The 50002-nt window shown below is 58.8% G+C and carries 43 protein-coding genes and 3 pseudogenes; 27 read left to right on the top strand and 19 right to left on the bottom strand.

The genetic code is table 11. The annotated features are described in order from the left end of the window. The 3 genes from GSQ83_RS01250 to GSQ83_RS01240 all read right to left on the bottom strand — a co-directional run. On the bottom strand, window positions 1-303 hold a 303-nt coding region (locus GSQ83_RS01250; protein ID WP_174246609.1), incomplete at its 3' end, for a dihydroxy-acid dehydratase. Window positions 304-394: 91 nt separating this feature from the next. After that, a complete protein-coding gene (locus tag GSQ83_RS01245) occupies window positions 395-2275 on the bottom strand; it encodes a thiamine pyrophosphate-dependent enzyme (protein ID WP_158800902.1) in 1881 nt (626 codons plus the stop codon). Between the two features lie 101 nt (window positions 2276-2376). After that, window positions 2377-3174: an IclR family transcriptional regulator gene (locus GSQ83_RS01240; protein ID WP_256367203.1), complete on the bottom strand. Its 798-nt coding sequence runs from the start codon at window positions 3172-3174 to the stop codon at window positions 2377-2379. Window positions 3175-3506: 332 nt separating this feature from the next. Here GSQ83_RS01240 and GSQ83_RS01235 point away from each other — a divergent pair, with 332 nt between their 5' ends. From GSQ83_RS01235 to GSQ83_RS01175, 14 genes are all read left to right on the top strand, one after another. Continuing rightward, entirely contained in the window at window positions 3507-4514 is a 1008-nt protein-coding gene (locus GSQ83_RS01235) for an ABC transporter substrate-binding protein (protein ID WP_158800900.1), read from the top strand. A gap of 131 nt (window positions 4515-4645) precedes the next feature. Continuing rightward, on the top strand, window positions 4646-5566 hold the full coding sequence (locus tag GSQ83_RS01230; RefSeq protein WP_158800899.1) for an ABC transporter permease: 921 nt from the start codon (window positions 4646-4648) through the stop codon (window positions 5564-5566). Window positions 5567-5578: 12 nt separating this feature from the next. Continuing rightward, window positions 5579-6706, top strand: coding sequence for a Gfo/Idh/MocA family protein (locus GSQ83_RS01225; RefSeq protein ID WP_158800898.1), 1128 nt, complete (start codon window positions 5579-5581; stop codon window positions 6704-6706). A gap of 12 nt (window positions 6707-6718) precedes the next feature. Continuing rightward, window positions 6719-7552, top strand: coding sequence for a sugar phosphate isomerase/epimerase (locus GSQ83_RS01220; RefSeq protein WP_158800897.1), 834 nt, complete (start codon window positions 6719-6721; stop codon window positions 7550-7552). Further along, window positions 7549-8322: an ATP-binding cassette domain-containing protein gene (locus GSQ83_RS01215; RefSeq protein ID WP_158800896.1), complete on the top strand. Its 774-nt coding sequence runs from the start codon at window positions 7549-7551 to the stop codon at window positions 8320-8322. Before GSQ83_RS01220 ends, GSQ83_RS01215 begins: the two co-directional genes overlap by 4 nt. 62 nt (window positions 8323-8384) lie before the next feature. Then, window positions 8385-9260, top strand: a complete 876-nt coding sequence (locus GSQ83_RS01210; RefSeq protein WP_158800895.1) for a phytanoyl-CoA dioxygenase family protein — start codon at window positions 8385-8387, stop codon at window positions 9258-9260. Between the two features lie 523 nt (window positions 9261-9783). Continuing rightward, complete coding sequence (locus GSQ83_RS01205) at window positions 9784-10470, top strand: transposase (RefSeq protein ID WP_216849861.1); 687 nt, start codon at window positions 9784-9786, stop codon at window positions 10468-10470. 43 nt (window positions 10471-10513) lie between these two features. Further along, on the top strand, window positions 10514-10918 hold the full coding sequence (locus tag GSQ83_RS31005; RefSeq protein WP_216849860.1) for a transposase: 405 nt from the start codon (window positions 10514-10516) through the stop codon (window positions 10916-10918). Window positions 10919-11015: 97 nt separating this feature from the next. Continuing rightward, a complete protein-coding gene (locus tag GSQ83_RS01200) occupies window positions 11016-11195 on the top strand; it encodes a hypothetical protein (RefSeq protein ID WP_158800894.1) in 180 nt (59 codons plus the stop codon). Window positions 11196-11642: 447 nt separating this feature from the next. Beyond that, complete coding sequence (locus GSQ83_RS01195) at window positions 11643-12080, top strand: MarR family winged helix-turn-helix transcriptional regulator (RefSeq protein ID WP_216849859.1); 438 nt, start codon at window positions 11643-11645, stop codon at window positions 12078-12080. Further along, a complete protein-coding gene (locus tag GSQ83_RS01190; RefSeq protein ID WP_158800892.1) occupies window positions 12077-14161 on the top strand; it encodes an FUSC family protein in 2085 nt (694 codons plus the stop codon). The genes GSQ83_RS01195 and GSQ83_RS01190 overlap by 4 nt, the downstream gene beginning before the upstream one ends. Window positions 14162-14167: 6 nt before the next feature. Then, complete coding sequence (locus GSQ83_RS01185; RefSeq protein WP_158800891.1) at window positions 14168-14377, top strand: DUF1656 domain-containing protein; 210 nt, start codon at window positions 14168-14170, stop codon at window positions 14375-14377. After that, window positions 14374-15258: an HlyD family secretion protein gene (locus tag GSQ83_RS01180; protein WP_158800890.1), complete on the top strand. Its 885-nt coding sequence runs from the start codon at window positions 14374-14376 to the stop codon at window positions 15256-15258. The genes GSQ83_RS01185 and GSQ83_RS01180 overlap by 4 nt, the downstream gene beginning before the upstream one ends. Window positions 15259-15706: 448 nt before the next feature. Beyond that, window positions 15707-16912 (top strand): multidrug effflux MFS transporter, encoded by a 1206-nt coding sequence (locus GSQ83_RS01175; protein WP_254065440.1) that lies wholly within the window; start codon window positions 15707-15709, stop codon window positions 16910-16912. Window positions 16913-18269: 1357 nt separating this feature from the next. Here GSQ83_RS01175 and GSQ83_RS01170 read toward each other — a convergent pair. Together GSQ83_RS01170 and GSQ83_RS01165 are read right to left on the bottom strand one after the other, a co-directional pair. Continuing rightward, window positions 18270-19805 (bottom strand): DHA2 family efflux MFS transporter permease subunit, encoded by a 1536-nt coding sequence (locus tag GSQ83_RS01170; RefSeq protein WP_158800889.1) that lies wholly within the window; start codon window positions 19803-19805, stop codon window positions 18270-18272. Between the two features lie 198 nt (window positions 19806-20003). Then, window positions 20004-20585, bottom strand: coding sequence for an efflux RND transporter periplasmic adaptor subunit (locus GSQ83_RS01165; protein ID WP_158800888.1), 582 nt, complete (start codon window positions 20583-20585; stop codon window positions 20004-20006). A gap of 225 nt (window positions 20586-20810) precedes the next feature. Between GSQ83_RS01165 and GSQ83_RS01160 the strand changes: the two genes are divergently transcribed. Next, window positions 20811-21287, top strand: coding sequence for an IS3 family transposase (locus tag GSQ83_RS01160; RefSeq protein ID WP_256367202.1), 477 nt, complete (start codon window positions 20811-20813; stop codon window positions 21285-21287). 1181 nt (window positions 21288-22468) lie between these two features. On the opposite strand, the gene GSQ83_RS01155 is transcribed toward GSQ83_RS01160, so the two are convergent. The 7 genes from GSQ83_RS01155 to GSQ83_RS01125 form a co-directional block, all read right to left on the bottom strand. Continuing rightward, window positions 22469-23308 (bottom strand): fumarylacetoacetate hydrolase family protein, encoded by an 840-nt coding sequence (locus GSQ83_RS01155; RefSeq protein WP_158800886.1) that lies wholly within the window; start codon window positions 23306-23308, stop codon window positions 22469-22471. Continuing rightward, a complete protein-coding gene (locus GSQ83_RS01150; RefSeq protein WP_158800885.1) occupies window positions 23305-24324 on the bottom strand; it encodes an alcohol dehydrogenase catalytic domain-containing protein in 1020 nt (339 codons plus the stop codon). Before GSQ83_RS01150 ends, GSQ83_RS01155 begins: the two co-directional genes overlap by 4 nt. Before the next feature lie 8 nt (window positions 24325-24332). Next, window positions 24333-25142 (bottom strand): MBL fold metallo-hydrolase, encoded by an 810-nt coding sequence (locus tag GSQ83_RS01145; RefSeq protein WP_158800884.1) that lies wholly within the window; start codon window positions 25140-25142, stop codon window positions 24333-24335. An 87-nt stretch (window positions 25143-25229) separates the two neighbouring features. Then, on the bottom strand, window positions 25230-26186 hold the full coding sequence (locus GSQ83_RS01140; protein ID WP_256367204.1) for a substrate-binding domain-containing protein: 957 nt from the start codon (window positions 26184-26186) through the stop codon (window positions 25230-25232). A 67-nt stretch (window positions 26187-26253) separates the two neighbouring features. Then, window positions 26254-27264: an ABC transporter permease gene (locus GSQ83_RS01135; protein ID WP_158800882.1), complete on the bottom strand. Its 1011-nt coding sequence runs from the start codon at window positions 27262-27264 to the stop codon at window positions 26254-26256. Then, a complete protein-coding gene (locus GSQ83_RS01130; RefSeq protein ID WP_158800881.1) occupies window positions 27257-28789 on the bottom strand; it encodes a sugar ABC transporter ATP-binding protein in 1533 nt (510 codons plus the stop codon). The genes GSQ83_RS01135 and GSQ83_RS01130 overlap by 8 nt, the downstream gene beginning before the upstream one ends. A 4-nt stretch (window positions 28790-28793) precedes the next feature. Next, window positions 28794-29732 carry a ketopantoate reductase family protein gene (locus GSQ83_RS01125; protein ID WP_158800880.1) on the bottom strand — a complete coding sequence of 313 codons (939 nt, stop codon included), beginning with the start codon at window positions 29730-29732 and terminating at the stop codon, window positions 28794-28796. A 115-nt stretch (window positions 29733-29847) separates the two neighbouring features. Here GSQ83_RS01125 and GSQ83_RS01120 point away from each other — a divergent pair, with 115 nt between their 5' ends. From GSQ83_RS01120 to GSQ83_RS30995, 4 genes are all read left to right on the top strand, one after another. Next, complete coding sequence (locus GSQ83_RS01120) at window positions 29848-30561, top strand: FCD domain-containing protein (protein WP_158800879.1); 714 nt, start codon at window positions 29848-29850, stop codon at window positions 30559-30561. Window positions 30562-30602: 41 nt separating this feature from the next. Then, on the top strand, window positions 30603-31556 hold the full coding sequence (locus tag GSQ83_RS01115) for an alpha/beta hydrolase (protein ID WP_158800878.1): 954 nt from the start codon (window positions 30603-30605) through the stop codon (window positions 31554-31556). A gap of 396 nt (window positions 31557-31952) precedes the next feature. Further along, window positions 31953-32477 carry an aminotransferase class V-fold PLP-dependent enzyme gene (locus GSQ83_RS31000; RefSeq protein WP_158800877.1) on the top strand — a complete coding sequence of 175 codons (525 nt, stop codon included), beginning with the start codon at window positions 31953-31955 and terminating at the stop codon, window positions 32475-32477. Next, complete coding sequence (locus tag GSQ83_RS30995; RefSeq protein ID WP_216849856.1) at window positions 32404-32793, top strand: aminotransferase class V-fold PLP-dependent enzyme; 390 nt, start codon at window positions 32404-32406, stop codon at window positions 32791-32793. The genes GSQ83_RS31000 and GSQ83_RS30995 overlap by 74 nt, the downstream gene beginning before the upstream one ends. 574 nt (window positions 32794-33367) lie before the next feature. On the opposite strand, the gene GSQ83_RS01100 is transcribed toward GSQ83_RS30995, so the two are convergent. Next, window positions 33368-34573, bottom strand: a complete 1206-nt coding sequence (locus GSQ83_RS01100) for a potassium channel family protein (RefSeq protein ID WP_158800875.1) — start codon at window positions 34571-34573, stop codon at window positions 33368-33370. A 447-nt stretch (window positions 34574-35020) separates the two neighbouring features. On the opposite strand from GSQ83_RS01100, the gene GSQ83_RS01095 reads away from it, so the two are divergent. Then, window positions 35021-35365 (top strand): multidrug efflux SMR transporter, encoded by a 345-nt coding sequence (locus GSQ83_RS01095; protein ID WP_158800874.1) that lies wholly within the window; start codon window positions 35021-35023, stop codon window positions 35363-35365. Between the two features lie 586 nt (window positions 35366-35951). On the opposite strand, the gene GSQ83_RS01090 is transcribed toward GSQ83_RS01095, so the two are convergent. Continuing rightward, complete coding sequence (locus GSQ83_RS01090; RefSeq protein ID WP_254065437.1) at window positions 35952-36992, bottom strand: MFS transporter; 1041 nt, start codon at window positions 36990-36992, stop codon at window positions 35952-35954. A gap of 138 nt (window positions 36993-37130) precedes the next feature. Between GSQ83_RS01090 and GSQ83_RS01085 the strand changes: the two genes are divergently transcribed. Next, on the top strand, window positions 37131-37778 hold the full coding sequence (locus GSQ83_RS01085; protein WP_158800873.1) for a ThuA domain-containing protein: 648 nt from the start codon (window positions 37131-37133) through the stop codon (window positions 37776-37778). Window positions 37779-37982: 204 nt separating this feature from the next. Here GSQ83_RS01085 and GSQ83_RS01080 read toward each other — a convergent pair whose 3' ends face one another. Then, entirely contained in the window at window positions 37983-40280 is a 2298-nt protein-coding gene (locus GSQ83_RS01080) for a molybdopterin-dependent oxidoreductase (RefSeq protein ID WP_254065436.1), read from the bottom strand. A gap of 752 nt (window positions 40281-41032) precedes the next feature. Here GSQ83_RS01080 and GSQ83_RS01075 point away from each other — a divergent pair. From GSQ83_RS01075 to GSQ83_RS01050, 6 genes are all read left to right on the top strand, one after another. Then, on the top strand, window positions 41033-41230 hold the full coding sequence (locus GSQ83_RS01075; RefSeq protein WP_158800872.1) for a hypothetical protein: 198 nt from the start codon (window positions 41033-41035) through the stop codon (window positions 41228-41230). A 429-nt stretch (window positions 41231-41659) separates the two neighbouring features. Next, window positions 41660-43207: a helix-turn-helix transcriptional regulator gene (locus GSQ83_RS01070; RefSeq protein ID WP_158800871.1), complete on the top strand. Its 1548-nt coding sequence runs from the start codon at window positions 41660-41662 to the stop codon at window positions 43205-43207. A gap of 154 nt (window positions 43208-43361) precedes the next feature. Continuing rightward, window positions 43362-43544, top strand: coding sequence for a CsbD family protein (locus GSQ83_RS01065; protein ID WP_158800870.1), 183 nt, complete (start codon window positions 43362-43364; stop codon window positions 43542-43544). A gap of 9 nt (window positions 43545-43553) precedes the next feature. After that, window positions 43554-43979, top strand: coding sequence for a DUF2382 domain-containing protein (locus GSQ83_RS01060; protein WP_158800869.1), 426 nt, complete (start codon window positions 43554-43556; stop codon window positions 43977-43979). A gap of 63 nt (window positions 43980-44042) precedes the next feature. Beyond that, complete coding sequence (locus tag GSQ83_RS01055) at window positions 44043-44891, top strand: YsnF/AvaK domain-containing protein (RefSeq protein ID WP_158800868.1); 849 nt, start codon at window positions 44043-44045, stop codon at window positions 44889-44891. Window positions 44892-44994: 103 nt separating this feature from the next. Then, complete coding sequence (locus tag GSQ83_RS01050) at window positions 44995-45255, top strand: GlsB/YeaQ/YmgE family stress response membrane protein (protein WP_158800867.1); 261 nt, start codon at window positions 44995-44997, stop codon at window positions 45253-45255. 1031 nt (window positions 45256-46286) lie between these two features. On the opposite strand, the pseudogene GSQ83_RS30990 reads toward GSQ83_RS01050, so the two are convergent. The 4 genes and pseudogenes from GSQ83_RS30990 to GSQ83_RS01030 all read right to left on the bottom strand — a co-directional run. Continuing rightward, a pseudogene (locus tag GSQ83_RS30990) lies at window positions 46287-46499 on the bottom strand (fumarate hydratase C-terminal domain-containing protein); the annotation flags it as partial. A gap of 330 nt (window positions 46500-46829) precedes the next feature. Continuing rightward, window positions 46830-47024, bottom strand: a complete 195-nt coding sequence (locus GSQ83_RS01040; RefSeq protein WP_158800866.1) for a hypothetical protein — start codon at window positions 47022-47024, stop codon at window positions 46830-46832. A gap of 131 nt (window positions 47025-47155) precedes the next feature. Continuing rightward, window positions 47156-48805, bottom strand: a pseudogene (gene pgm / locus GSQ83_RS01035) (phosphoglucomutase (alpha-D-glucose-1,6-bisphosphate-dependent)). Window positions 48806-48819: 14 nt separating this feature from the next. Beyond that, window positions 48820-49937, bottom strand: a pseudogene (locus tag GSQ83_RS01030) (glycogen/starch/alpha-glucan phosphorylase). Window positions 49938-50002 lie beyond the last annotated feature (65 nt).

Below are 50002 nucleotides of genomic sequence, written 5' to 3'. Positions count from 1 at the left end.
CCGAAACTTCAGGCTGGTCGGCACCAGGAAGACCTCGCCGAGAGAAACCGTGGGAAATTCGATCGGCAGCGCCCCCGCCGCCAGAACGCCACGCTTTACGGCTTCGACGAGTTCCGGCATTGCGCGGTGGCAGTTGTTGAAGCCGCTCTCGGAGTGGCAGATGCCGACGATCGGCCGCTCCAGCATCTCCCGGCTGTAGCCCATGGAACTTGCGAAAGACCGCCGCAGATACCCGCTGAAGCCGAAATCGCCGTAGTTGGTGAGACCGCGGCGCAATCCCCGCGGCTTGGCGTCGTCGGCCATGTCCTTGGTCCCCTACGCTAGTCGTGCTTGAGCGCGTCTTGATTGAGCGAAGGGCGCGCTGTGAGCGTTTGTCCTGCTTCTTACTCTTGGGTTATAGAACTTGTGCTCTGTATAGCTCTTCAACGTCTTCGACCCACGGTCCAACGTTCCACCGTCCGTAGGCCCCGAGGCTATTTTTCTCTTCTTCGCCCCAATAGACAGGGACATGGACCACACTTAGCCCGTCATGTTCATAGGCGCTGGCGAGAGCCGAATTTAAGCTCTGTTCCGACGCTCCCGCTGCTATGGCGTGTACTCCAGGGAATGATGTGGCGAACCGAACGAAGTCTATCTGCACGTCATCGTTCGTTGCGAAGTCCCGCCCGTATTGGGCGATCTGGAGGCCAGAAATCGCGGCCATGCGGCGATTGTCGAAGAGAACAATCATGGCATGCGCACCATGGACGATGCCGTCAACAAGAATCTGCGGATTCATCAGGAAAGAGCCGTCTCCGGTAAACGCAATCATGTAGCGGCTGCGATCCGCTACCGCGCCAGCGAGTAGGGAGGACACCGCAAACCCCATATAGGACGAGCCGCTCTCGGTGATAGTTTCGCTCGGTTCCTCATCTCGGACAATCTGAAAGCCGTTGGCCTGGACATCGCCTGCGTCAAAGATCTTAACGGCACCGACAGATTTCGCGAATTCGGCCGCGATCCGAATGGCGGCCGGTTGCGTCAACGTTGCCGTGTTGAAAGCAGGGTCCCTCACGGGGACTGTTGCTGTACGCTCGCGAAGCAGTTCAGACCAATGCTCCTTTTGAAGGGTACATTGAGCACGCCAGTTTGTCGAAGCCTTCAAGTCAACCAAACCGCGCTCATCCAGCCGAAGGAGCAACTTGCGAAGGACCGCGCCGATATCACCAGTTAGAGCAACTGTCTTGTTGTAATGGTTTGCATCAGAAGTTTCAGCATTGATGTTCAACACCGCTCCCGCGTTTAGATACCCCGTGCCGGAACAATCGGCCTGGCAGACTGCCCTTGATCCTACGATGATCGCAAGGCTGGCATTTTCCATTGCAAAGTTGCCACTGATTGTTCCTTTCGATCCGCCGACATGCATATTTGCGGGATCATCATTAGCAATGACCCCCAGCGAACCCGGACTCAACACGACGACGCCCCCCGTCGCAGCGGCAAGAGCACGTAGCTCTAGTGGAAAGTTGCGCGTGCCTCCCCCCGCTTTGATAACGATTTTGTCATGTGATTCGATGAGCTCGCACGCGCGATCATAATCCGTCAGTGACACCGGAGCGGCAGGCGTTGGCTGAAACCTTGATGGCAACGCCGCAAGATTGAGTCCGGCGATGATCTTCGGCTGCACATTTATAGGGAGAAGCATGTAGAAAGGGCCGGCGCCAACGGACCGATGGACGCAAAGCGTGCCGCGTCGCAGCATGTCGCGAAGCGACCCGGGTGTATGTAGCGTGTAGGCCTCGCCGAGGATATCTGCCATGCGTGCAAAAGCGTTTTGCTGGCGCTTTGGCACTTGCTGCATATTGTATCCTTCACCGTGTGTCGTTTCATCTCCGTAGATATGATACACGCCGATCCCGTTCGAGGCGCAGGCGAGTGATCCAGCTAGAGCTTGCAGGGCGCCCGGCCCTATCGACGCAACGACGACTGATGATTCGCCAAAGATCCAGCGCAAGGCGGTCGCCGCATGGGCCATTGCGACTTCATTTCGGCATTGATATACTCGGACCACCTTCTCTTCCGCATAGATGCGGAGAATCTCGCCGAGCGACGTATTTCCGTGACCAAGGATGACGAAATACTTCCGGACATCTTGCCGAAGTAGTCCAAGGACTATTCCTTCGGACACGGATACGCTGACTTCCGCAGGCAAGGTCCCGGCTTCGAGCGCCGGCACAATTCCGCCGCTTGACGCGATTGCGCGCGCGCGCTGTCTAACCTCTTCCTCGTGGCCCATACTGACGTTCTCTCTGACTTGCTGCCGATCAGGCACGGCGGCATCTAGTGTCTGACGGGACCGCTGTGCCGCCCGGCCCGTCACTTTCTCCGCTCCGAAGGCTATTCCAGACCCTGCGTCCCAAGGTCGGGTTCCCATCCGAGATCTTTGGAAAGCGTCTCCGCCTCGTGACGAAGAAGCGGCTCCCAAAGGGTTATCCTTTCATCGGTGACCCGGGGGCTGGGACCAGAAATGCCAATCGCTCCGACGAGCACACCTTCGCTACCCCAAACAGGTGCGGCCACGCAGCGTACACCAACACTGAATTCCTCGTCATCGTAGGCAATGTTGTCGATCCGGATGCGCTCTACGCTTCGGCGCAATTGCTCCGGATCGCCAATGGTCCTCCGAGTATGGCGCTCAAATTGCATCTTCTCGATGAGCGCCTCTCGCTTCGTCGCAGACTGCCCGGCCACGAGAACCTTGCCTAAGGCAGTGCAATGCAGTGGAGCAAGGGATCCGACGGGGGCGTCGACCACCACTCCGACACCCGGCGTCTCTTGTGATATGTAGAGGGCCCGCTCTCCGGCTAGTACTGCAGCATGAGCGCATTCGCCAGTCGCATGCGCCAACCGTCTCAGGCCGGCTCGGGATATGTCGCGAAAATCCAGGCGCTGTAGTGTTCGCTGGCCAAGATGGACCAGGCGCAGTCCAAGACTATAGGCGCGAGTGCTCTCATTCTGGGCTACAAGCTGTGCGCCCTCTAAGGTCCGCAGCAGACGTGAAACGGAGCTCTTGTCCAAATCCGCTAGTCTGGCGAGCTCCGAAACACCCTGCGGCTCCCGCCGCTCCGCGATCAGATCCAGCAATCTCAGCGCTTTCTGGACAGACTGTATCTCCAACGACGTGCGCTCCCTCACAACTGTTCTCGCTACCAACCTTAGACCGCCAGACAAAGTCCGGTCAACAGCGTTGCGCACAGTGATGTAAGACGTCACTCCTCAGCCACCATAGGCCACTAATCTGCAGATCTCACCATAGAACGGAGAATTTCGAGCGTTGGACCCATGCCCGTCGCCTGCTCCGCAACAGTGTTGACAGCAGTTGTCTGTGATGCCACTTTTTCTCAGCCGGAGAAACTCGGCGTTAACATATGTGCGGCGCGTCAATGACCGCACTTCAGGGGAGCGCGACAAATATGAGATGCTCTGCTCGGAGAGCGTTCGTACGGAGGACCGTGGTTGGGCTAGCAATGCTGGCTCTCACCGCTACTACTGCCGCGTCGGCCGCCAGCGCGGCCACGGAGACGATCGGCGTCTCGATCCCCACGCTTGACAATCCTTTTTGGGTTCGCGCTGTCGACTTTGCAAAGCACGCCGCAAGCGATCTGGGGATCAATCTAATTGTGGTCGGGGCCGCGAATCAGGAACAAAAGCAACTAAACGATGTCCAATCTCTGCTCTCTCGAGGTGTTGATGCTCTTGTTGTGACGCCGCAGTCGACGGCGAGCGCTCCCGGACTCATCCGACTTGCGGATCGAGCCGGCAAGCCGATTGTTGTAGTTGATCGTTACCCAGGATTCCCCGCAACCAATCAACAGGCGCCTTACGTTGCTTTTATTGGGCCGGATGACGTGCGAGCCGGTGATAGCATTGCAACGTTTCTGATCAATCACGGTGCGACCAAGCTTGTGGCCATTGGTGGCACTCCTGGGTCCTCAGTTGCGGAAGGCCGGCAGAAAGGCCTTATGGAGGCCATCGCCGCGAATAGTAATGTCAAGCTTGTCCAGTACGTCGGGGCGGGTGAGACGGAGACGAACGGCTATCAGACGATGGAGAATTTTCTCTCAGCTCATCCTGCCGGCACAATTGACGGCGTCTGGTGCTACAATGACGCACTATGCATCGGAGCGTTCAACGCAGTCAGACAATCGGGACGCAGCAAGCAGGTTCTCCTCGGTGGTATGGATCTTACCCCGCAGGCCCTCGATCTAATCGATAAACACACAAACTTCATTTTCTCGACAGGTGGACATTGGCTGCAGCTCGGCTTCGGGGTGATGATCGCCTACGATAAGTTGCATGGACATCAGCCGCTGCAGACCGATATTCGACTTCCGCTTTTGGGAGTCGATTCAAAAAACTTCCAGCAATTCAAGCATGAGTATATTGATAACCCGCCCCCCTTCAACGTGAAAGACTACACTATCACCAATAACCCAGCGACAAAGTCACAGGTGTTCCCACTCCAGGTGAAGTAGTTGAGGCTGGCCAGCACCGAGGCCTGCAAAGGCCCGGTGCTGCTCGCCACGGCGAAAGCACTCCGCTTGTGGAATTGGAGACGATCCTGTCAGTAACCACACATCGGCAACCACGGGCGCGGCGTCGTTCTTTGAACGAGCTAGCCGGACGATATATTGCCTACATTGCCCTCGTTGCACTGGTCATCATTTTCGGCGCCCTTGCCCCCGGCCTATTTCTCTCATGGGGCAATCTCAGCACGATTTTACAGAATAGCGCTGTGCTTTGTCTTGTTTCCGTAGGCATGACCTTCGTGATCATTGTTGGCAGTATCGACCTCTCGGTCGGATCAGTCATGGCGGTGTCAGGCGTAATTGCTGCCATGGCCACGCCGTCTTTGGGATGGCTCGCGTTTTTGATAGCGCCGACCGTTGGCGCCTTGTTTGGTCTAGCAAACGGCGCGATGTTCGTCTTCGGAAAAATCCCCTCTTTCGTTGCGACGCTTGGCATGCTTTCCGTGGCACGAGGACTAACCGTGATCGTCACAGGGGGCGCCCCAGTTGCAATACCTCTCGATAGCTCATTCTACAGTGTCGGAACTCCCCCGATCCCGTTCATTATCGTAATCGTTTTTGCGCTTATGTTTGGCGCCATCCTCACACAGACTCGATTCGGCGAATACGCGCTTGCTATCGGCGGCGCCGAAGACAGAGCGAGAGTTCTGGGTCTCCCGGTAAAGAAGCTAAAAATACTGATTTTTATGCTCTCCGGTCTGATGGCGGGTCTCGGTGGGGGCGTCCTCACGTCGCAGCTTGGCTCGGGAAGTCCCACATCGGGTATCGGCTTCGAACTACTTGCTATATCAGCGGTGGTCATCGGCGGAACTCCCCTCACAGGTGGAATGGGCTCGATCCTCGGCACGATCGTCGGCAGCCTCGTCATTAGTATTCTAGCCAACGGCATGATTATCCTCGGCATCTCAACGAACGTACAGACCGTCCTAACTGGCGTCGTGCTTGTTGTTGCCGTTCTCCTGTCCATCCAGCGCGACAAGCTGCGCGTCATCAAGTAGAAACGGATGCAAATGATGGCCGAACCAGAGCAACGCCCCGTACGCATTGGCCTTGTGGGTGCCGGGGCGATTATGCGCCTGTCACACGGACCCACGGTGAGTAAGTCGCCTGATGCAAGACTCTCAGGAGTCTTCGATCCGGATGGCGCTCGTGCGGAAGCATTAGCGGGAGAGTTTGGCGCCGCGCTTCACACCACCAAACTAGAAACGCTTCTCGCTAGTGACATCGACGCCGTCATCGTCGCATCGCCCAACAACTTGCACGAGGCGGCGGTCGTAGCGGCCGCCGCCGCAGGAAAGCACGTATTTTGCGAGAAGCCTCTTTCTCTGGACGTTGCCGGTGCGAGAAGGATGATCGACGCCTGCGAGACGGCCGGCGTCCTCCTGCAGGTCGGCTTTAACCAACGCTTTTGGTCGCAGGTTCAGATCGCGAAGGCAGTGATCGACGCGGGCGTGATCGGTCCTATACACGCCGCGCATTCGAACTATGGGGAGAAATGGACCGCTTATCCTGCAGCGACGACCTACCGCTACGATCTCGCTCGCTCAGGGGGCGCCACCATCATCGATTTGACGATTCACCGGATCGATCTGTTGCGGCATCTCGTGGGCGAAATGACCGCGGTCTTCGCCGATCTGAGTCACCACGTCTTGCCACAACGGGTTGATGACAACGTACACGTGTTGACCCGGTTCGCCAGTGGCGCGCGGGGCGTGCTTACGTCGAACCGCTACTCGCCGGCTATTGCCGATGGAACCACCCTCTACGGGGAAAGGGGCACAATCCACATTGCAACCGAGACCTTAAACCCATTCCAAGCTGTTCCGCTTGCCATCTATACTGAAAGCAAGGCATCGGACCTTCCTGAGGTATTGCGGGAGGCCCACTATCCCGATGCCTGGTGGAAGGAATTCGACGGGGGTTGGATCAGCGTTAAACCTCCACGCCGCAGTCCATACTTGGCGCAGCTAGCTGCATTCTGTAGTAGCATTAGAAATGGCCTGCCCGCGCTAGTGACCGGCTTCGACGGCCTCAAAGCGCAGGAAGTGGTGCAGGCATCATATCTGTCCGTGCGTGATGGCTGCTGGGTCGAGTTGCCTCTCCCAAGGGATGCAGCTTTTGTCGTTCCTTCCTATTGACGAGCGAACAAAATGATCATGGGCTTCCACAGCGTCGCTTTGCACAACCGTTCCGTCGAACAGGCTATCGACCTCGTTGCAGCGGCAGGCTTCGGGGCAATAGAACTTAACGCGGAGACCCTCCCGTGGGCAGAGCCGCATGTAACGCCCGAATTGGATGCTGAGCGACGGAAGGGAATACGCCACCGCTGCGCCGCCGCGGGTCTCTCGATTAGTGCGATATCGGCGCACATCCCGATGGTGGAGGTGGGCAGGTCCACACGCCAAGGCGCGATAGCTTATGTCAACGGCTGCACTGACCTGGCGGCTGACGTGGGCGCTCCAGTGTCCCATATCTTATCCGGGGCTCTTCCTCAGGGCGCCGATCCGGAGGAGGCCTGGCGCTGGTTTCGAGAAGCGGTCGCTGAAACAGTGCGGCACGCGCAGGCAGTGGGAGTGGCTCTTGCAATCGAAGCAATCGCTGGCCACCTATTTCACAGGATATCAGACTATGAACGCCTCGCGCACGATCTCCCCGATGTGCCCTTCAAAGTAAACTTCGATCCAAGCCACCTCGTCGTGCAAGGGGAGACGCCTGCGGATCTGGTCGAACGTCTGTCGTCAACAATCGTTCATGTGCATCTCAAGGACGGCGCCGGCCGCTATCCTGATTTTATGTTTCCGCCACTTGGCGATGGTGTGATCAATTTTGACGCGCTCCTTAGTCAACTGGTGGAGAAGGGATATAAAGGAACAATATCGGTCGAGTATGAAGCAAATGTTTTTGGTTACACCGACGATGAGCAAGAGATTCTGAAGGCAAGTCGAGAGTATCTCGAAAGACTGGGTCGCTGGGTTTCAAAATGAGCTCGCGCCTAGCGACCACGCCATTTCTTGAGCTCCGCGGCGTTTCAAAGCATTACGGCGCGGTGCAAGCGTTGATGGACGTCGATCTGGATATTCATCGTGGACAAGTTCTAGGGCTGCTTGGCGACAATGGCGCCGGCAAGTCAACATTGATAAAGACTATCGCTGGTGTCGTCGTGGCAAGCGCTGGGTCCGTTCGATGCAATGGAAAAGAGGTCTTTCTATCCTCTCCCGAAATCGCAAGAGGGTTTGGCATCGAGACTGTATTCCAGGATCTGGCACTCATACCCAATCTCAGTGTTGCCTCAAACTTCTTCCTAGGCCGCGAGATGACTATGCTATCGAGGAATGGGTTGCTGGGCCTTCTTCAACGGCACAAAATGGAGAAGGAAGTCATAGAGACGCTAAAAAAGCTGGACATTCATATACCGTCAGTCAAGGTTGCGGTCGACGAGTTGTCCGGGGGCCAGAAGCAGGCTGTCGCAATTGCCCGAGCAACGCATTGGAAGGCCAACCTCGTCATCATGGATGAGCCAACCGCTGCTCTCAGTGTCCCGGAGCAAAAGAAGGTGCTGGCTTTAGCACGTCAACTTGCCTCGGACGGGGTCGCAGTGATCTATATCACCCATAATATCCTTGATGTCGTCGAGGTGACGGATCGCATCGTAGTGCTGCATCGTGGGCGGAAGGCGGCCGAGGTGTTGACCGCGGACACTAACGAGCATGAAATCATATCCATGATCATGGGTAAGACGGCGCGAAGTCCGTAACGACAGACAGCGGATAACAGTCACCACGAATGCCACCGAGCACTGCCATAATGGAGGTATAGATGAACTCTCTCGAGGCCCTTCAACAGCTAGGCGTTACGGCTGAGAGCATCACAAAGGAGCAACGCGAATGTCTTGATCGCGACGGTTATTTCGTGATCAAGGAAGCGTTCTCCGAGAACGAATGTCAACGTATGGCTGCAGAAGTAGACCGAATCGTTGCTGAAGAAGGCGATCTGGCCGGAAGTGAAGTGAGCCTCGAGAGTGGCGCAACCCGCATCTCCAACGTGTTCAACAAAACTGACGCCTTTGATAGCCTGCTAAATATCAAGCCCATGCTAGCAGCGGCATACTACCTGCTCGGAGATTTCAAGGTTCATGGGGCAAACATGCGTGAGCCCCACACTGGGTACGGACGTCAACCTCTGCATTCTGATTCGGTAAAGCTTCCAGACGGTCGGTGGTGTCTGGTGAACTCTCTGATCACGTTCGACCCGATGACGCTTGAGAATGGACCGACTCGCATTGTCCCTGGATCACATAAATGGGCACCCCTGAACGTACCAGGCGAGAACGCGATGGGGATGGGCGCCGCGCCACGAACCGCACCGCATAAATGGGCAACTGAGGGGGCCGATGTCACCGCACACAGCGCGGTCTCACCGGTGACTGGCGATGCGGATAAAATGCCAGCGGATCCTTTTGCGCCCTATCAAGGCGAGATAAAAGTCACCGTGCCCGCACGCTCCGTGGTCGTTTGCAATGCGCATATGTGGCACAGCGGCACCACCAAAAACTCCAGTGCTCGAAGGCGGCAGCTGCACCTGAGCCACACGCGACGCGATATGCCGCAGCAGCTCAATCAGCGCGCCTACTTAACTCGCGCTCTCTTTGAGCGGATGACCGAGGTAGATCGCTATTTCCTTGATATCACCTGACCCTTAAATCGCAACGGTTGGTATAGTTGAGGAGCGACGTTATCGTCGGCTGCGCCGGCGGTCCAGCCGCGTCATTAGGAGCGGATGACTCCCGGCACTACCTTTGCCTAGGGCAATCGTCGCCCGCGGATGGTTTTCTTTTCTCTTGTAATTTCTTGGCAGTTGTCGTGGAAATAACAGTCAAACCCAACAGAGCGGCCGGCATAGCGCTAATCCCCATCGGGGTTGCTCACCCAAGTCTCGACAATCGGCGTTGTCTTGTTGGCGGGCCACTCACGAATCGGCGCGTCACGGTTCCTCCGCTACACAGTTGAATGAGACTGTGAGTTTGTATGGGCTGCCTGGTTTGCCTGACCCTGAATGAGACTGACCTCGTGTCTTAGGGATGATTTGTCGGTCTTCCAGACAGCGCCTGTCGGTCGGGCGAGACGTGACCTCATAGGAGCTTGAAGCTTTGGTCCCATCACAGTCCTGTCCGCTCGTTCGACCGTCAGGCTCCGCAACCCACTCGGAGTCTCCTGCCATGAACCAGACTGCTGCTGCCGAGGTTGTCGTCGGCGTCGATACTCATAAGCACATCCATGTTGCCGCGGCGGTCAGCCCACTCGGCATGCGCCTGGGCACCATCACCATTCCAACAAACGCAAAAGGCTATCGGGATCTCGCGGCTTGGGCCTGCTCGTTCGGCAACATCAGGGCCTTCGGCATCGAGGGCACTGGATCGTACGGAGCGGCCCTCGCGCGGTTCCTGCGCGTGCAGGAACATACCGTGATCGAGGTCAACCGTTCCGACCGGCAACTGCGACATCAGAGGGGTAAGAGTGATCCGATCGATGCCGAGGCGGCCGCTCGGGCGGTCCTCGGCGGCCAGGCGACCGGTCTTCCTAAATCGGGCACGAGCACGGTGGAGATGATCCGCCATCTCAAGGTGGCCCGTGATACCGCGGTCAAGGCACGGAGCCAGAGCATGCTGGCAATCAAGGCCCTGATTGTCGGCATCCCGTCTGCCTTGCGTGAGCGGCTTGAACTCCTGCGCGGCAAGATGATGCTCATCCGACATCTCGCCGCCTTGCGGCCAGGACCGATCGTCTCGACTGTCGCCTCGGCCAAGGCCGGCCTGCGGGCGCTCGCCCAGCGTTGGCTTGCGCTCGACGACGAAATCAAGGTCCATCAAGCTCATCTAGAGGCGCTCACCCGCGCGTGCTCCTGACCTGGTCGAGGTGCATGGGATCGGGAGCGGCACCGCAGCAGAGATGCTCCTTCTCGTTGGTGATAACCATGATCGTATCCGCTCGGAAGCGGCATTCGCCAAACTGTGCGGAGTATGCCCGATCTCCGCATCCAGCGGGAAGACCCAACGGCACAGATTAAACCGTGGCGGTAACCGACAGGCTAACGCGGCACTCTACAGGGTTGTCGTGACGCGCATGCGAGGCCATCAGCCAACGGTCGACTACGTGCAACGCCGCACGGCGGAGGGAAAGAGCAAGCCCGAGATTATTCGCTGCCTCAAACGCTACGTCGCCCGCGAAATCTTTGCGCACCAAACCGACCCGGCGAAACGATGCGGTGCGCTGGAGGCCGAAAGCTCGAGCGATCGCGAACCGGGAAGGATTCTGGAGGTTGCCCTGCCCCTCCGGTCACAACCGCGAGTGTGACCGGCGGTCGCGCATCCAATTCAACAAGATGCCCGCAGTAGCTACAGACCCGCCGTATAAGTCACGGTCAGCGGGCGACATTGGAAGGCTCGCGCAGATGAAAGAAGCCACACACTACTCGTTCGTTTCGGGACAGCAAAACATCGTCCTGACGCTATGGCCGACGGATACGAGCGCTTCGCCCCTCTACCTGACATTAGGAACGCAACGAGCCTATGAACTCGCCTCGCACCTGAAGCGGCTGGCCGAGCTTGTTGAGAAAGCGTCCGCAAACTAAGACCATCAAAGCGTGGCCTCCACACTCGAGGTCAGTTTGGGGGACTGCTCGCGGCAGACTTCTTCCCCGGCCGTCTCGCAGCGTAGGAGCCCGCCCGCTGGCAGGGGATGCGGTTCGCCTCGCCGCAACTCACTCTCTGCTTGGTCTATTTGTCCCCCGTCGTTCGCGCCCGTTCGGCGATGACCGCACGTCTGACTAAGGGACAAACTAGGGGATCATATGATCCGCCTTCCGGACTCCATGCGAATACAATGCCTTAGGCCGAACTTCTGCTGGAGGAGGGGACGATTCGAAATCCACAGATCAATACGCGAGAACCTTTATGATCGCGTGTTGACCATACTGACGGGCGACAGCCGGGCGCTATATACATTGCTTGCGTATCATATTTAAGCGTATAATACGCAAATGTCGGATCAAGGCGCCAGGGTTAGGCTGACCACAACGTTGCTGCTGGCCGGGCGGCAGTGGCGGCGTCTTGCGCAGGAGGTCTTAGCTGCGGAAGACATTTCCGAAGCCCGCGCGGCGGCGTTGTTGTGGGTTCGGCGTCTCGGGGGCGGGGTTCGCCAGGTCACCCTGGCCCATTACGTCGGTATTGAAGTCCAATCGATTGTGCGACTTCTCGATAATCTGAGTTCGCTGGGGCTGTTGGAACGCCGCGATGATCCTGGTGATCGGCGGGCCAATGCCATTTGGCTGACGGCGGAAGGCGAGCGGCTCGCCGATCGGATTGAATCGGCTCTCACGGAACTCAGGATCGCTGTCCTTGGCCACCTAAGCGATGACGACGTGGCTGCGACATTACGTGTCTTTGAAGCGCTTGACCGTGCTGCGGCCGACCTGCGCGACCCGCCGGACGGTCCTCGCGGGGAAACTGTTCCATGACCTTCCCGGCTTGGCGCGACTGGCTGTTTTCCCTCAAGGCGTTCATTGCCGCTATGCTGGCGCTGGGCATCGCTTTGAAGTTTGGGATGCCCAGACCTTACTGGGCCATGACCGCGGTCTACGTTGTGGCCAATCCCCTTATGGGCGCGACGGTCTCGAAAGCCTTCGACCGCATGTTCGGCACGGTCTTGGGTGCAGCGGGAGCCGTAGTCCTCGTGCCGCCGCTAGTTAACGCGCCAGAGCTCCTGATGTTGGCGGTCGCCTTTTGGACCGGCACCCTGTTGTTCATCGCTCTGCACGATCGCACTCCGCGCAACTATGTCTTCTTGCTTGCGGGATACACCTTTCCGCTGCTCGCATTGCCGAACGTCGACGCGCCTGGCACGATTTTTGACGTCGCCGTGGCCCGGAGCGAGGAAATCATCCTCGGGATTGTGACGATGAGCATCGTCGGAACCGTTCTTTTCCCGGTGAGTATTGGCCCTATCCTGAATACCCGCATCGCGAGCTGGCTTCGCGACGCGGCTTCATGGGCCGACGAGATCTTCCTCGGAGACGGCCAAACGTCAAAGACGCCCGCAGCCCGGCAAAAGCTGGCGGGCGACATCGGGCCAATCAACGTCCTTCTACGCCAGATGCCGCATGACGCTGGGGCGCACGATATCGGACGATTTGCCCAAGAGCTAAGGGGGCGCCTGCTTTTGCTCTTACCGCTTCTCTCCTCGATTTCGGATCGCCTTCACGCTCTGAAGATAGAAACGCAGAGTCTTTCACCGGAGATGGCCACCCTGACCGCGCAGATCGCGGCCTGGATCAAGGTGCCTCCCGGCACCGAGTCACTTGAGGCGTCGAAAAGACTGCGTCAGGGGCTCGATAAGCTCGAGCCGAAACTGATGGGGAAAGGACGGTGGAACGCCCTGTTGCATTCAAGCCTGATAGCGCGGCTCGCAGAGTTCATCGCGCTTTGGCAAGATTGCCTTGCGCTCCAAGAGCGGATCGATCCCGGTAGCGCGGCCTCTCGTATCAAGCCCGTCCTGCAATACCACACCGTCATCGCGCGCAAGCAGCATTATGACTATGGGATGATGCTCTTCTCGGCGGGTTCCGCGGTCCTCGCGACATTCGTGGCGGGCCTTATCTGGATTTGGAGTGGCTGGACATACGGGGCGAACTTCACGGCCTTTGTCGCCATCGCCTGCTGCTTTTTTGGAAGCCTGGACCGGCCTGCAGTCCCCATGCGCATCATGCTCATCTGGACCACCATCGCCTACGTGGGAGCGGGTGTTTACATCTTTGCCATCCTGCCTCGCGTTGATACGTTCGCGATGCTCGTCCTCGCGCTCGCACCGCCGTTTCTCCTCATTGGGGCGTTTGTCCCGCGTCCCGAACTTTCCCTGATCACCCTCTTGCTGGCCGCGAACACCGCTGGCGATCTGGGCCTCGATAGCCGCTACGCCGCGGATTTTATCACCTACGCCAATGGTGGCGTATCAATTATCGCTGGACTGTTTTTCTCAACCATTTGGACCTTGATTGTGAAGCCGTTCGGTGCCGAGGTCGCCGTCCGGCGCCTCGTTCGCGCCGGGTGGTTCGATCTCTCTCGTCTCGCGGCCGGGTCGCACCCGGGGGACCATGCGGCTCTCATCGGTGTTACCCTCGACCGGCTTGCCCAGATCATGCCGAGACTCTCGGCCGATCCCAGTCTCAGCCCTAGCTCTGTCGATGGGCTGGCCGAGCTCCGGATCGGGTTCAACCTGATATCCCTGCAGCGTGACAGACGCGCTTTGCAGGGGCGTCCCAAGGACCGCATCGATGCGGTCCTCCAGGGCGTTGCCGGATTCTTCGGTCAGCGCGTGAGCGCAGGCATGGAAGCCGCCCCTCCCGTCACTCTGCTCAAGGACATCGACGATGCGTTCGCGGCCGTTATCGATTCCTGGCCGAAGAAAGCGGCCGTAGACGCCACAGACGCCTTGGTCGGAATTCGGCGGGCCCTATTTCCGGATGCACCACCTCCTAGCGAGCGCGCCACAATACCCGACACCTATGACGAGCTTACTAGATTTCCAGCAGCGGCGGCGTAGCGAGACGTGCCAGCCCAACTCGATATCTACGGAATCCTCATACCAAGCCTGGCCGGGCTCATGGTGATTGCCTATCTCATCGTGTCTGTGATCCGCGTGATTCTCACCCGAGTTGGCGGATACAGGCTTGTTTGGCATCGCTCGCTTTTTAATGTTGCCCTTTATGTTCTCATTCTCGGCGCGCTTGTCGCCATCACCCAAAAGCTCCCGACATGACCCGATCGTTCGCCACCGCCGCCCGCGTTGCCGTCACCCTCGCCGTGGTCATTGCGGCAATCTTTGTCGGAAGGGGGATTTGGGACTACTACATGGTCGAGCCATGGACGCGGGATGCCCATGTCAGGGCGGATGTCGTCGGCATCGCACCGGACGTCTCGGGACTCGTCGATAAAGTTCTCGTCCAAGACAACACCGTCGTTCATCACGGTGACATCCTATTCCAGATTGACCGTGGGCGCTTTCAGATTGCGCTTCAGCAGGCAGAAGCCGTTGCGCTTGGCCGCAAGTCCGCCCTCGACCAGGCGCATCGGGACTTCCAGCGTTCCCAGAATCTTGGCAACTTTGAAGCCCGCCAGAGCGTGGAGCAAAACGGAACCTCGGTCGTCAGGGCCCTGTCGGACTACCAGGAAGCTTTGGCCGCACTCGATCTGGCTAAGCTGGATCTAGCGCGGTCCAATGTGAGAGCCTCGGTCGATGGTGTCATCACGAACCTCTCGCTTCAGCCCGGCGACTACGTTTCCACGGGTAATCCCGTAATGGCCCTCATCGACACCGATTCAATACGTGTGGAAGGCTATTTCGAGGAGACAAAGCTGTCTCGTATCCGTGTCGGGGATAGCGCCGTGATCCACATCATGGGTCAACAGGACGCGTTGGAGGGAAAAGTGTCGAGCATTGCGGGCGGCATTGCTGATCAGGAGCGGACATCCAGCGCCGGGCTCCTCGCAAACATCAATCCAACCTTTACTTGGGTGCAACTGGCGCAGCGTGTCCCGGTGCTCATCGCGCTGGCGCACGTTCCCTCAGCTGCCAATCTGGTCGTGGGCTTGACCGCTACGGTCTACATTCAACCACGCGCGGCACGTCCCGAATCATAGAGCGGAACGAGCACGAGAGACGACAAGTGGCAGTTGTGTAGAGCCGTCCTCAAAGGCTTAGCAGTTCGCTGCGTGGCACCCGCGGTCTCTTGTGCCACCAGACGCACGCCCTCGGCCGTCAGCGTCTGCCAGCTAGCGCCAGGTCCGATGCGTCAAGCCGTGAGGCCAGACCCTGAGGGCGGTTCCGTTGTAGCCTCAAGCCGTCTCTTCCGAGTGTCGGCTTCTCAACAACTCTGAGCAGGCTTCGTTGAACGCCCGCTTAGGCTTCTACATTCTTGGGCATTGCCATGAGCACGCAGGTGATGAGCCGACCCATATAGTGTCTGGGTCTAGCCGGGCATCAAAAGCAAGTGGCTAGAAGTCGCGCACCGTCCGTGACCGGCCCAGCGTCAAGCCCTTGATCCTCGCATGTCGCGCCTGCATAAGGCAAGTCAGACGAGGCGAACAGGTGGCGACGGCAGTGGGTAGATTGGCGATGGCGAAACTAAACCACAATGCTCCGCCGCTCTGGTTGCTGGCTCTCATCACCTTCAGCGGCACCTTCGCGATGCACATCTTTGTGCCCGCGCTGCCGATCGTCGCCGTAGACCTACATGCAAGCATATCCTCGGTTCAGATGACGGTAAGCCTCTACATTCTAGGCCTTGCCGTAGGACAGCTCTTCTACGGACCGCTATCCGACCGGTTTGGGCGCCGCAGCGTGCTGATGGCGGGTCTGGTGATTTATACGCTTTCTGGCTTCGCAGGGGCATTTGCACCCAGTATCCACTTCCTGATCTGCGCGCGTCTCTTTCAAGCTTTGGGTGGGTGTGCAGGCCTTGTGATCGCCCGCGCGATCGTGCGTGATACGTCGGCGCCGAAGGATACTGCGCGACGTCTGGCTCTGATGAACCTCATGGTAACGCTAGGCCCCGGTCTCGCGCCGGTCTTAGGCAACCTGATGGCCTATTCCCTTGGCTGGCGATCGATCTTCATTTTTCTGTGTTTGCTCGGGCTGGTTAACTTCATCCTAACCACCACACGCCTGCCTGAGACGGGCGCGCGGACAAGCCCCAACCTTGCCATTCTGGCTCGCAATTACTGCTCGCTACTCGTTTCGGCGCGCTTTATCGGCTACTCGGTTGGCGGAGGTTGCGCAACGACATCTGTCTATGCCTTCATTGCTGTCGCACCCTTCGTTTTCGTTAATGAGCTACATCGCCCGACCAATGAAGTCGGTATTTATCTAGCAATTCTGATCGCCGGTATCTGGATTGGTAGCATGTTGGCTAGCCGGCTTATTCACCGACTTCCAATGGTGCCGCTTCTCATAGGAACTAATTGTATAAGCGTTGCCGCGGTAGCTGTATTACTTGTCGGCATACTTGCGGGTCATCTCTCGCTGTGGCTCGCGGTCTCAACGGTCTTCATTTTTTCGGTGGGTGTCGGGACGGCGGCTCCAATGGCATTGACCCAGGCCATCAGCGTCAATCCTCAGGTGGTTGGTTCTGCCTCAGGTTTATATGGCTTCGTCCAGATGGCCGTCGGAGCACTTTGCACGAGCCTCGCTGGTGTCGGGGATGATCCCGCACTTTCAGCGGCTCTAGTGCTGACTGGCGCTGGAATTGTCAGCCAGTTCGCCTTTTGGATTGCGAGCCGGCGTTCTGGTGAATGACGGCATGACCTGCGGTCACGTCCGTTCGAATTCCGAAATGGACCGAGCAAGCGCGCTCTGCCCATCAACTGGCAGGGACCGAAACGCTAGGCCGCCAGGGCTTTCGCGGCCGTCCTTCCGATATGTGCTCGTCGTCACCTTCCGCCGCGAGCGGGAGTTTGCCCGAACGCGCTACCGTTGACGACCTCGCCTCGTTTTGGAACGTATGTCGAGCACTTGAGTACGAAGGCCACGGCATGCGCGTCGGGTCAAGGCGCGCAAAAGTGCGGTGCAACACCGGTACTTTTAGACTCGACTTTGTCGCCCGCGCAACAAGGGCAAGGTTAACAGGTTCGGGACGTCGACGATCCCTTAAATATATGTCAGAAGCAGCCGGCGCCGAGAGGATGCTCAACACCAATCAGGCTACCATCGGTGCTCGACAAGCTCGAACGGCACAGAGAGAGCGAGAAGTAAAATGTTCGCATGATATATTGGTCCGAGGCGAACGAGAGCCACAGACACTTCTACCGGCTCTGTCGCGACAAAGTGAAATGACTGTTTGGACAAAGCTCCGCGGCTCGGGCGCTACACTGCAGGATCTCTCTGACAGGTGGATCACGATGATGATGCCTATCGGTGCGCGATTGCCGAATGGCAGCGTTAAGCCATTGGCAGAGTCTCTCGTGGAATCTGCCACCCTATTGCTCGCTCAGGCAGACAATCGTCCTTGCACGGAACCTATGCTCATTGTTGCGGCAATACTCGTGCGGCTAGGAGCAACATTTAGAAAGAAAGGTCTCATGCCGTTCCACCATCCTGCGTCACAACATCTCTTGTAGATTGCCAATGGTCTATCTAAGAATCGTCATCCTAATCCGGATTGAGCGTGTCGCGCTCGTCAACCGTACTGGACAGGGCCCTTGGCAGTGCGTCCGCCGCACAATGTGCTTAACTTCGTGACTACCTTGGGGCGGGTTATTGTCAGATCAGACGTCCGCGTCTCGCCTTGCCTAGCTGCCGGCTGGCCCGTGACAGTTGGAGCGCAGATACCACGGTGCTGGAGCGGGTCCTCCAGTCTGCCTCGATCGTATGGCTTCTGTCAGCACTCCGTCACGAAATACATACTTGCTGAAAGTGGCTGACCTTCGAAATGGCCTGCATGATGTTGAGCCCAATTCTGACACCTTTGACGAAGCGGGAACGGCGGAGAGCGGCTGAGATGATCTGACTGTGACGACGGCGAGGGCGGAGTAGATCGCGGAGCTCACCATACTCACGGCTGCGGTCCGATTACAGAACCATCAACCCTTTACGATGACCTCCGCCCTTGTATCCTGCGTCGGCACTTGGCGGCGCATAGCGGACGATACCTGACTCAGTCCATAACAACGTGGGCATCTGCTGCGACACCTCTGGCTGGCTTCTTGAAGACAATCAAAAGCGGAATCACCGCGAGCGTGGCGATCATCAGCAGCTTGTAGTCGTCGATATAGGCGATGATCTGGGCTTGGCGTGTGACGACGGCATCGAGTGCGGCTTGGCCGGCGCCCGTGACCGGGTCCCAGAAATGGGCGATCGCCAGGTTTGCGAAGGCATGGTTGAAGGCCGTTACGTGTTCCGCAATCTCAGCGTGGTTCAGCTGCGTATTCTGTGTCAGAAGGCTGTTTACTACCGAAATGCCGACGCTGGAGCCGATGTTGCGCGCGAGGCTGAAGATGCCGGCGCCCTCGGCCCGCCGGTCCACAGATAGCGTCGCCAGGCTCGCGGCGCTGAGGGGCACGAAGAGGAAGCCAAGGCCGATGCCCTGGATCACACCGATGAGGATGATCGTCGTCTGTGAGATGTCCGGCGTCCAGCCGGTCATCACGTAGAAGGACCAGGCTGTGAGCCCAAGCCCGAGGGCGAGCAGGTAACGGGTGTCGACACGGCCGATCAGCCGCCCGACGACCAGCATGGCACCCATCGTGCCGACGCCACGTGGTCCCATCACAAGGCCGGCGCTGACGATCGGGTAGTTCATGAGATCCTGCAGATAGGGCGGCTGAAGCGCCAGCGAGGCGTAATAGGTGAGGCCAACGATCGCCACGAAAAGCGTACCGGCCGTGAAGTTGCGATCCCTGAACAGTGACGGCCTCACGAAGGGCGCCTTCGCCGTGAAGGTATGGACGAGGAACAGATAGAAGGCGACGGAGGCCGTGACCGTCTCAATGATGATCTCGCGCGAGCTGAACCAATCAAGCTGCTCGCCGCGATCCAACGCCACCTGCATGGCGCCGATGGAAAGGCTCAGCGTCGTGAAACCGAACCAGTCCAGCTTTGTTACAGTGTTTCGGGGGGTCTCGGTCAGAAAGATGGTCATGCCGAGGAAGGCGAGGATGCCGATCGGCAGGTTGATGTAGAAGACGTAGCGCCAAGTATAGGCTTCGGTCAGCCAGCCACCGAGCACCGGTCCGAGGACGGGACCGGCCATCACCGCGACGCCCCAGAGCGCCATCGCAGAGCCCTGCCGCTCCGGAGGATTGATGTTGAGCAGTACGGTTTGTGAAAGTGGGACGAGAGCAGCCCCGAACAAGCCTTGCAGCACGCGGAACAGCACGATCTGCACCAGGGATTGCGCCATCCCGCATAGCATCGAGGCGATGGTGAAGCCGACGACGGAGACGAGGAAAAGACGCTTAAGTCCGAAGCGTCCGGCAAGAAACCCGGTAGGCGGCGTCATGATGGCGGCGGCGACGATATACGAAGTCAGCACCCAGTCGATCTGGTCCTGGCTTGCCGAGACACTTCCCTGCATGTAGGGCAGCGCCACGTTGGCGATGGTCGTGTCAAGCGCCTGCATGAGGGTGGCGAGGATTACGCAGACAGTAATCGCTGCCCGGTTCGTGCCATCTGGCGCTTGTTTCGCAGGCATAGCTTTTTTCCTCGGGTGTGGCCCAACCACGCGATAGAAAATTTGACGTGGCCAATCCAGATCGGACGCTGGCTGAGGTAGCGATGTGCTACCCTTTTGTATTGGTCGATGTTGCCGACGACGCTCATGTCGGCCCGCGGCGGATCTTCAGAGGTCCCGCCTGTGATCTTCGCGCGGATCGGCATGCGCTGCAGACCTTCACCCAGTTGCCGAGGAGTTCCGGCCGGCAGCAAGGAAAATTGCGACCAATGCGGGCGCGATGCTCTCCAGCTGATTCTTCCACGCTTGGCCTAGATTGATACCTACAGTGATCGTCACCGAAGAGCCCGGCAAGACATTGGTCAGCTGCGTCTCCTTCGGCTCTGCTGTGACGAACACATCGCTGGTCGAGACGAGGTCAAAGACGTGAGCAGAGGCGGCAAGACACTGACCGCGCTGCAGGCCCTCGACATTCGTCACGATGCCGTTCAAGGGCGCCCAAGACCGCGTGGCTGAGCTTACGCTGCCCCTCTCGCGATACTGCCTGGACATCCTTAGACCGGCATCTGCTTGACGGGCATCGTCATTGCCACCGGGGCGCGCGAGCTGTGTGATCGACCGCTCCTGAACCGAAGTAAACCATGCCTGATCGCCAACGACTTTCGCCTTGGTCGTCTCGACGTCCTTCAGCATGCGCCGATAGTCGTCCTTCATCGCCTGGAGCGCGAGCGCCGACTGCGCGAGCTTCGCGCGCGCGCCGTCGAGCATGATCCGGTATCGGCGGTCGCCAAGTTGAATCACCACTTAGTCCGTATGCACCTGCTGCCCCTCAAGAACCGTGGGCCGCGAGACTAGCCCCGAGATGTCTGTCGATTAAGTTCAGCACTTGGACCATAGGCATCATTCGGGACGTAGCGTAATGGCCCATCGGTGGATATAAGCCATAACGCGCGTATCTACTTGGCAATTTCACCACGTTGGCGGATACTGGCACAACGCATCCTATCTGCGGGTGACTGAGCTGGAATGTTGCCCCCGACCCGCTTAGGTCCAATAGGGTTCTGCTACTTGGCTGCTATCCTAGACGCGTGCAGCCGCAAGGTGGTCGGCTATGCCATCTCGCGCACGATCGATACCAATCTGGCACTGGCTGCCCTGAAATCGGCATTGGCGACCCGCCATCCTCCCGCTGGATGCATCTTCCATACCGACCGTGGAGGGCAGTATGCGAGTGAGGCCTACCGTCGGGCCCTAACCGAGGCAAGTCTGCTCGGCTCGATGAGTTCTGTCGGTAACCCATACCACAATGCCCAGGCAGAGAGTTTCATGAAGACGCTGAAGGTCGAGGACATCTACATCGATGGCTATGAGACGTTCCAAGATGTCGCGCAGCGTTTGCCGCGGTTCATCGAGGACGTTTACAACGCCAAGCGCTTGCACTCGGCGCTTGGCTACCGCCCACCCGACGAGTTTGAACGCCAACTGGTCCCGCATGTCGCTTAGTTCTGACCCAGGGTGTCCAGCCGCAGGGGTTCACTCCAATCGGCGATCCATCGAGCGCTTCAACCTGGGTGTGGATTTCCGTTGAGATGTGACCCGGGGATGGAGTGAACCCCTCCGGCTGGACTGGGGAAGGAGAAGCTAAGCTAAGCTAAGCTAAGCTAAGCTAAGCTAAGCTAAGCTACCCTCTCGGCGAGTCGGGTTTCGAAACCGTCTGGCGATCGATAACCGAGCGCCGAGTGCAGGCGCCTGGCACGTTCGGCGTGCCGGGCTTGGAGGTTGGCAGGACCCTGGCGCAGGCGGAGGCCCACACGCCCGAATCTCGGTATCGGCGAATTGCGGAGTTCGGCGGATGCAGCGCGACCGAAGAACTACACCCTTGGGCATCGCAGGTGCCCAACGCGAACCTGCCATGGGCGAAAAAAAACCGAGATGGTCATCTGACCACTGAGCCGCCCTCGGGTACCAAATTCTTCTTCGAATCTGCTATCGGTTGCCCGTTGGGTTGGGCCACTTGTGCGAGGCTGCTGCCACCGCTTTAACAGCAGGCTCGCAAACTCCAACCTGGGCGAATCCAATGAGCTTACGCCTGCCGCCGCTACAAGGCTCGCCCCGACGGGGGTAGCGGATGCCATATATCGCGGGCCGATACTCATTTCCTCATTCCACCTCCGAGGAATACAACGCCCCCCGCAGAACAGCATTCATCCGGCTTCGGTTCTATTTGTGGAACGTTCTGGCATTCCGTCATGACCGGGAGCGTGAGCGCGAAGCTCATTGGCAGAAGAAGGCGGACGATTGCGCCTCCGAGCTCCGGCGCCTGCTTGACCCTACTGAAGCTTCTGCTGCGATTGGGGATGCTCTGAGGCAAGCAAAAGCCCGGTTCGCCGATGAGCTTGCCTCAGAGGTGGAGTGGCGCCGGGAACGCGGAATTGAACCCAAGGTGTAAGGCCGCTCAGGTTGATGGCGAGTCCGCCTGAGGCCGCGTATCATGGATACATGAGGTCGCCGTCTTGGTGCTCAACACCGTATTGAGTTGCCGGTCGCCTATCTAATGTAGCTTGATACGGAGCTGCATATGCAACGTGCATGTGGAAGTCATCGCGGAGATGAAGAACGGATGCGTGCTCTCGCGCGCCCGTCTGATCTCGGGGGCTCTTACGGTGATCTGCCATGTCGGAAATTCACGCCGCGATGGTGTTACGAAGAGTGCCAATAACATCCCCCTCAATCTCAATCACGTCACCGGGATGCATAAAGACTTGCGGCTTTTGAAAGAAACCTACACCGGCTGGCGTTCCTGTGGTGACGATGTCGCCAGGCTGCAGCGTCATCACCTGCGAGAGCGAGGCTATGATGCGAGGCAGGGAGAACAGCCAGTCAGAGGTTGATCCATTTTGCAACAGCCGCCCGTTGAGCCGGGTCCGCAGACCTATGGCATCGGGGCGACTCAGTTCATCGGTTGTCACTATGCAAGGCCCGATTGGTGCAAAGCCATCAAAATTCTTGCCAAGTGTGATTTGATTGTCCTTGAACTGGACGTCGCGCGCCGAAACATCATTGAGGAGCGTGTATCCGAACACCGCCGACATCACATCCTCTTCTTGCGCCCGGCGAAGTTGCTTTCCGATCACCGCGGCGAATTCAACCTCGTAGTCCAGCTGTGCGGTTCGAGGCGGATAAGGGATCGGGTCATCTGGACCAATGACGCTAGATGGAAGCTTTGCGAAGAAAAAAGGCTCGCTCGGCATTACGGCATTCGGATTCTCCTCGGCGTGACTGCGGTAATTGATGCCGCAGCATAGGACCTTGGATGGATTTGGAATCGGTGCCAGTAACCGAATAGAGTTCAGCGGAAACCGTGGTGCGGACTTGAGAACCTCGCCTGCTTTCGCCAGGAGCGGTGCTCCCCCCTCGATTAAAGTCTTCATGGTGGGCGCGGCACTTGTCAGATCGACGACGACCTCTCCCACGAGACAACCGACATGCGCAGCGCTACCGATTGAAAAGGTGACAAGCTTCATCCGAGTTCTTTCAGAAAGACAGCCTTGTGCAAGGCGGATGTGTTTTGTGCGAGATCCGCGAAGACCGAAGGCGCCTCGCTCAGGCGAAAGCCGGTCGCGATATCCGGATATCGGATGGCGCCTCTTGCTAGGAGATCAAGACTTTCCGGGAAGCACCCAGTACTTGCACGCGATCCGAGGATCGTCATCTCCTTGCGCGTCAGATCGAGGCCGGGCCAGGATACCGGCACGCCCTGCCCGACAAGACCCACCACCACGATCCGGCCGCCCGCGGCGACGAGACCGGCCGTCTGCTCCATCGCTTTCACATTGCCAGTCGCTTCGATGACAACGGGCATACCCTCCCCGCCGGTCAAACGCATCACCTCCTGCGGAAGGCCGCCACCAGCCTCGAGCGGAACCGCACCAAGCTGTGCCGCAATGTCCAGACGATCCCGCGCGATATCTGCAATATAGACCTTAGCGCCTCGCGCGAGTGCCACCTCAGCGATGGCAAGGCCGATCGGCCCAGCTCCGAGGATCAGGACCGTATCCACGGCCGTTACCTCCCCGCGCCGGCAGGCCTGCACCCCGATCGCCACGGGTTCGACGAAACTTGCCAGAAAAGGCGTCATCCCATCCGGAATGACGTGAAGTCTGTCGACCGGAGCAGTTACGCTTTCCGCGAAGCCACCTTCCCTATGCACACCAATGATTTGGAGATTGGCACAGCAGTTCGGCTTCTGGACCCTGCAGGGAAAGCAATGCCCACAGCCGATGAAAGGTTCCACCACCACCGGGGTGCCTAGCGCCGGCCCAATCGTGTCAGGGCCGAGAGCCGAAACGCGGCCCGCAATCTCATGGCCGCCTATCCGCGGGTAACTCACATAGGGATTCTTACCGAGATAGATGTAGAGGTCACCGGCGCACAGTCCAGCAGCATCGACGGCGACCTGGACTTCTCCCCGCGTCGGGAGCGGCGTGGGCCGTTCCTCGAGCCTCAGAGCGAATGGCGCGTCAAAGACAGCGGCTTCCATCGTCTACATCAAGCCGCGTTGCGGACAGCGCCGCCGCCGGCCGGGATCTCGATCCAGTCGCCCGGCTTCAACACGATCGATCTGGGAACCGGCATTCGCTTGGCTTCCAGCGCCTTTAAATGCTTCTCGAATTCTGCGACTTCAGGATCCATTGGGTTGCAATAGTGGCAGGGCAGAACGGTTTCCAAGCCGAGCCATTGGGCTGCGAGAGCGCCCTCATAGGGCGACATTTCGGCTGTCACCATCCGGCCCGGCATAGGATTGCGATGCAATATTTCTTGGGGATTGGCGATGCCGATGCAGCCGATCGTGGGCTGATAAAGCTCAGCCTGAAGCTTGAGATCGGAAAATATGGCGGTGTCACCGTAGTGGTAGAACCGGACGCCTTCGTCAGCATAAACGATGAAGGCCATCGGCACGCCTGAGGCGAATGTTCCATCCGGCATCTTGATCTGTGACCAGTGATGGCACTCAACCGGTTGCACCTCGATGCCTGCTACCTCGACGCGGATGCCCCAGGTCGTGGCGCGGATCGTCTCCGCGTCGATACCTTTGGCGACCAGATAAGCTTTGACCTCTCCGCCGCAGATCACCGGGCAACCATAACGACGTGCCAATGCCTCGGTATCACCAAGATGATCGAACGCAGCATGACTAACCACTACGAGGTCGACATGATCGAAACTGTCAAAAGCAACGGGGCAAGCGGGATTCTCGCTCATGAACGGATCGAGCAGAATGCGCTGCCCAAGCCTGTTGATGATCTCATAAGCCGCTACGCCGAAAAAGCGGATGCTGGTTTTGTCGGAGAGAGGCATGGAAATTTCCACGGTTGGGCATGTGGCATGCCGGAAAAGGAAAGGACGCCGCCTGCTATCAACGAGCGGGTAGCGTCCGGCCTCGCATCAATACTTCGGCGTATTCGCGAGCATCGGGCCGACATTGTCCTTCGTGACCACAAGCACGCCCGTGTTTACGTTCACCGGGATTGGCTTGCCTTCCCAGCTTGTCAGGCCGTTCGTGCTCAGGCCGTTATGGTTGAAGTCGTAGAGGAGCCTGAACGCATAGTAGGTGAAAAGCTCGCGATTCTGTACGATGATCGCGGTCGTCGACCCGGTGGTGAGGGTCTTGAAGAACTCAGGCGTCTGCTCCATCGCGGTAACGACGATCTTGCCCTGCTTATGGGCTTCGGTAACAGCCTCGACGATACCTGGGCCTGACTCGGAATCGAACCCGGCCATCGCCGCGATATTCTGATGAGCCGCCATGATCGAAGACGCGACACTCGCCGCGGTGGATGAGTCGCCTGCATCATCTTGATAGGCGACGATCTTATATCTCGGGCCAGCTGCTTTAAGGGTTGCGGTGAATCCCGAGACCGCCTGCTTCATGTTATCGGCGTTGACCATGGAAAGCGCAGCGATTTCCCCACCGTTCGGAAGCGCCTTTATGATGGCCTTCGCCTGTTCTTCCCCTATCGTGTGCCAATCGGTGCCGATGAAGGCGAGGCGTTTGGAATTGGGAAGGTCTGCATCATCGACGACCGTCGGCACATGCATGGCGATGCATTTATTAACCGAGGCCGTCAGCGCCGGATCCCACCCGACCACCGAGATGCCTGCTGGCTTCTGGGCGCAGACCTGATCAATGGTCGCAATGAACTGTTGCAGGTCTATACTGGTGGGGCCTGCGATCCGTATTTTGACGCCGAGCTGGTCAGCCACCTTCTTCATGCCCCTGTAGTCGGAGCGCACGAAAAGCGGGAGGGTGGAGTTCTGCGAAATCCAGTAATAGGTTTCTTTCGCGTTGGCCGGCCCGAAAGCCGTCTGCGCCTCCGCGGCTGCGAATGAGCCGGCAAGCATAGCTCCCGCGAGCGCTAATCCTTTGATGGATCCCATGATGATGTTTCTTTCCCTGATTTCTGCGGTTCTATCCGCGATGCACTTGTTTGAAACGGTCCAGCGAGACTGCCAAAAGCAGTACTGAGCCTATGATGATATTCTGCCAGAACACGCCGATGCCATTGATGATCAGCGTATTCTGAACGAGTGCGATGAAAAGCACGCCGAGGACGCCTCCCAGGACGGATCCCTCACCCCCGCGGAGGCTGGCGCCGCCAAGTACTGTCGCGGTGATCACGGCCAGTTCAATCCCCAGCCCGGCCGTGACCACAGCCGAGTTCAGCCGGGCGGCGCCCAGGACTCCGGCCAGCCCGGCGAGACCTCCCATGATCACGAAGGCGATGAGGGTAAGGCGCTGGACCCGAATTCCGGATAGCTGGGCGGCGCGCGCATTGCCCCCGATAAAGTAATACTGCCTGAAAAAGCGCGTGCGGGCTACGGCCCAGCCGCCAGCAATGACTATGAAAAGCATCACCCAAAATGGAGTCTGAAGCCCGAGAAACACCGACTGGCCGTAGGTGGCGAAATCGTCTCCGATCGGGGTGATCCCTGTGCCGGATAGGAGCTGGGTAATCCCCCTGTATATTGCCATGGTCGCCAAGGTCGCGATGAGCGCGTTTATGCGAATGCGGGTGACAATGAAGCCGTTAAGCGCGCCGAGAGCGGCGCCTGCGACAATCCCCCCCAGAAGACCCAGCTCGGGCGGCAGACCCCACCACGAGACGAGGGCGCCCGCGACGACGCCCGAGAAGGCCAAGGTCGATCCGATGGAAAGATCGAACATTCCGGCGATCATCAGAAGCATCATTCCCGTGACCAGAATTCCGGTCTGCGCGGCGTTCAGCATCACGGCCGAAAAGTTGTACCAAGTGGCAAAGTTGTCTGGATAGACGACAGTCATCGTCACCGACAGCGCCGCGATGAGCACGATCAGAGTCACTTCACGGGAGTTGGCAAGAAAGCCGATCAGCCGGCTCGGCCCGAACGCCCGATGCCGTATTGCCTTTGGAGACGGGGCGCGCAGCAGGGCGTCAACCATGAGCAACCGCCTCCGGCTGGATCGTGGTATGGCGGGTGGCAAGCCGCAGCACTGTTTCCTCGTCGGCCGACGCCCCGTCCAATTCGCCGACGGTGCGGCCATCTGCCATGACGATGATGCGGTCGGCGAGGGTTAGAACTTCGGGAAGGTCCGAGGAGACCAACAGCAAGGCGAGGCCGCGGCTCTTCAGATCGCGCAGAATACGGTAGATCTCGGCTCTCGCCCCGACGTCGACGCCACGGGTTGGTTCATCAACAATAAGCAGGTCCGGCTTTGGCGCGAGCCACTTCGCCAACAATACCTTCTGCTGATTGCCTCCCGAAAGATTGCCGACGAGTTGCCGGCAGGAAGGTGTCGCGATTCTGAGCTCTCGTATATAGCCATCCGCGAGTTCGACCTCCGCCGCCTCCGACATCAGGCCCGAACGTGAGACCTTCTTCAGCACGGTCGCGCAGATATTCGCGGAGATGGACTGATCAAGGAAAAGCCCCGCATCCTTACGATCCTCCGGAACCATGCCGATGCCCGCGGCCATGGCGTCCCACGGTCCGGTCCAGCGCACGGCCCGGCCTTTGAGGCGAATAGATCCGCGGATATGCCTCCGGGCACCGAATACCGCCTCACACAGCTCCGACCTCCCCGAACCGACAAGGCCGGCCAAACAGACGATCTCACCGGCCCTCACTGTCAAATTGGCGTTCCTGACGAAAGGCGGGGCGGCGAGGTCGGTCACTTCCAAGACCGAATCTCCGGGATGTGCGGCGCCCTCCCGCGCGAAAACCACCTCGCGCCCTACCATCAGTCTGATAAGCTCGTCTTCGTTGGTTTCAGCGAGCGTTCGGGTTCCCGACACCTGCCCGTCTTTCAGCACCGTCACGCGGTCGCACAGCTCGAAGATTTCCGTGAGGCGATGCGAGATATAGATGATTGAGACGCCATTCGTCTTCAGCCGCCGAACCAGCAGGAACAGCCGCGCGGTCTCCGTCGTCGTCAAAGCCGATGTTGGCTCGTCCAGTATGAGCAGCCTCAGATCGCGCGAGAGCGCTTTCGCGATTTCGACGACCTGTGCCTGCGCAGTCGACAGGCTACGCACGAGAACACCAGGATCGAAGGAGACGCCAAGATCACCCAGCAGCCGGGACGCGCGGCGGCGCATTTCAGCCCGGTCGATATTGCCAAACCGGCCGGTCGGTTGTCGGCCCGCGAAAATATTTTCCGCTATGGACAGTTGCGGAACCAGCGAGCCTTCCTGATGCACGATGGCAATGCCGAGAGAGCCCGCGCGCGCCTCATCCATAGCGACGAGCGGTGTACCGTCCAACTCGATCTGGCCGGCATCGGCTTGATAAACGCCGCCGATGACCTTGCCGAGCGTCGATTTGCCGGCACCATTCTCCCCCAAAAGCGCGTGAATTTCACCGGGTTCGACGGAAAACGACACCCCTCTAAGGGCAAGAACGCCCGGAAAGGATTTTTGTATCTCATGCGCGGCGAGACGCGCCGGTGGGTCATTCGGATCGGCCACGGCCTCACGCCTTGGCGTCTTTTAGGTAGCGCTCCTGCAGGCTTTTGATCATCCAGACCATCGAATTGTTTAGCGGCGTTGCGATATTGTGCCGCGTTCCTGCGTCCACGATCGCGCCATTGATCACGTCGATCTCCGTCAGACGCCCAGCCTCCACATCCTGCACCATCGAACCCCTGGCCCCGACGGCCCGGTCGAGGAGAGTCGTGATGGCTTGCCAATTCTCGGCTTCGTCCAGGTGGATACCTTGCGCGCGGGCGACAGAACCGACTTCCCCCAATAACCCGCGCATCATGGCACGCGTGCCATCGTGCTGATTGAGTTGATCCGCGGAGAAGCGGAGAAGCGCGGCGGTCGGCAAGGTGCAGACGTTGAGCGCCAGTTTCTTCCAAACCTCATCGAGAATGCGCGTCGAAACACTGACCTCGAAGCCTGCCCCCTTGAGCGCGTCGGCAACAGCCTGGAGGCGCGATGTCGTCTCGCCACCCAGTTCGCCAAGATACGTTATGCCTGTGCCGGGATGCCGGACATGTCCGGGTGCCAGCAATGTCGCCGAATGATAGGTGAGGCCGACAAGAACACGTTTACGACCGACGACTTCGGCGATGCGATCGGCGTTGCCCCAGCCGTTCTGGAGCGAAAGCACCGTAGTCTCCGGACCAATCATCGGTAGCGCGGAACGAACGGCCGCCTCGGTGTGATAGCATTTAACGAAGTTGACGATGACATCCACGGGTCCAACTGCCTCGGGACTGTTGGTCGCCTTCACAGGAATCGTAGAGCTTTCGCCACTCTTCTCATCGATACGCACGCCGTTCCCGTTGATCGACTCAATAGCCGCCTTGGACACGTCGATCAGGGCCACATCGTTGCCGCTTCGGGCCAGCCATGCGCCGAACAGCCCGCCCATGGCGCCGCCGCCCCCGAGGACCGCAATCTTCATTCGACTTCCTCTCCCGATACGGTCTTCGACCTGCTCGGCGATAACTTGTTTCGCGCTTGAGGAAAGGCTATCGTCTCGGCATGATAGGTGTCAAGTATGATGGTATGATAGGTCGATGAACGAGCCGATCTTAATCGAGCGACGCAAACTTTACGAACAGGTGGCGACGCATCTGGAACGAGAGATCCTGAAAGGAACCCTCAAGCCGGGAGACCGTCTTCCGCCCGAGCGGGATTTGCAGCTGAAGTTTGGCGTGGGACGGCCCGCCATTCGCGAAGCACTCATTACGCTGCAGCGATCCGGGCTTATCGAAATTGGTAACGGCGCCCCAGCCCGCGTGGCCCGGCCGACGATGCAGGGCGTAGTGTCAGGCATGGTGCCGGCCGTGCAGCAGATGCTGAGCACCGCGGAGGGGCAACGTCACCTCCAGGGAGTACGTTTGTTTATGGAAATTGGCCTGGTCCGGCATGCCGCCGCCCATGCCAGCGATGAAGAGTTGGCGGTGCTTTCCGCGGCGCTCGACAACAATCGGACGGCGGTCGGCGATACCGTAGCCTTCATAAGATCAGACGTCGCGTTTCACTATTGTCTCGCCGGCATGATGAGGAATCCCGCGTTTCTTGCGCTGCACGATGCCATGTCGACCTGGTTGCTGGAGCAACGTCGGTTCGCGCTTATGGAACCTGGTGAAGGTCAAAGAAGCTATGAGGCGCATGCACGCATCTTCGCGGCGTTGAAGAAGCGCGACCCCGATGCCGCGGAAGCGGCTATGCGGTCCCACCTGGAAGAGGGCTGGGTTTCTTTCTGGCGCCGATACGAAGACGGATAAGCGAAACGGGAGCAAATGGCACCACTCCCGAGGAGATAAGCATGTCCGATCTGACAGCGCCGATGGCGGCCATCCTGCGGCGACTGCCGAATATCGTCGGCGACCCACGCCGCAACCCGGACATGACGCTCAAGGAAGCGCGTGCGCGAACTCGCCGTCTCTGGACCGGCTACTGGAATGCCGAACCGCCATGGATCGCACGGATAGACGAACATGTCGCCGAAGGTCCGCACGGACCTATTACTATCCGCCGCTACGATCCCGACACGGATTGCGCCGACTGCATCATCTACTACCATGGCGGCGGTTTCGTGCTTGGTGACCTCGACACGCATGATGGCATCGCGCGACGGCTGGCCCTGTTCAGCGGCCTGCAGGTCTTTAGCATCGCCTATCGCCTTGCACCTGAAAACCAGTATCCCGCACCGCTGGATGACTGTGTCGCCGCCGCCCACTGGGTTCATGCTCGCATAGGTGAAGCAAGGTTCGGCCTGGCCGGAGACAGCGCCGGCGCAAACCTCGCATTGGCGACGGCCCTGCGGCTTCGAGCCGGCCAGCATGCTCAGGCGACGGCCCTGTTCCTTATCTTCGGATGTTACGATAGGGCCATGACCTCGGCGTCACACGCAAAATACGGTCAGGGCGAATATCTAATTTCGAAGGGGGACATCGATTGGTTCTGGCGGCAGTATCTGGGCGAATTGGACGCTGCACCTCCGACACTGGCGGCCCCGATTGATGCTGACCTGCGGGACCTGCCCGTCACCTACGTAGGTGCAGCAGAATGCGACCCGCTTTGCGGCGACAGCGAGCGGCTCTTTTCGCGATTGCAGGCCTTTGATGAGGCCCATACCTTTCGGCTCTGGCGCGGACTGACACACGCCTGTGTCGGCATGTCCCGAGATCTAAACGCAGCAGATCAAATACTAGCTGAGGCCGCGGTATGGCTCAGACATAGGCTGCGGCGGGAGGTTGAGCACAGTCGGCGCCTCTGACGCGGCACACCCGCGGCGTTGGCATTTCCACTAAGAGGAGCCCACTGCAGGTTCCGCGTTGCCCTCTTCAAGTCTCCTAACGGCATGTTCTTGAACCCGCGAATGACACTTATCTTATGTTGACCGGCAGTGACGGAATCGTTGGAGGTTTTGGGAAGGATTCCGGACAACTGATCTCCGGGCATCACCCGCGTGCTCTGTAGCTGAATGGATGGCCTTGCCGGAATGGACGTCCCCGCCAACACGGGGTAAGCCTCTTAAGTCAAGAGTCTCATGAACGTACTCGGGTCGCAGGAGCTTTGCACAGTAGCGTAGCCGGTAAGGTATAAAGGGGATCCGCTATGACAGCGTCTTGCATCGATTCTCTGCTTTCCGGATCTCGGCGATTCAATCTATATGAATACAGCATCAATTGGGGTCGCTTGCCGAGCTTCGCGAAAAACGTTAGCCGACGCGGCAGGAGCCTGGGCGGAAGGCCGTTTCGACTTTGTTGCTGCCGAACGTGCCGGAGAAGAGGCTCGCTGCATTTTTGCCGAGTTGATTAATGCGCGGGTCGATTGCGTGTCTCTCATCCCTTCCGCGAGCGCAGTGGCGGGCCAGGTAGCGGCTCACCTGAGCGATGTTCCTAGACGTGGCAACATCGTTATAGGGGCTCAAGAATATACGTCTGCACTTTTCTTTTTTCTGCAATTGAGGTCAAAGGGCTTCGAGATCCGGTTGCTTCCATTCCAAAATGGAGCCGTCAAGGCCCATCAGTTTGCGGTAACGGCGGATGAGCACACCCGCCGGATCGCGGTCTCTGCGGTTCAGTCCGCCTCCGGCTATCGGGTGGACATAGCCGCTTTGCGTGAAGTCGCTAGTCATTTCCGGCGCCTTGCTTTACGCAGACGGTGCGCAGCTGTGCGGCGCGTTAGCTCTTGACGTCCAGGAGTTGCAGATCGACGCGCTAGCCGCACCAGCGCATAAGTTTCTACTCGGTGCCAGAGGAATGGGGTTCGGCTACTTTGCACCTTATCTTCGCGACGTGATGACTCCGGTCGGACCAGGTTGGAAGGCAGCTGCCGATCCGATGAACGCCTTCTATGGCCCCAGCATGGACCTTTCCGCAACAGCCTCTCGCTTTGATCAGTCGCTTGCATGGATGATCGCGCCGGCGACGCTCGAAGGCTTGCTCGCCCTCCGCGGGATGGCTTCAGAAGCGTGGCCGCCAACAATTTGGAGTTGGCGCGTCAGATGAGGAACGGCCTGCGCAGTGCTAGTGTAGAGGCTCTCGATCACGGTGCGGAGCGGGATTCAACGATTTTCTCGATTGCTACGAGCGACTTGACTTCAGAGGACCGCCTGAGACGTAAAGGAGTGGTCGCCGCGACCCGTAATGGGCGCTCCGCGTCGCACTTCACCTCTACAATACGGCTTCACAAATCGACCTTGTCCTATCTCTTCTATAGTATGAAGCAGATGCATGGTTGGTGACGGAAGCGCTCAAGCCTGAATCGGAACATTGCTTTGATCACTGACGCTAAAAGCGGTCGGATTCGAGGTGCTCGACAATTCGGAGATGCCCGACATCATGGTATCGTCGGTGCGTACGCTTCTGAGCGCCACGAGGCCGCTGCGTCGAAAGTAGGAGATCGGCGCGCGTTAGTTAGATTGATGGCGCAGCCGATTGGCGCACAGTGCAGGCGGATGCCGTCGAGGCAGACCGTCTCGCTTCGGAAACCGCGCATAGCACCGGCAGGCTGTACCGTCCTTTTTTATCAGGCCGATCTGGTCATGCCTCGTTGGAAGGCTGGGGATCATCGAGGCCTCCCTCATTGGCGAAGCCACGTCCGCAAACGTCTCCAAGGACTAACCTGGCCAGTTTCATCCCTTATTTCGCCCGCCTGAGGCGCCTTCGCCAACTGCTCGATCAGCCGCTTAGCGAGCAAACCTCGATGGCCGCGCGTCCAATGATCCGCCGCATCATCGTTTGGGAGCCACTCTGGGAGTGGCAGCATCAGGTACTGTGCGAGACCGTCCAGCAGTGGTTCGTAGGTCGCGCGTAGTGCTCGCAGCGCGAGAAAAGCGTCGCCTTCTACCTGCCAATCAAGTCCAGACCTCGCCAGGACAGCCTGCAGATGAAGGCATGCCTCGAGGGGTAACCTGTCGTCGCCGTCGTAACGAGAGGGCGCGATTCGGAACGACCGTGCCATCTCGACGGCGACCTGCCGCATGACTTCAAAAGTCATGCGCGCCTGAAAGGGCTTTGCATCACCTACACCTACGAGGATGAGGGCGCAGCAATCTGTGACGGCCGTCAGCGCGGCCAGCCAGGACTGATTTTCATGCTGCGAGCGGTAGTAGGCCAGCATTGGATAAGACAGATGACCTTCCAGCAGCTGCGCTCCCCACAGCTCCCACGCCCGCAAGAAGTCGTCGAGTTCCCTCAGAGCCGTCGCGTGTTTGCACAGCAATCCCGCAGCTGTGGGCGGAGATCCTGCTCGGCTATCGAGCTGAATTACCAGCACTTCCCTTCCCGAAAACAATTGGTGGATGAGCGGCAAATAGCCAATGACCAACGCGATGAAGCCAAGCCCAACGCCCGCTTCGATAACAGCGGTCAGCCGAGCAATGCCGGAATGCGGTACGACGTCGCCGTAGCCCAAAGTAAAGAAGGTCACGCCACTCATGTAGAATTGATCGAATAGGGAGGAGCTGGCGCCGTTCTTAGCGGCTGGCTCCTGTGCCCATTCCAACACACCAAAGCCCACGATCAAAGTAGTGGCCCAGGATGCAAAGAGACCAAGCATCGACAGAGCCCCAAAATGGCTGAGCATGCCTTCCCGACCGCGACCAGGTCCGAGCCCCGTCGCGATACTCGAGCAAGCCCGCCATACGGTGCGAAAATAGATCACCGCGAACCGCGTCCGCCGCTGCACGCGCCGTGGCAGAAGCATCACCTCGAACGCGTCCTGGAGAACGAGAACGATCGCCACAAATGCGAACGCCCCTATCGCGGCGGCCCATGGCTGACTCAATTTTTCCCTCCGATCACTTCCTTCAATGTCTCTAACGAACCGGGAGAAGTCCCCCATCACCAAGCAGATTAACGCAGTTTGACTGAACTCCAAGGCCGAAAGGACTTCCCGCTCAGGCTCTGCTCTCCGTTTGTTCCCCCTGCGCGCTGAACATCCTCTTTTGGTCGCGACGCCCAGGCACGATTGAAAAGTCGCGGGGAACGCAGATGTGGTCCAATTCGCGGAACTTGTGGCGGAGGTCGTCCATGATGCTCTTACCATCCTGCTTGCTCGGAATGACCGATGTGACCTTACCGTTCTCCGCGTCAACTTCGCGAAGCGCACGTCTAGCGCAAGCCTCCGCCGCCGCATGCGACTCGTCCGCGAGGAGTTCGTTGGCTATCCGCTACGTCTCCATTCCCGGAAGAGGGCCTATGAAGGCGTCCATTTGTCCCCCAGAATGGCTTGATGAACCGTAATCTCCTAATCTACGGCGCGCTGGCTGTCGCAATTATTTTCGAGGTCTTAGGAACTTCGTTTTTAAAACAGACGCAGCAGTTCACGAAGGTATTGCCGACGTTTTTGACGGCAATCAGCTATCTTGCGGCCTGCTATTTTCTAACGATCCCGATCAAGACGATGCCTATCGGCATCGCTTATGCGATCTGGAGTGGACTTGGCATCGTGCTGATCTCGTTTGTCGGCCTGATCTTTTACAAGCAACGCCTTGACGCTGCGGCTCTAATCGGCCTTGGTCTCATCCTGGCGGGCGTGATCGTGGTCAACGTCTTCTCAAAGTCCATTGAGCAATGAAGAGGCTTTCCGAGGTCGTGAGGCACCGATCCGCGGCGATGCCCACGCGGCTGTTGGCGCACCGCACGGCAATTCTGCAACGGCCCCGATTCGGATTGGGTATTCTCACTGGTCCCGCAGCTGACGAGTTGCCAGCCACGAATTCCGTTTCACCTGGGCGGGGCGACCGATTATGCCTGGGCACCTACACGCCATTGCTGGCACGACGATAACCCTGAGCCTGGCAGTCCGTTACAGGTTCACCTCGCCCCCCGGATGTCCACGCTCACCTGAGCGCAAACCGCCACGAACAACGCGGGCACCGAACGCACTCAGCAGAAGGTAGAGGGGGAGCAGAAACGGAGGGCGCCAGGTCGGGGCCCGCCGGCGGCACTTGTACCTATAACCTTTCTGGCGTACAATGCGTTAGGGGATGTAGGTGCGAGATCCTACCGCGAGGCGCTCCTGATCAGGAACGCGGGCAACAGGGCCACGCAAACAACGAGCGCAGCGATCCGTGGCAGCGACATGTAACCCGAGAAATTCGCGAGCACCGCCGCGCCCAGAGCGGCCCCGAGTGCATCACCAAGATTGAACGCAGACTGATTCAACGTTGATGCAAGATTAGGCGCCTCCTTCGCTTGCTGAACGACCCGGTGCTGCAACGGCGGCACGAGGGCGAATGCAGCAATACCCCAGACGAAAACGGCGACGAGGGCGAGCGGACCGGTGCGGACCGGAGACCAAAACTGACTAACGCGATCACGTCGGCCACCAGAAGCGCGCGGATCGCGAGCAAGGCGTTGCGATCCGCTAGGCGACCGCCAGCCAGGCCGCCCACCGAGAGGCCGGCCCCGAACAAGAAGAGTGCTAAGGCGGCCTCGTGCGGCGTCAACCCGGCCTCGTGTTCCAGCAAGGGTGTCAGAAAGGTCAGGACGCTGAATAGCGCCGCCGATGAGAGCGTGCTGATGAGCATGGCGAGCCAGATCTGAGGCTCCCGTAAAGAAGCGAGTTCACGCCGAATCCCGTAAGCTCCGCCCCCGAGCCGACGCGGCACCCAGGTGATCATGGCCGCCAGGGCAGCCGCCGCGAGGGTCGCGACGAGTGCGAATGTTGTCCGCCAGCCGGCCGCCTGCCCGATCCAGGTGCCGAGCAGGACCCCCACAACATTAGCGACCGTCATGCCTGTGAAGAGCAAAGCGACCGCCCGCACCGCCTTGCCCGGAGGCGCAAGCTCGGACGCGACGATGGACGCGATGCCGAAGAAGGCACCGTGCGCCAGCGCAGTCACGATCCGCGCGATCATCAGGACGCGGAAGTTGGGTGCGACCGTGCAGGCCACGTCACCCACGAGGAACATGACCATCAGAGTCACGAGGGCACGTCGCCGCGACACAGACGACAGCAGCGCAGCGACGAACGGTGATCCAAAGGCGACGCTGAGCGCGTAGACCGAAATGAGCAGGCCGGCCGCAGGCACTGATACATGGAGATCGACAGCGAGCCCCGGGACAAGGCCGACGATAACGAACTCGCCGGTCCCGATGCCAAAGCTCGCCAGCATGAGCGAGTAAAGTGCGCGCCCGTTTCGAGCCTGAACCGCGTCGTCCATCGAAGACAGGCTCAAAGCGCCCTTCGTGCTCGTCAACTCAACGCCCCTCTTGCTATTTGCCGCCGTTGCCATTGCGACACTGCCAATTTTGATCCTGTATATGGTTTTCAGGCGGCAGCTTCAGGCAGGTTTTTCCATGGGTTCAGTCAAAGGTTAGCCAGATATGGAGGTATCATGTCGCGCGACGCATTGATCGTCTGGGGTGGGTGGGAAGGGCATGAGCCCGAGCAGGGCGCCAAGGTAGTCACCACCATGCTCGAAGAGGCAGGTTTCCGCGTTCGGGTTGAAACTTCGACAGCCACCTTCAAGGATTCCGCGCTTCCAGATTTAGCCTTAATCGTGCCGATCTATACGATGTCTCAAATCAAGAAGGATGAGGCAGAAGCCTTATCGCGGGCAGTCGAGGGTGGCGTGGGACTAGCAGGCTATCACGGTGGGATGGCAGATGCGTTCCGAGAATCCACGGAATATCAGTTCATCGTCGGCGGCCAATGGGTAGCTCATCCTGGAGACATCATCGACTACGACGTTGATGTCACACGGCCGGATGACCCAATCATGTCAGGGATCCCCGAGCGGTTCTCATATCGGTCTGAGCAGTATTACATGCATGTTGATCCTTCCAACGAGGTCTTAGCCACAACCTCCTTCACGGGCCATCATGCAGCCTGGATTGCAGGTGTCGTCATGCCAGTCGTGTGGAAGAGAAAGCATGGACAGGGCCGCGTATTCTATTCGTCTCTAGGACACGTAGCGGACGAATTTAAAGTCCCGGAGATGCGGGAGATCTTTCGCCGAGGCCTTCTCTGGGCAGCGGGTTAAGTAGTCTACTCGAGATCGGCCGCGTCATCGCCTGGAAGCCGGGTGAGCACCCCGCCTTCGCTTGCCAGCAAGAGAGCTTAACGCCGGGTGCGACGACCCGCGTGATAGTGGAGCATTTGCGATAGAGCAGCCTACCGCACATCCATTTAATTGCCTTCTTGAGCGCCGAACAGGCAACCACCTCCGGTAAGATGAAGGTTTCGATTACGGGGGTCCCGAGGACGGTGGAATAAAGGCGCGGATTGGCGGAAGGTTGCCCTCGAATTTTTCGACTTCGACAGCTGTCAATTGGCCCGTGCATCCTTGGGCAAGTGCAGATGTTCCCACGTCTCGGGTCAGCACATTCGGATTGCCGTGGACACAAAGTGGATTCTCTTCCTCGGGATCAACTGGGTCGTACCAGGCTCCTGTCGGCAGTTGAACAACGCCAAGCCGGATATCCGTCGTTAAACGGAGTGCTGCGAGACAGGCGCCGCGCTCGTTGAATAGGCGGATGATGTCGCCATCCGTTAGCCCCCGGGCCGCCGCATCGTGGGGATGCATGCTGGCGACCTCCCGTCCCCGCCACTTCGCGTCCGCGCTATGGCTACCGAAATCGAGTTGGCTGTGCAGCCGCGTCGCCGGCTGATTGGCAACAAGAAACAACGGCGCGCCAGGCCGCGTCCCATCGGTGGGCACCAGCCAAGTCGGATGGCCCGGGCAATCTGGATCCTCAAAACTCGCGATGGTGGAAGAGAAGATTTCGATCTTGCCACTTGGCGTTTTGAGCCCATGAGCGACCGGATCATCTCGAAACGCACGTAGGAAGCCGCCGTCGTCGGGCTTCTGCGGCAGGGTCAATCGCCCTGCCTCCCAGAATTCCTCAAAGCTCGGAGCGGGTATGCCCTGAAGTTCGAGTGACTTGCTCGTGCGATCATAGAGATGTTCCAGCCACTCGCGCGCGTCGCGGCCTTCGGTGAAGCGGTCGCCGCTGCCGAGCCGCTGAGCGAGGCCGGAGAAGACATCGTAGTCGTCTTTCGCTTCTCCGAACGGCTCGGCAATCCTGTGCATAGCGACCATCAGCGGGTCGCTCGCACTATATCCGATATCCTCCCGTTCCAGCGTCATCGTCACTGGCAGCACGAAATCGGCATGGCGCGCCGTAGCCGTCCAGGCGATTTCATGGACCACGACGGTATCCACCTGCGCAAAGGCCCGCCGCAGGCGGTTGATATCTTGGTGGTGATGGAAGGGGTTGCCGCCAGCCCAGTAGATCAACCGGATATCGGGATAGGAACGTGTCTCGCCGTCATAGCGATAGTGGCCCCGCGGATTGAGCAGCATATCGGCGATGCGGGCGACCGGGATGAATTCGGCGACACCGTTGTGCCCCTGGGAAAGGGTCGGACTAGGCACTGCATTGTTGCGCCTGCCGTAATAGCCGATCGCACCCAAGGCATAGCCGTAGCCGCCGCCCGGCAGGCCGATCTGCCCCAGAACGGATGCGAGCAAAGCGCCCATCCAAACCGGCTGCTCACCATGCTCGGCACGCTGGAGTGAATGGGCGACCGTGACCAAGACGCGCTTGCCATGAAGGCGGCGGGCCAGCGCAGCGATCTCTTCGGCGGCCAAGCCGGTGATCGGGGCCGCCCAAGCCGCGTCTTTCGGCTGCCCATCAGCCTTACCCAGAAGATAAGACTGAAAGACCGGCCAACCCTCACAATAGCGCTCAATGAAGGCTTGATCGTGAAGCCCTTCCGTCACTAGCGTGTGGACGAGCGCCAGCATGAGCGCTGTATCAGTGCCAGGAATCGCGCTGATCCACTCGGCAGCCGCTTCGTCGGGTAGGTCCTGTCGTAAAGGTCCGACGAGCAGGAACTTACAGCCGCGTTCTGCCGCGCGCTGCATTGCGCCGCGCTCGACATGCTGGCTGATGCCGCCGCCTGCAATCATCGAATTCTTCAGGGCCATGCCGCCGAAGGCAAGCACGATCTCGCTATGCGCGGCCAATTGCTCCCAGGTGACATTGTTCATCGTCAGGCCGTGATAATTCCCCAGCACATGCGGAACAATGACGGAGGAAGCGCCGGCGCTGTAGCTATTGACCGAGCGGACGAAGCCGCCCATCGAAAGATTAAGGAAGCGATGTATCTGGCTCTGCGCGTGGTGAAAACGCCCTGCACTGGCCCAACCATAGGATCCACCGAAAACTGCTCCGGGTCCATGGCTGTCCTTTACTCGCAGCAATTCAGCGGCTAGGCGATCGAGGGCCTCGCCCCACTCGACCGCTACAAAACCGTCCCGCCCGCGACGAGAGCTGGCGCCGGCGCCGCGTTCGAGCCAGCCTCGACGGATCATAGGCTTGGCGATGCGGGCCTGGTGGCGAAGCGCCCCCGGGAAATTATTGACGATCAGATTAGGGTCTGGATCATTCGCATCACTACGAACCTCGAGCGCGTTATTCTGCCAGCGAGCGGAGAAGACACCCCAGTGTGAGCTATGAGGCTTGAATCCGTCGTCCAAATAGATACCTCAGCCTTTAATTGAGCGATAACACCGAGGCTGAATGTTGCAGCTGAATGGCAAGACTGCAATCACTGTCCGGGCCACCGTCAGGCGGGCGGGTCATGAGGAAACCGCCATAGATTCGCCCCGCCGATGTCCGAGCAGGGACAAGATTGCATCGCAGCGTCGGCTTGGATCGGGCGCAGGAGCTAAAAAGATAGCCCGAACGCTGCTCAGTCGAATGTTACCAGAGGCTAAGTGACGGCGCACAAGGCCGGGGCTGCGGGGTACATGATGACGCTTAAAAAGCAGATGTCCGCAACTATCCATATGCTTCCTGGGGACTTCTTCTTTTTGGAGGGGCAGGCGGCTTGTGCAGACGGTCGTGATATCCAGGATACCCCTACCCTCCTTACAGTGATCAGTATTGCAAGCGGCGAGAGAGATGGTTGGCTGTCGGCTTTCGCCGCCGAAGGGTGCGCGCGGACCTAATAGCCTGCCTGGTGGCCACCGTCGAAAATGCGGCTAAGGAGGACGTTTGACGAAACGATGCGTGTCTACAATGAGAATACCTAGTCTTTTGCCGCTGGCGTGCCTCCTGGCGCCGCGAAGCGGTGCCCAGCGCTCCGACTGCTCGCTTTGCATGATCTCAAAAGTGTTTATTGCTTAAAGCGCCCCCATTATGCTGCAGTGCACAACGGCAGCTGTTTGGGAAAGAGATAATGGCGGTGGGGCCTCCCTGGCGGACGGTGGAACTTTGCGAGATGCCTATGCGCAACGGCGCGACCGCGGTGGCCAAGGTCGAGCGTGACGACTTTGGCGTCTGCTACTGGCGTCTAAACGTGGCGGACGGCGATCGCTTAGCCCTCATTACCGGTGGAACTGCGTCGTCCATCGGTCTGGCGAAGGTCTTTGCGTGGACGGCGATGCGTGTGGCTCTCGGCGTCGAGTTACAAAATGGCGGTTGAACGGATAGAAGTTGCGAGACGCCTCATTGATGCGAGCGTGGCGTTGATAAAGAGCCAGGAGGATTACGTGCTCGCGCTCAATCGCGCGTAAATGTATCTGCCTGCCATGCTCGCCTTTGAGTTGCTTCTCATCATGCGGGCAACCCTTGCATTTCGGGAAGCGCGCCTCCGATCAATGCTGGGAACAGAGGCCCGGTGATGATCTCCATGCGGGAGAACGTGTCGGACATAGGCATAACACCAGGTCTATGCCTGGGCCTTCCGGCTATGGCCGGTGTCCGGTCAAAAACGGGGTTCAGTTCACCCCGGACCGAGGTAATCAGCAAGCAGGGCGAGCGCGATCGCCACAGAACGACTGCGAAGGGCGTTTCCCAAGCAATCGGTAAGTGATTAGAAGCGTTGCTTCCCGCATGGATGTCTAACACCAAGATGAAGACGAGCAGTGTGCTATCAAAAGGCCCAGGATCTATCCTACGGGACGCGGCCGGCCCGACCCACCTGCAGCAGATCATCGCCGCCCTTACAGAGGGGGTGATCATCGTCGATCCTAATGGTTCGTTTTCCTGGGCGGATGAGACGGCGCTTAGGTTGCACGGCGTCCGTAGCCTCAAGGAGCTCGGCGGTACCGCGGGCGGCTTTGCCGAGCGGTACCAGTTGGCCTACCGCAATGCGGCACGGCTGCGCCCGGATGAGTACCCGATCCAACGGCTCCTCAAGGGGGAAACCATCGACAAAGCCCTCGTCGAGGTTAAGCGCCGCTCCGATGGCAAGCGCTGGTTTCATGAAATCCGAACCATGGTGCTCAACGATCCTGCCGGGCAGCCCGATTGCTTAGTGTTGATCCTGAACGATGAGACGGAGAGGTTCAACGCCGAAGAGCGCTTCGAGCGTGCTTTCGCCGCCAATCCAGCGCCTGCCATTATTGCTCGGCTCTCGGACATGCGATACGTCAAGGTCAATCACGGCTTCCTGGAGCTGACGGGTTATCATCGCGACGCCCTGATCGGGCATTCGATGCACGAGATCGACGTGCTGCGGGGCGCCGAGAGGCGTGACCTGGCAATCGCGCGCCTGAATGACCGCGAGACGATCCCGCAGATGGAAGGCTCACTTCTTTTGCCGGACGGCCGGGAGAAGACGGTGCTACTTGGTGGTCAGCCGCTGGAGATCGGCGACGCCGCCTGCATGCTATTTACCTTCGCCGATCTGCATCCGAGACAGCAAGCGCAGGATGCCCTGCGTCAAAGCGAGGAGCGGTTCGCCAAAGCGTTTCGCATGGCGCCTGGCCCAATGGCCATTCTCACCTTGGATCGGCTGCGTATCCTGGATGTCAACGACGCCTTCACTGCAGCAACGGGATGGCGCAGGGAAGAGGTCGTGGGCCGACCTGAGGCGGAGGTCGAGTTCTGGGGGCAAGGCGCGCACCGCGATGAACTCGAACGCCAGATGAAGCACACAGGTCACGTGCGCAGCGTGGAGATCGAGCTGCGGTCTAAGGACGGCATCCGCTGTGATTACCTGCTTTCGGCTGAAATGGTCGAAATTCACCACGAGCGCTGTGTGCTGAGCGTCATGCTGGACATCACCGAGCGCAAACAGACCGAGACGGAGCTTTTGGCGGCGGTGCAGTCTGTCATGCAGGACACGTCCTGGCTCGGGCAGAAAATCGTCGAGAAACTAGCCAATGTCACCCGAGGTAAACGGTCGTCATCGAAGCAGCCCGAGTTGACGACATTACCGGCCAGAGCGGTCGAGGTGCTGGGTTTTGTGGCACAAGGCCTCTCTGACGGTGAGATCGCTAAGAAGCTCGGCATAGCCCAGAACACGGTGCGCAATCACGTTAGTGCGGTATACGGCAAGCTCGGCGTTCATCGGCGGAGCGCCGTTATTGTTTGGGCCCGGGAACGAGGCCTCGGAACCCTTCCCCAAACCCCTGGCAAGATGAGCAAATCCGGACGCAAAATAAAGGCTAGTTAAAAGCTACCATGACCTCAGTTAAATAACACTACTAGTGTTCGCAACGACCTCTGAAACTTCGTCACTAGAATAAGTGAACGAAACTCCCTTCTCTTCGTGAGTGCAGCCACGGCACGCGTAAGTGTTGCCGCAATCTGAGAAACGGAGATCGTCGATGGACAAAGACCGCATTAAGGGGACCGGCAAGAAGGCAGCGGGATCCGTCAAGGAGACCGCCGGCAAAGTGACCGGCGACACGGAGCTCAAGGCCAAAGGGACGGCCGAGAAGACCGCCGGCAAGGTGCAGAACGCCGCTGGTAAAGTGAAGGACACCGTTCGCGACGCGGCGAAGAAATAGGTCAGGCGGATGTCGAGTGGCGGGCCCTCCAACCGTGGCGCCTCTTGCAGTACGGACAATACCGGCCCCGATGTGCAGGTGCTTCTACTTCACAAGGAGGATGTCGCAGTTTCCAAGCGCGTCCGGAAGACGCGGGTCTGCGCCACCCGGACAACGACGACCCGGGACGCCGTCGTCGAGGCCGATCTCCGACATGATCGCGTGGTCGTGGAGCGGGTCGCCGTTGGACGGATCGTGGATGCCGTGCCGCCCCTCCGTCAGGAGGGCGACGTGACCATTCTCTCAGTCGTGGAAGAGATTGTCGTCGTTGAACGCCGCCTCGTCCTCAAGGAGGAGGTGCATCTCCGGCGGGTTCAGACCACCGAACGCCATGTCGAAAGCGTCACGCTTCGAGAACAGGCCGTCACAGTTAGCCGAACGGACAGCCAGGACTGACGGGAGCACCAGCCACGTTTTTCTCCGATGAAACCTCGTTACAATGTACAAAGGACAAGTATCATGAACGACGAAACCATCGTTGCAGTCTACGACACGCCAGCCCACGCTGAACTTGCCATTCAGGATATCATTGCGTCTGGCGTGGTGCCTGAGAGCGCCGTTAGCCGACATGGCGGAACCCTATCCGGCGCCTCGACGACCACAACGATTGAGCCGGTTCGTGAGCAGGGTTTTTGGGCGAGCCTCTTCGGCAGCGAGCCGGACCATGACACTGCCGTCTACGACCGCAGCCTGGAACGTGGTTCAACGGTTGTCACAGTGAGGACCCCTGAGAGCCATGTTGATCGGGTGATGGAGATACTCGAGGGCCATCTTCCGATCGACATTGACGCGCGGGCCGCGGAGTACGGCCTCACGCAGACCACAGAGATGCGAGAGCCAGCGGCGCCGACACGTCCGGAGGTGGGAGCGGCCGTTCCGGCGACGGCGACCGCTGGCGAGACCATGCAACTGGCGGAGGAAAGCCTTACCGTCGGCAAGCGGGTCGTCAACCTCGGGGGTACACGGATCCGCCGCTACGTGATCGCGACCCCGGTTGAAGAAAGCGTCTCGCTCCACGCTGAGAAGGTTACGCTGGATCGCCGTCCGGTGACAGATGGCCGTCCCGTCGCGAACGCGGATTTCACCGACAAGACCATCGAGATGACTGAATCCAGCGAAGAGGCCGTCGTCTCAAAGGAGGCACGCGTTGTTGAAGAAGTCAGTCTTCGCAAGGAAGCCACCGATCGCGTCGAAACGGTGCGGGATACCGTTCGCAAGGAAGAAGTCGAAATCGAGCAGATCCCTGGCGAGACCACAACGGCACGGACCGAAATCCACCCACTCGATCCACACGCGCCAAAGATTTGAAGTGAGGATAGCCGAGGCGATAAAGCTTTTTCGCAATGTCGCCTAACGCGTAGCCGCCCGATCCTTGTATCGGGCGGTCAATCCATTCTCGGGAGGCGATACAATGTCGATAATTGGTTGGCTCATCCTAGGACTCATCGCCGGGTTCATCGCGAGCAAGATTGTCAACAAAAGTGGCGAGGGCGTCATCTTGGATATCGTGCTCGGCATTGTCGGTGCCGTCGTCGGCGGCTTCTTGTTCTCGCTGGTCGGTGCAGCGCCTGTCACTGGGCTCAATATCTACAGCATGATCGTCGCGGTCATTGGGGCTATTGTCGTATTGGTCATTTACCACGCGATCGTCGGGCGTCGCGCGCTCCGGTGAAGCAGTTGCCGGCAGTAGCAGAAATGGAGCACACGGTAGAAATTCTTTAAATTCGCTTGCTGGCGATCTCATGAGCAGTGGAGGGGCGCCTTCCCCATTTGGGGCGGCTGATGAACATGCTTGGCAGCCAAGGGGGCGTGGGTCGGCTAGGTACTGGCACGGCGGGCGGGGCGGCATGTTAACCGCCTTCGATCAGCCGGGTCTCGGACGACTGGCATAGATGAGGGATGGCAACGCGGGAACCGTTAGGCGAAGGAGGTGGCGCCGAGCCGGCCGCACGCTTCTCGGGCTCGCCCCTCCACGCTCAAGGCCGTCCAACCTTGGCTGCTGCCTTTCGTCAAACCTCCCAGCTTACCTCAATGCGCCGTATGCCTGAGATGTGATGTCCTGAGACCGGGGTCGGCGCGGCGCATAGCGGGAGCGGCACCAAGTAGCCGTGAGAAATTTTCAAAGGCCGTCATGAGACGAAACATTCTGAGGATGGGCAAAATCTGCTTAGCAAGCGCAATATTATCGATCCTGGGTGGAGCAGCTTCCGCCCGCGCTGGCGCAGTCGAGATTTGTGCGTCCAGGCTTGACGCGGGGGACTGGGACGAGCTCTTCAGCAAAGGACCAATCGTCATCCCAGCTCACATCATTTTCCAATTTCGAGGACATATACTTGGCTCGCTCATGGATCCCAACGACCAAGGTCACAGCCTTCCGGGAGGAGGATGGCAGGTATCTCCGGCCGAAGTACGGCGACGCAACGCTGTGGCCAGGAACGACCCAAATCTGTGGGAAAGTGGCTACCTGGCCTTCATGACTGTGAAACCCTCCAAGCTTTCCATAGAGCGGCCGTGTGCGTCCGCTGAAGTCGAGCAGGTGTTATCACAGCAATGGGGTTGGTCGAAGACCGGCATAGCCGCCGACCGAAGCGTTTTATTTCGGGATCTACGCCGTTTACGAACACGGTGTTGTGGTCACCAGCTTCAGCGACGACAGCAACCCTTTCTTCTTTGCGGCCGCTCGCGGCGAGATTAACGCGTCTGTCACATCCGACATCGACAACTTCGTCGTGCTAGAAGACGCTCTTCAGGATCAGTCACCCTGATAGCCGGAAGACGCCGCGTCAATGAATAGCTTAAGTATGGTCGTGACTTATCCATCACAGCAATACCTTCGGGCCCGCGGTTTGCTTTGCCGGTCACGCCGATCTGGCCGGATCGTTCCAGCATCTGGCGCGTAAACTTGTCCATGCGCGTGGCCGTCGTGGGGCCTGAGGGGCCGACAACCTCCGACTTGGTGGGAGGAACCGGCCCACATAATAAATGAGGCGGTTAGTGAAATCGACCTGCAATATGCCGTGGTGTTTGGCCTTTCCTTCTGGTTCGAGGTGGATGTTCATTACCGCGTTCCCGACCTCGTCACGGATTGCTTGTTCGATACGGTCGCAAATCGCTTGGGCATCCCTCGACCGCCATGCGGGCCGGCACCAGAAGATGAAATTCCACGAAGGTGGCACTGCCTGCGATCCGCGTCCGCAAGCCATGGGGCCTCAATCGCTCCAGCGGCATTGTTGGAAATGATGCACTTCAACGCCGCAACTGCCCCGGGTCTGCAACTTTATCCATCAGGCCCCCGATCGACTCCCGAAGCAGCCCGTAGCGGGCCCAAAGAATATTGGCCGCTACCAGGGCTGCAACGAGCGGGTCGAGGCGAAGCCACCCCGTAATCGGCATCAAGGCGAAGCCGACGAGGACGGCGCCAGTGGTCCAGACGTCCGTCATAATGTGCTTGCCGCCCGCAACCAACGCCGGAGAAACCTTAACACCCTCGGCGTCTGGGTCTTAGCAAGGCCTGCGCTCTCTGTGCGAATTCGCGTTTATCAATTGTAGTGAACCGCCCCCAATAGTCTTCCTCAATCGGCCTTCCCAATCGCGCTGTTCACGATCTTCTGGGCTTCGTTTACGATAACATTCAGGTGAGTCTAGCTCACGAAGCTTTCCGCGTAGATCTTGTAGATTGCCTCGGTCCCTGAGGGCCGGGCTGCAAACCAGCCGTTGCGAGCAACGACTTTGAGCCCGCCAATCCGAGCGCCGTTCGCGGGCGCAGTCGTCAGTTTCGCTTCGATTGGCTCGCCTGCCAGCTCCGGCTCTTTGATTGCCTCTGGCGACAGCATTGCCAGGCTGGCCTTCTGCTCTTGGCTCGCCGATGCATCGATACGCGTGTAGTACGAGGTACCGAACTCTTTCGTCAGATCCGAGTAGAGCTCCCCCGGATCCCTTCCTGTACGAGCAGTGATCTCCGCTGCAAGCAGATCCATAATCAGGCCGTCCTTATCGGTCGTCCAGACCCTACCGTCGAGCCGCAGGAAACTCGCGCCGGCACTCTCCTCCCCTCCGAAGCAACAAGATCAATCAAGCAACCCTGCCGCGAACCATTTGAATCCGACCGGCATTTCGGACAAACAACGGTGGAGCTTATGGACAACGTGGTCGATCATGCTGCTGCTCACCAATGTCTTCCCGACTGTCGCCTCGACGGGGCAACCGGCGCGATTATTGAGTAATACTGAACGGCGACCGATAGGTAATGGTTCGGATTCATCAGACCGACCGATGGCGTTACGATGCCGTGGCGATCGGCATCCGGATCGTTGGCGAAGGAAACTCGATATTTGTCCTTGAGGCCGACGAGCCCGGCCATCGCATAAGGGCTCGAGCAGTCCATTCGGATCTCGCCGTCATGGTCCAAAGTCATGAAAGAGAAGGTCGGGTCAACTGCCGGATTTGCGACCGCGATATTTAATTTGTAAATGGTATTGATCGGCTCCCAGTAATGCACCCCCGCCCCGCCAAGCGGATCAACGGCGAGGTTGAGGCCTGCAGCGCGAACCGCTTCCATATCGATGACACTGCGGAGATCATCAACATAAGGCAGCACAAAATCTTCCTGATGAGTTGACTCCGCATTCAGGGCGGCTGTGAACGTCATTCGACGCACACCATTCATGTTGCCTCGCAGGAGTTCATTGGCACGAGCTTCAATCCAGCGCGTGACGTCTGTATCGGCGGGTCCACCATTTGTCGGGTTGTACTTTAATCCACCGTCCTGCGGCGGATTGTGCGAGGGTGTTATAACAATGCCATCGGCGAGCCAGGTCTCGCGAAAGCGATTATGGGAAAGAATCGCATGCGAGATGACGGGAGTAGGTGTGAAGCCATCGCCTTGCTGGACAATTGACTCCACGTCCGTTCGCCGCGAGAACTTCTAGAGCCGTCCTCTGGGCTGGCGTCGACAGCGCGTGAGTATCCTTGCCCATATAGATGGGGCCACTGATGCCATGAGCGCGCCGATAGTCACAGATCGCCTGGGTGATCGCCAAAATATGGGCTTCGTTGAACGATCCCCGAAGAGACGAACCACGATGTCCGCTCGTGCCAAAACTTACCAACTGGCCAGGGTCATCGAGGTTAGGAAGCCGCGACAGATAGGCCTGTTCGAGCTGCCCCGGATCGATCAGCATATCCTTTGGCGCCGGTTTGCCGGCCAGTGACGAGAGGACCATTGTCTGTCACCCTCCTATGCGATGGGGCACGGCGTCACGTTCCAAATATCAGTTGCGTATTCCCCGATCGTGCGATCGCTTGAAAACTTTCCCGCACCCGCAATGTTGAGGATCGCCTTGCGCGCCCATTGCTTTCCATCCGCGTAGAGACCGACCATCCTATGATCCGCGTCGAGATAATCTTTCAGATCCGCAGATGCATGTATTCCTCACCCTGCGTCAGGAGCTCGTCTCTGAGAAGCGTGAAAATACCAGGTTCGTAGCGGCTAAAATAGTCCGAGGATATCAAATCCAGGGCAGCGCGGGTCTCAGGCTCGTTCTCATAGTGCCAGTGGGGATTGTACCAGCCACGGCTGCTTTCGACCTGAGCGGCCGTGAGGCCAAACATGAAGAAATTCTCTTCCCCGGCCTCTTCGGCCATCTCGATGGTCGCGCCGTCCCGCGTGCCTAGAGTCAACGCGCCATTCATCATGAATTTCATGTTGCTGGTGCCACTGGCCTCGTAGCCTGCCGTCGAGATTTGGTTGGACACGTCCGCGGCTGGTATCAGTCGCTCTGCGAGTGACACGCGGTAGTCCGGCAAGAAGACAACCTTGAGGCGACCCCGGACCACCGGATCACCGTCGATGGTTCGCGCAAGATTGCCGATGAACTTGATGATGAGCTTGGCTTGCCGGTAAGCTGGTGCCGCCTTTCCCGAGAAAAAGAAGGTTCGCGGCAGCATCTCGAGATCGGGGTTGTCCCGCAGCCGGTTGTACAAGACGATGACACGTAGAGCATTGAGCATTTGTCGCTTGTATTCGTGAATACGCTTGATCTGGCAGTCGAAGATAGTGTCCGGATCAACCGTCTGATCGGAGGTTGCTTTGAGCCAATTAGCGAATTGCGCTTTTGCCGCGAGCTTGGCATTTTGAAAGCTATCCTGAAATGCTGAGTCTCCCGCTAGCGGCCGCAATTTTCTCAACTCGTCGAGATTGGTCATCCAACCATCGCCGATGGCCTTCGTAATGCCATTGGAAATCGCTGGATTTGCCAGCAAAAGCCAGCGCCTCGGCGTTACACCATTGGTCTTGTTGTTGAATCGCTCGGGGAAGATCTCAGCTAGTGTCCTGATTCCGAAGTTTCTATCCACATCTCTGCTGGACGTCGACGGTTCTTTGGCAGAAGCGCTGGATTGACGCCAAGATGTCGTCTGCG

It is taken from the genome of Acidisoma sp. L85, from assembly GCF_009765865.1.
Lineage (GTDB): Bacteria > Pseudomonadota > Alphaproteobacteria > Acetobacterales > Acetobacteraceae > Acidisoma.
Note: the sequence above shows the minus strand (reverse complement) of the source record. Positions and strands in the feature narration are given on the sequence as shown.

Coding starts and splice junctions, on each gene's coding strand:
- GSQ83_RS01050 (WP_158800867.1), top strand. CDS start 44,995: ATGTCGATAATTGGTTGGCTCATCCTAGGACTCATCGCCGGGTTCATC.
- GSQ83_RS01055 (WP_158800868.1), top strand. CDS start 44,043: ATGAACGACGAAACCATCGTTGCAGTCTACGACACGCCAGCCCACGCT.
- GSQ83_RS01065 (WP_158800870.1), top strand. CDS start 43,362: ATGGACAAAGACCGCATTAAGGGGACCGGCAAGAAGGCAGCGGGATCC.
- GSQ83_RS01205 (WP_216849861.1), top strand. CDS start 9,784: ATGAACCAGACTGCTGCTGCCGAGGTTGTCGTCGGCGTCGATACTCAT.
- GSQ83_RS01085 (WP_158800873.1), top strand. CDS start 37,131: ATGTCGCGCGACGCATTGATCGTCTGGGGTGGGTGGGAAGGGCATGAG.
- GSQ83_RS01140 (WP_256367204.1), bottom strand. CDS start 26,186: ATGCTTGCCGGCTCATTCGCAGCCGCGGAGGCGCAGACGGCTTTCGGG.
- GSQ83_RS01040 (WP_158800866.1), bottom strand. CDS start 47,024: ATGACGGACGTCTGGACCACTGGCGCCGTCCTCGTCGGCTTCGCCTTG.
- GSQ83_RS01220 (WP_158800897.1), top strand. CDS start 6,719: ATGATCATGGGCTTCCACAGCGTCGCTTTGCACAACCGTTCCGTCGAA.
- GSQ83_RS01145 (WP_158800884.1), bottom strand. CDS start 25,142: ATGCCTCTCTCCGACAAAACCAGCATCCGCTTTTTCGGCGTAGCGGCT.
- GSQ83_RS01075 (WP_158800872.1), top strand. CDS start 41,033: ATGCGCAACGGCGCGACCGCGGTGGCCAAGGTCGAGCGTGACGACTTT.
- GSQ83_RS01125 (WP_158800880.1), bottom strand. CDS start 29,732: ATGAAGATTGCGGTCCTCGGGGGCGGCGGCGCCATGGGCGGGCTGTTC.
- GSQ83_RS01235 (WP_158800900.1), top strand. CDS start 3,507: ATGCTGGCTCTCACCGCTACTACTGCCGCGTCGGCCGCCAGCGCGGCC.
- GSQ83_RS01115 (WP_158800878.1), top strand. CDS start 30,603: ATGTCCGATCTGACAGCGCCGATGGCGGCCATCCTGCGGCGACTGCCG.
- GSQ83_RS01210 (WP_158800895.1), top strand. CDS start 8,385: ATGAACTCTCTCGAGGCCCTTCAACAGCTAGGCGTTACGGCTGAGAGC.
- GSQ83_RS01155 (WP_158800886.1), bottom strand. CDS start 23,308: ATGAAGCTTGTCACCTTTTCAATCGGTAGCGCTGCGCATGTCGGTTGT.
- GSQ83_RS01070 (WP_158800871.1), top strand. CDS start 41,660: ATGAAGACGAGCAGTGTGCTATCAAAAGGCCCAGGATCTATCCTACGG.
- GSQ83_RS01180 (WP_158800890.1), top strand. CDS start 14,374: ATGACCCGATCGTTCGCCACCGCCGCCCGCGTTGCCGTCACCCTCGCC.
- GSQ83_RS31005 (WP_216849860.1), top strand. CDS start 10,514: ATGCTCCTTCTCGTTGGTGATAACCATGATCGTATCCGCTCGGAAGCG.
- GSQ83_RS01135 (WP_158800882.1), bottom strand. CDS start 27,264: ATGGTTGACGCCCTGCTGCGCGCCCCGTCTCCAAAGGCAATACGGCAT.
- GSQ83_RS01160 (WP_256367202.1), top strand. CDS start 20,811: ATGTTGCCCCCGACCCGCTTAGGTCCAATAGGGTTCTGCTACTTGGCT.
- GSQ83_RS01150 (WP_158800885.1), bottom strand. CDS start 24,324: ATGGAAGCCGCTGTCTTTGACGCGCCATTCGCTCTGAGGCTCGAGGAA.
- GSQ83_RS01215 (WP_158800896.1), top strand. CDS start 7,549: ATGAGCTCGCGCCTAGCGACCACGCCATTTCTTGAGCTCCGCGGCGTT.
- GSQ83_RS01245 (WP_158800902.1), bottom strand. CDS start 2,275: ATGGGCCACGAGGAAGAGGTTAGACAGCGCGCGCGCGCAATCGCGTCA.
- GSQ83_RS01170 (WP_158800889.1), bottom strand. CDS start 19,805: ATGCCTGCGAAACAAGCGCCAGATGGCACGAACCGGGCAGCGATTACT.
- GSQ83_RS01225 (WP_158800898.1), top strand. CDS start 5,579: ATGATGGCCGAACCAGAGCAACGCCCCGTACGCATTGGCCTTGTGGGT.
- GSQ83_RS01095 (WP_158800874.1), top strand. CDS start 35,021: ATGAACCGTAATCTCCTAATCTACGGCGCGCTGGCTGTCGCAATTATT.
- GSQ83_RS01120 (WP_158800879.1), top strand. CDS start 29,848: ATGAACGAGCCGATCTTAATCGAGCGACGCAAACTTTACGAACAGGTG.
- GSQ83_RS01190 (WP_158800892.1), top strand. CDS start 12,077: ATGACCTTCCCGGCTTGGCGCGACTGGCTGTTTTCCCTCAAGGCGTTC.
- GSQ83_RS31000 (WP_158800877.1), top strand. CDS start 31,953: ATGAATACAGCATCAATTGGGGTCGCTTGCCGAGCTTCGCGAAAAACG.
- GSQ83_RS01200 (WP_158800894.1), top strand. CDS start 11,016: ATGAAAGAAGCCACACACTACTCGTTCGTTTCGGGACAGCAAAACATC.
- GSQ83_RS01060 (WP_158800869.1), top strand. CDS start 43,554: ATGTCGAGTGGCGGGCCCTCCAACCGTGGCGCCTCTTGCAGTACGGAC.